This window comes from Streptomyces sp. NPDC013455 (assembly GCF_040632975.1).
GTDB lineage: Bacteria > Actinomycetota > Actinomycetes > Streptomycetales > Streptomycetaceae > Streptomyces.
Genome location: NZ_JBEYCX010000002.1, coordinates 54267 through 109965, shown reverse-complemented (window position 1 = coordinate 109965; position 55699 = coordinate 54267). Strand labels below are relative to the sequence as shown.

At 72.0% G+C, this 55699-nt stretch carries 51 protein-coding genes, 1 tRNA gene and 2 pseudogenes (2 of these 54 only partly in view); 21 read left to right on the top strand and 33 right to left on the bottom strand.

What is annotated here, in order from left to right:
• The 3 genes in view from ABZ576_RS04620 to ABZ576_RS04610 are tightly spaced (at most 32 nt apart) and all read right to left on the bottom strand, a layout consistent with a single transcriptional unit that may run on beyond the window.
• A protein-coding gene (locus ABZ576_RS04620; RefSeq protein WP_360735740.1) for a GNAT family N-acetyltransferase crosses the window boundary here: on the bottom strand, positions 1-245 show its 5' portion. 235 nt of this gene lie to the left of the window's left edge; the window shows 245 of its 480 coding nt (coding positions 1-245); it begins with the start codon at positions 243-245; the stop codon falls past the left edge of the window.
• Between the two features lie 32 nt (positions 246-277).
• Positions 278-1684, bottom strand: a complete 1407-nt coding sequence (locus ABZ576_RS04615; RefSeq protein ID WP_360735738.1) for an FAD-dependent oxidoreductase — start codon at positions 1682-1684, stop codon at positions 278-280.
• 10 nt (positions 1685-1694) lie between these two features.
• Positions 1695-2348 carry a rhomboid-like protein gene (locus tag ABZ576_RS04610; RefSeq protein ID WP_360735736.1) on the bottom strand — a complete coding sequence of 218 codons (654 nt, stop codon included), beginning with the start codon at positions 2346-2348 and terminating at the stop codon, positions 1695-1697.
• Between ABZ576_RS04610 and ABZ576_RS04605 the strand changes: the two genes are divergently transcribed.
• Positions 2347-3258, top strand: a complete 912-nt coding sequence (locus ABZ576_RS04605; RefSeq protein WP_360735734.1) for an aminoglycoside phosphotransferase family protein — start codon at positions 2347-2349, stop codon at positions 3256-3258. The two genes, ABZ576_RS04610 and ABZ576_RS04605, sit on opposite strands and share 2 nt — an antisense overlap.
• A 35-nt stretch (positions 3259-3293) precedes the next feature.
• Here the strand turns inward: ABZ576_RS04605 and ABZ576_RS04600 are convergent.
• Positions 3294-3370 (bottom strand) — tRNA-Thr (locus ABZ576_RS04600).
• Between the two features lie 208 nt (positions 3371-3578).
• Here ABZ576_RS04600 and msiK point away from each other — a divergent pair.
• The 3 genes from msiK to ABZ576_RS04585 all read left to right on the top strand — a co-directional run bounded on the left by msiK (position 3579) and on the right by ABZ576_RS04585 (position 6286).
• A complete protein-coding gene (msiK, locus tag ABZ576_RS04595) occupies positions 3579-4715 on the top strand; it encodes a diacetylchitobiose ABC transporter ATP-binding protein MsiK (protein ID WP_360735732.1) in 1137 nt (378 codons plus the stop codon).
• Positions 4716-4931: 216 nt separating this feature from the next.
• Complete coding sequence (locus ABZ576_RS04590; protein WP_360735729.1) at positions 4932-5393, top strand: hypothetical protein; 462 nt, start codon at positions 4932-4934, stop codon at positions 5391-5393.
• 161 nt (positions 5394-5554) lie between these two features.
• The gene (locus ABZ576_RS04585) at positions 5555-6286 is read left to right on the top strand and encodes a nucleotidyltransferase family protein (RefSeq protein WP_360735727.1); all 732 of its coding nucleotides are present in this window, start codon (positions 5555-5557) and stop codon (positions 6284-6286) included.
• Between the two features lie 78 nt (positions 6287-6364).
• On the opposite strand, the gene ABZ576_RS04580 is transcribed toward ABZ576_RS04585, so the two are convergent.
• The 7 genes from ABZ576_RS04580 to ABZ576_RS04550 all read right to left on the bottom strand — a co-directional run bounded on the left by ABZ576_RS04580 (position 6365) and on the right by ABZ576_RS04550 (position 13188).
• Positions 6365-8059: a DoxX family membrane protein gene (locus ABZ576_RS04580; protein WP_360735725.1), complete on the bottom strand. Its 1695-nt coding sequence runs from the start codon at positions 8057-8059 to the stop codon at positions 6365-6367.
• A 128-nt stretch (positions 8060-8187) separates the two neighbouring features.
• Positions 8188-9132, bottom strand: coding sequence for a 23S rRNA (guanosine(2251)-2'-O)-methyltransferase RlmB (gene rlmB / locus ABZ576_RS04575; protein ID WP_360735723.1), 945 nt, complete (start codon positions 9130-9132; stop codon positions 8188-8190).
• A gap of 89 nt (positions 9133-9221) precedes the next feature.
• Positions 9222-10625, bottom strand: a complete 1404-nt coding sequence (gene cysS / locus ABZ576_RS04570) for a cysteine--tRNA ligase (RefSeq protein ID WP_360735721.1) — start codon at positions 10623-10625, stop codon at positions 9222-9224.
• A 59-nt stretch (positions 10626-10684) separates the two neighbouring features.
• On the bottom strand, positions 10685-11089 hold the full coding sequence (locus ABZ576_RS04565; protein WP_360735719.1) for a PPOX class F420-dependent oxidoreductase: 405 nt from the start codon (positions 11087-11089) through the stop codon (positions 10685-10687).
• A gap of 95 nt (positions 11090-11184) precedes the next feature.
• Positions 11185-11685, bottom strand: coding sequence for a 2-C-methyl-D-erythritol 2,4-cyclodiphosphate synthase (gene ispF / locus ABZ576_RS04560; RefSeq protein WP_360735717.1), 501 nt, complete (start codon positions 11683-11685; stop codon positions 11185-11187).
• Positions 11675-12427 (bottom strand): 2-C-methyl-D-erythritol 4-phosphate cytidylyltransferase, encoded by a 753-nt coding sequence (ispD, locus tag ABZ576_RS04555; protein ID WP_360735715.1) that lies wholly within the window; start codon positions 12425-12427, stop codon positions 11675-11677. Before ispD ends, ispF begins: the two co-directional genes overlap by 11 nt.
• A gap of 278 nt (positions 12428-12705) precedes the next feature.
• Positions 12706-13188 carry a CarD family transcriptional regulator gene (locus ABZ576_RS04550; protein ID WP_003953493.1) on the bottom strand — a complete coding sequence of 161 codons (483 nt, stop codon included), beginning with the start codon at positions 13186-13188 and terminating at the stop codon, positions 12706-12708.
• A gap of 615 nt (positions 13189-13803) precedes the next feature.
• On the opposite strand from ABZ576_RS04550, the gene ABZ576_RS04545 reads away from it, so the two are divergent.
• Positions 13804-14484 (top strand): DUF461 domain-containing protein, encoded by a 681-nt coding sequence (locus ABZ576_RS04545; RefSeq protein ID WP_360735713.1) that lies wholly within the window; start codon positions 13804-13806, stop codon positions 14482-14484.
• Between the two features lie 82 nt (positions 14485-14566).
• Here the strand turns inward: ABZ576_RS04545 and ABZ576_RS04540 are convergent, their stop codons facing one another.
• Together ABZ576_RS04540 and ABZ576_RS04535 are read right to left on the bottom strand one after the other, a co-directional pair.
• The gene (locus ABZ576_RS04540; RefSeq protein ID WP_014673455.1) at positions 14567-15247 is read right to left on the bottom strand and encodes a response regulator transcription factor; all 681 of its coding nucleotides are present in this window, start codon (positions 15245-15247) and stop codon (positions 14567-14569) included.
• A complete protein-coding gene (locus tag ABZ576_RS04535; protein WP_360735711.1) occupies positions 15244-16494 on the bottom strand; it encodes an ATP-binding protein in 1251 nt (416 codons plus the stop codon). Before ABZ576_RS04535 ends, ABZ576_RS04540 begins: the two co-directional genes overlap by 4 nt.
• A gap of 238 nt (positions 16495-16732) precedes the next feature.
• On the opposite strand from ABZ576_RS04535, the gene phoU reads away from it, so the two are divergent.
• The 3 genes from phoU (at position 16733) to ABZ576_RS04520 (ending at position 18082) form a co-directional block, all read left to right on the top strand.
• Positions 16733-17422, top strand: coding sequence for a phosphate signaling complex protein PhoU (gene phoU, locus ABZ576_RS04530; protein WP_360736627.1), 690 nt, complete (start codon positions 16733-16735; stop codon positions 17420-17422).
• Between the two features lie 116 nt (positions 17423-17538).
• Positions 17539-17694: a hypothetical protein gene (locus ABZ576_RS04525; protein ID WP_360735709.1), complete on the top strand. Its 156-nt coding sequence runs from the start codon at positions 17539-17541 to the stop codon at positions 17692-17694.
• Positions 17695-17833: 139 nt separating this feature from the next.
• A complete protein-coding gene (locus ABZ576_RS04520) occupies positions 17834-18082 on the top strand; it encodes an SCO4226 family nickel-binding protein (RefSeq protein WP_360735707.1) in 249 nt (82 codons plus the stop codon).
• Positions 18083-18218: 136 nt separating this feature from the next.
• Here ABZ576_RS04520 and ABZ576_RS04515 read toward each other — a convergent pair whose 3' ends face one another.
• Complete coding sequence (locus tag ABZ576_RS04515; RefSeq protein ID WP_360735705.1) at positions 18219-19022, bottom strand: GAF and ANTAR domain-containing protein; 804 nt, start codon at positions 19020-19022, stop codon at positions 18219-18221.
• A gap of 176 nt (positions 19023-19198) precedes the next feature.
• Positions 19199-21499, bottom strand: a complete 2301-nt coding sequence (locus ABZ576_RS04510) for a tetratricopeptide repeat protein (RefSeq protein WP_360735703.1) — start codon at positions 21497-21499, stop codon at positions 19199-19201.
• Positions 21500-22190: 691 nt separating this feature from the next.
• Between ABZ576_RS04510 and ABZ576_RS04505 the strand changes: the two genes are divergently transcribed.
• Together ABZ576_RS04505 and ABZ576_RS04500 are read left to right on the top strand one after the other, a co-directional pair.
• Positions 22191-22586 carry a copper chaperone PCu(A)C gene (locus ABZ576_RS04505; protein WP_360735701.1) on the top strand — a complete coding sequence of 132 codons (396 nt, stop codon included), beginning with the start codon at positions 22191-22193 and terminating at the stop codon, positions 22584-22586.
• A 171-nt stretch (positions 22587-22757) separates the two neighbouring features.
• Positions 22758-22991 (top strand): hypothetical protein, encoded by a 234-nt coding sequence (locus ABZ576_RS04500; RefSeq protein WP_360735699.1) that lies wholly within the window; start codon positions 22758-22760, stop codon positions 22989-22991.
• Between the two features lie 902 nt (positions 22992-23893).
• Here the strand turns inward: ABZ576_RS04500 and ABZ576_RS04495 are convergent.
• The 3 genes and pseudogenes from ABZ576_RS04495 to ABZ576_RS04485 all read right to left on the bottom strand — a co-directional run.
• Positions 23894-25630 carry an AAA family ATPase gene (locus ABZ576_RS04495; protein ID WP_360735697.1) on the bottom strand — a complete coding sequence of 579 codons (1737 nt, stop codon included), beginning with the start codon at positions 25628-25630 and terminating at the stop codon, positions 23894-23896.
• Positions 25631-26021: 391 nt separating this feature from the next.
• Positions 26022-26405 (bottom strand): hypothetical protein, encoded by a 384-nt coding sequence (locus tag ABZ576_RS04490; protein WP_360735695.1) that lies wholly within the window; start codon positions 26403-26405, stop codon positions 26022-26024.
• Positions 26399-26527 (bottom strand): annotated as a pseudogene (locus ABZ576_RS04485) (ATP-binding protein); the annotation flags it as partial. The pseudogene ABZ576_RS04485 and the gene ABZ576_RS04490, both read right to left, overlap by 7 nt.
• On the opposite strand from ABZ576_RS04485, the pseudogene ABZ576_RS04480 reads away from it, so the two are divergent.
• Positions 26528-27097 (top strand): annotated as a pseudogene (locus tag ABZ576_RS04480) (tyrosine-type recombinase/integrase); the annotation flags it as partial.
• Between the two features lie 677 nt (positions 27098-27774).
• Here ABZ576_RS04480 and ABZ576_RS04475 read toward each other — a convergent pair.
• Positions 27775-28536 carry a phosphoglyceromutase gene (locus ABZ576_RS04475; protein WP_360735694.1) on the bottom strand — a complete coding sequence of 254 codons (762 nt, stop codon included), beginning with the start codon at positions 28534-28536 and terminating at the stop codon, positions 27775-27777.
• A gap of 213 nt (positions 28537-28749) precedes the next feature.
• Here ABZ576_RS04475 and ABZ576_RS04470 point away from each other — a divergent pair, with 213 nt between their 5' ends.
• The 3 genes from ABZ576_RS04470 (at position 28750) to ABZ576_RS04460 (ending at position 34067) form a co-directional block, all read left to right on the top strand.
• A complete protein-coding gene (locus ABZ576_RS04470; RefSeq protein ID WP_360735692.1) occupies positions 28750-30444 on the top strand; it encodes a stealth family protein in 1695 nt (564 codons plus the stop codon).
• A gap of 12 nt (positions 30445-30456) precedes the next feature.
• Positions 30457-32697 carry a stealth family protein gene (locus ABZ576_RS04465; RefSeq protein ID WP_360735690.1) on the top strand — a complete coding sequence of 747 codons (2241 nt, stop codon included), beginning with the start codon at positions 30457-30459 and terminating at the stop codon, positions 32695-32697.
• Between the two features lie 116 nt (positions 32698-32813).
• Positions 32814-34067 carry an MFS transporter gene (locus ABZ576_RS04460; RefSeq protein WP_360735688.1) on the top strand — a complete coding sequence of 418 codons (1254 nt, stop codon included), beginning with the start codon at positions 32814-32816 and terminating at the stop codon, positions 34065-34067.
• 160 nt (positions 34068-34227) lie between these two features.
• On the opposite strand, the gene ABZ576_RS04455 is transcribed toward ABZ576_RS04460, so the two are convergent.
• On the bottom strand, positions 34228-34602 hold the full coding sequence (locus ABZ576_RS04455; RefSeq protein WP_360735686.1) for a hypothetical protein: 375 nt from the start codon (positions 34600-34602) through the stop codon (positions 34228-34230).
• Between the two features lie 246 nt (positions 34603-34848).
• Here ABZ576_RS04455 and ABZ576_RS04450 point away from each other — a divergent pair, with 246 nt between their 5' ends.
• Positions 34849-35322, top strand: a complete 474-nt coding sequence (locus tag ABZ576_RS04450; RefSeq protein WP_360735684.1) for a carboxymuconolactone decarboxylase family protein — start codon at positions 34849-34851, stop codon at positions 35320-35322.
• 13 nt (positions 35323-35335) lie between these two features.
• Here ABZ576_RS04450 and ABZ576_RS04445 read toward each other — a convergent pair whose 3' ends face one another.
• Positions 35336-35761, bottom strand: coding sequence for a DUF2000 domain-containing protein (locus ABZ576_RS04445; protein WP_360735682.1), 426 nt, complete (start codon positions 35759-35761; stop codon positions 35336-35338).
• A 49-nt stretch (positions 35762-35810) separates the two neighbouring features.
• Between ABZ576_RS04445 and ABZ576_RS04440 the strand changes: the two genes are divergently transcribed.
• Positions 35811-36605 (top strand): AraC family transcriptional regulator, encoded by a 795-nt coding sequence (locus ABZ576_RS04440; protein WP_360735680.1) that lies wholly within the window; start codon positions 35811-35813, stop codon positions 36603-36605.
• A gap of 136 nt (positions 36606-36741) precedes the next feature.
• Here ABZ576_RS04440 and ABZ576_RS04435 read toward each other — a convergent pair whose 3' ends face one another.
• Complete coding sequence (locus tag ABZ576_RS04435; protein ID WP_360735678.1) at positions 36742-37242, bottom strand: YbjN domain-containing protein; 501 nt, start codon at positions 37240-37242, stop codon at positions 36742-36744.
• Positions 37235-38572, bottom strand: coding sequence for a D-inositol-3-phosphate glycosyltransferase (mshA, locus tag ABZ576_RS04430; protein WP_360735676.1), 1338 nt, complete (start codon positions 38570-38572; stop codon positions 37235-37237). The genes ABZ576_RS04435 and mshA overlap by 8 nt, the downstream gene beginning before the upstream one ends.
• A 204-nt stretch (positions 38573-38776) precedes the next feature.
• Here mshA and ABZ576_RS04425 point away from each other — a divergent pair, with 204 nt between their 5' ends.
• The 3 genes from ABZ576_RS04425 (at position 38777) to ABZ576_RS04415 (ending at position 42450) form a co-directional block, all read left to right on the top strand.
• Positions 38777-39616 carry a class I SAM-dependent methyltransferase gene (locus ABZ576_RS04425; RefSeq protein WP_360735674.1) on the top strand — a complete coding sequence of 280 codons (840 nt, stop codon included), beginning with the start codon at positions 38777-38779 and terminating at the stop codon, positions 39614-39616.
• A gap of 187 nt (positions 39617-39803) precedes the next feature.
• The gene (locus tag ABZ576_RS04420) at positions 39804-40895 is read left to right on the top strand and encodes an NlpC/P60 family protein (protein WP_360735672.1); all 1092 of its coding nucleotides are present in this window, start codon (positions 39804-39806) and stop codon (positions 40893-40895) included.
• 253 nt (positions 40896-41148) lie between these two features.
• Positions 41149-42450 carry a fused response regulator/phosphatase gene (locus ABZ576_RS04415; RefSeq protein WP_360735670.1) on the top strand — a complete coding sequence of 434 codons (1302 nt, stop codon included), beginning with the start codon at positions 41149-41151 and terminating at the stop codon, positions 42448-42450.
• 84 nt (positions 42451-42534) lie between these two features.
• Here ABZ576_RS04415 and ABZ576_RS04410 read toward each other — a convergent pair whose 3' ends face one another.
• From ABZ576_RS04410 to ABZ576_RS04400, 3 genes are all read right to left on the bottom strand, one after another.
• Positions 42535-42879: a DUF2516 family protein gene (locus ABZ576_RS04410; RefSeq protein WP_360735668.1), complete on the bottom strand. Its 345-nt coding sequence runs from the start codon at positions 42877-42879 to the stop codon at positions 42535-42537.
• Between the two features lie 109 nt (positions 42880-42988).
• The gene (locus ABZ576_RS04405; protein WP_360735666.1) at positions 42989-43582 is read right to left on the bottom strand and encodes a hypothetical protein; all 594 of its coding nucleotides are present in this window, start codon (positions 43580-43582) and stop codon (positions 42989-42991) included.
• A gap of 81 nt (positions 43583-43663) precedes the next feature.
• Complete coding sequence (locus ABZ576_RS04400) at positions 43664-44149, bottom strand: helix-turn-helix transcriptional regulator (protein WP_360735665.1); 486 nt, start codon at positions 44147-44149, stop codon at positions 43664-43666.
• Between the two features lie 165 nt (positions 44150-44314).
• On the opposite strand from ABZ576_RS04400, the gene ABZ576_RS04395 reads away from it, so the two are divergent.
• On the top strand, positions 44315-46705 hold the full coding sequence (locus tag ABZ576_RS04395; RefSeq protein WP_360735663.1) for an excinuclease ABC subunit UvrA: 2391 nt from the start codon (positions 44315-44317) through the stop codon (positions 46703-46705).
• Between the two features lie 29 nt (positions 46706-46734).
• Here the strand turns inward: ABZ576_RS04395 and ABZ576_RS04390 are convergent, their stop codons facing one another.
• The 6 genes from ABZ576_RS04390 to ABZ576_RS04365 all read right to left on the bottom strand — a co-directional run bounded on the left by ABZ576_RS04390 (position 46735) and on the right by ABZ576_RS04365 (position 54510).
• Positions 46735-47427, bottom strand: coding sequence for an RraA family protein (locus ABZ576_RS04390; RefSeq protein ID WP_360735661.1), 693 nt, complete (start codon positions 47425-47427; stop codon positions 46735-46737).
• A 127-nt stretch (positions 47428-47554) separates the two neighbouring features.
• Entirely contained in the window at positions 47555-49585 is a 2031-nt protein-coding gene (locus ABZ576_RS04385; protein WP_360735659.1) for an AAA family ATPase, read from the bottom strand.
• A 49-nt stretch (positions 49586-49634) separates the two neighbouring features.
• Positions 49635-50246 (bottom strand): TetR family transcriptional regulator, encoded by a 612-nt coding sequence (locus ABZ576_RS04380; RefSeq protein WP_360735657.1) that lies wholly within the window; start codon positions 50244-50246, stop codon positions 49635-49637.
• A 9-nt stretch (positions 50247-50255) separates the two neighbouring features.
• Positions 50256-52415 carry an aminoglycoside phosphotransferase family protein gene (locus ABZ576_RS04375; protein WP_360735655.1) on the bottom strand — a complete coding sequence of 720 codons (2160 nt, stop codon included), beginning with the start codon at positions 52413-52415 and terminating at the stop codon, positions 50256-50258.
• Between the two features lie 464 nt (positions 52416-52879).
• A complete protein-coding gene (locus tag ABZ576_RS04370; protein WP_360735653.1) occupies positions 52880-53629 on the bottom strand; it encodes an HAD-IA family hydrolase in 750 nt (249 codons plus the stop codon).
• A complete protein-coding gene (locus ABZ576_RS04365) occupies positions 53629-54510 on the bottom strand; it encodes a winged helix-turn-helix domain-containing protein (RefSeq protein WP_360735651.1) in 882 nt (293 codons plus the stop codon). The genes ABZ576_RS04370 and ABZ576_RS04365 overlap by 1 nt, the downstream gene beginning before the upstream one ends.
• Before the next feature lie 130 nt (positions 54511-54640).
• Between ABZ576_RS04365 and ABZ576_RS04360 the strand changes: the two genes are divergently transcribed.
• Positions 54641-54829, top strand: a complete 189-nt coding sequence (locus tag ABZ576_RS04360; RefSeq protein ID WP_360735649.1) for a hypothetical protein — start codon at positions 54641-54643, stop codon at positions 54827-54829.
• Here ABZ576_RS04360 and ABZ576_RS04355 read toward each other — a convergent pair.
• Positions 54824-55699: the 3' portion of a winged helix-turn-helix domain-containing protein gene (locus ABZ576_RS04355; protein WP_360735647.1), read on the bottom strand. The gene runs 39 nt beyond the window's last position; 876 of the gene's 915 nt are visible here — the last part of the coding sequence; its start codon lies beyond the right edge, outside the window; its stop codon occupies positions 54824-54826. The genes ABZ576_RS04360 and ABZ576_RS04355 overlap by 6 nt on opposite strands.

Sequence of the window (55699 nt, the reverse complement as noted above, 5' to 3'; positions counted from 1 at the left end):
AGGTAGATGCCGTGCACCCCGCGCCAGGTGGAGAAGTTCAGGAACCACAGCGCGAACCCGACCGGCTCGCCGCTGTCCTCGTCCACCGCCAGGTGCGCGAACGCGGCGGGCCGCTCGCCGAACAGCGCCTCGCGCAGCTGCTCCTGGCCGGCCCGCGCCTCCTCGGGCGCCTTCTCGTACTCGGCCAGTTCACGGATCAGGGTGTGGATGACGGGTACGTCGGCAGGGGTCGCGGTACGGATCATGCGGCGAGGGTAACCGGTCGGCCGGCCGGGCCTCAGTGCCGTCCCGCCACCCGGTCCGCCACCTTCGCCAGCCGCGAGGACTCCGCGCCGGGGCGGCGGCGTTCACGCTGGTCGGCGGCGCGGTAGGTGGCGTACATGCCCTGGACGCCCAGCCAGCGCAAGGGCTCCGGCTCCCACTTGCGGACCTTGTGGTCCACCCACGGCAGGTCCGTCAGCTCGGTCCGGCCGCCCTGGCCGGAGTCTTGCTGGAGGAGGTCGCGCAGGGTGCGCGCGGCCAGGTTGGCGGTGGCGACGCCGGAGCCGACGTAACCGCCCGCCCAGCCGAGGCCGGTGGAGCGGTCCAGGGTGACGGTCGCGCACCAGTCGCGCGGCACCCCGAGGACCCCCGACCAGGCGTGCTCGACGCGGACGCCCGCGAGGGCGGGGAAGAAGCGGGTCAAGATCTCCCGCAGGGCCTCGACGGTTGCCTCCTGGGTGCGGCCGTCGTTGTCGGTGCGCGAGCCGAAGCGGTACGGCACCCCGCGCCCGCCGAGCGCGATCCGGCCGTCGGCCGTGCGCTGGGCGTACATGTAGGCGTGCGCCATGTCGCCCAGGGTCTCCCGCCCCGCCCAGCCGATCGCCGCCCACTGCTCCTCGGTCAGCGGCTCGGTGACGATCATCGAGGAGTTCATCGGCAGCCAGGTCCGCCGCTGGCCCTTCAGGGACGCGGTGAAGCCCTCGGTGCAGCGCAGCACGTACGGGGCGCGGACGGTGCCGTACGGGGTCACCGCGTGCCGGGGGCGGATCTGCGTCACCGGCGTCGACTCGTGGATCGTCACCCCGAGCGCCTCCACGGCCGCCGCCAGGCCCTTGACCAGCTTGACCGGGTGCAGCCGGGCACCGTGCGGGGTCCAGGCCGAGCCGACCGCGTCCGCGACCCGGATCCGCTCGGCGGTCTCCCGGGCTCCGTACAGCTCCCGGTCCTTCTCGCCGTGGGCCAGCTCGTGCTCGTGGAACGCCCTCAGCCGGGCCAGCTGGGCCGGGGTCGTCGCGACTTCCAGCACCCCGCCCCGGTGCACGTCGGCGTCGATGCCCTCCGCCTCGGCGACCGCGATCACCTCGGCCACGGTGTCGTTCATCGCCCGCTGCAGCCGTACGGCGGCCTCGCGGCCGTGCAGCTTCGCGTACCGGTCCCGGCCGGCGATCCCGTTGTACAGCCAGCCGCCGTTGCGGCCGGAGGCGCCGTAGCCGCAGAACTTCTGCTCCAGCACGGTGATCCGCAGGAAGGGGGCCGCCTTCTTCAGGTAGTACGCCGTCCACAGTCCGGTGTACCCGCCGCCGACGATGACGACGTCGGCCGAGGCGTCCGAGGACAGCGGCTCCCGAACCGCCGGAAGGCCGTCGTCCGCGAACCAGAAGGAGATGCCACCGTTGACGACACTGCTTGCCCAGCTGCTCATGGCCGGGACGTTAACCCCTGAGCCCGGCCAGTGTCTCCTTCGGATTCCATGCTTTTCCCCGCCCTCTGACCAGCGGGTGGCAGGCCAGCCCGATCAGCACGGAGACGAAGTGCCCGACGTCGGTGAAGGCCGGCGAGCCGGTCAGCGGCAGCCCGAACACGGCGAGCACCACCGCCAGATAGCCGTACCGCCAGGGCGCCGCGATCCGGTAGCCGAGCACCGCGATCACTCCGGCCAGCGCGTAACTCACCCCGATGTCCAGGGTGTCGACCGCCGTGGGCGGGGCCAGGCCGTCCCGGATCGCCTTCAGCAGCACCCCCTCGCTGATCAGCGAGGCCAGGACGTGCGCGAGCGCGCACACCGCCAGCCAGCGGGCCGTGCCCAGCCAGCGCTCGGCCGGCGCGTGGAACACCGTGTACAGGAAGGCGTACGGCATCCAGTGGCCGTCCTCGATCCACATCGCGCTCGTCACCAGCACCCGCACCGGGCTGCGGGACAGCTCGTGGATGTTCGTGGACCGGTGCCGCAGGAAGTGCTGCTCGAACCCCGGCGGCATGTGGTGCAGGGCGACCGTCGTCACGAACAGGACCCCCAGCCACACGTACGTGCCGGGAGCACCGCGGACGTACGTCACCACCCGGCTCAGGCCCCGGACAATTCCCATGAGCCGATTGACGCACGCCGGTATCGTCCGGTCCGTGATCGACATCCCCGGCGAACTCGCGAAGGCACAGGAGAGGTACAACGGCGCGGCGGGGCGGGCGTTCATCGCCGCGCTGCCGGACCTCGCCGCCGGCTTCCTGCACCGCTGGCGGCTACGGCTCGACGGGCCGTCGATGAACGGCGTCAACGCCCTGGTCCTGCCGGTCGTCCGCGCCGACGGCGTCCGCGCCGTCCTCAAGCTCCAGCTGACGGACGAGGAGAGCGAGGGCGAACCGGTCGCCCTGCGGGTCTGGGCCGGCGACGGGGCCGTACGGCTCCTGGAGCACGATGCGGCCACCGGCACCATGCTCCTGGAGCGCCTGGACGAGTCCCGGATGCTGGCCGGCCTCGGCGACACCCGCGCGGCGGTCCTGGTCATCGGACGGCTGCTGGCCCATCTGACGTCGTTCCCGGCCCCGCCCGGCCTGCGCCGGCTCGGCGACATCGCCGGGGCCATGCTGGAGCGGACCCCCTGGGCCCTGGAGCGCATCCCCGACCCGGAGGCCCGCCGGATCGTCGCCGACTGCGCCGCCGCCGTACGCGAGGTCGTGGCCGAGTCCGGCGACCGGCTGCTGCACTGGGACCTGCACGACGAGAACGTCCTCGCCGCCGGCCGCGCCGACTGGCTCGCCATCGACCCCAAGCCGCTGGCCGGCGACCCGGGCTTCGAACTGTGGCCCGCCCTGGTCAACCGCTTCGACGCGGCCGAGGTCCGCTGGCGCTTCGACGCGCTGACCGATGCCCTGGACCTCGACCGGGAGCGGGCCCGCGCCTGGACCCTCGGCCGGCTGCTGCAAAACGCCCTGTGGGACGTGGAGGACGACCGTCCCCTCCAGGACCACCAGCTGGAGATCGCCCGCCGGCTGGCCTGAGAAAGCCCAGGTGGGACACGTCCCGCCTGGGCTGATGGAGCCCCCTGTCGGATTCGAACCGACGACCTTCGCTTTACAAGAGCGGCGCTCTGACCAGCTGAGCTAAGGAGGCACGCACCGGGGGTGCTCGTGCAGTGTACCCAGCCTCAGGGCATGTCCTGTCGAAAATTTCCGCGAAGTTCACAGGGGCGCGGGTACTGACAGAGCAGGTGAACGCCAGGTACCGTCCTGACCCGGTTCACTCACGTGGACTACGCCAACCACCTTCCTACAACGGATCGTCCGGCACGTTCCTGCCGGTAGAAGGGGGCCCATTCACCATGGCCACAGTCACGTTCGACAAGGCGACCCGGATCTACCCGGGTTCCACCAAGCCCGCCGTCGACCAGCTCGACATCGCGATCGAGGACGGCGAGTTCCTCGTCCTGGTCGGCCCGTCCGGTTGCGGCAAGTCCACCTCCCTGCGGATGCTCGCGGGCCTGGAGGACGTCAACGGCGGCGCCATCCGCATCGGTGACCGCGACGTCACGCACCTGCCGCCCAAGGACCGGGACATCGCCATGGTGTTCCAGAACTACGCCCTCTACCCGCACATGACGGTCGCCGACAACATGGGCTTCGCGCTCAAGATCGCCGGCGTCAACAAGGCGGAGATCCGGCAGAAGGTCGAGGAGGCCGCGAAGATCCTCGACCTCACCGAGTACCTCGACCGCAAGCCGAAGGCGCTCTCCGGCGGTCAGCGCCAGCGTGTCGCCATGGGCCGCGCGATCGTCCGGGAGCCGCAGGTCTTCCTCATGGACGAGCCGCTGTCCAACCTGGACGCCAAGCTCCGCGTCTCCACCCGTACGCAGATCGCCTCCCTCCAGCGCCGCCTCGGCATCACCACCGTCTACGTCACCCACGACCAGGTCGAGGCCATGACGATGGGCGACCGGGTCGCGGTCCTCAAGGACGGTCTGCTCCAGCAGGTCGACTCGCCGCGGAACATGTACGACAAGCCCGCGAACCTCTTCGTCGCCGGCTTCATCGGCTCCCCCGCGATGAACCTGGTCGAGGTGCCGATCACCGACGGCGGCGTGAAGTTCGGCAACAGCGTCGTCCCGGTGAACCGGGACGCCCTGGCGGCCGCCGCCGACAAGGGCGACCGCACGGTGACCGTCGGCGTCCGCCCCGAGCACTTCGACGTCGTCGAGCTGGGCGGCGGTGCCGCCGCGTCCCTGACCAAGGACAGCGCGGACGCGCCGGCCGGCCTCGCCGTCTCGGTCAACGTGGTCGAGGAGCTGGGCGCCGACGGCTACGTCTACGGCACCGCCGAGGTCGGCGGCGAGCTCAAGGACCTGGTGGTCCGCGTCAACGGACGCCAGGTCCCGGAGAAGGGCTCCACGCTGCACGTCGTGCCGCGGCCGGGCGAGACCCACGTGTTCTCCACGTCGACGGGCGAGCGCCTCACCGACTGACACACCCCACACGCTCGACGCCAGGGCCCCGCGGCCGGACCGCGGGGCCCTGTCCGTCGTGGGGGACACCCCGGCGCGGCAGCCCGGGTCACCCCGGCGCCAACGATCACCACGGGCCCCGCCGGTCAACCCTTTACCCACAAAGCGGCGCGTTCTCATCCCCCGTAAGAGTGACTCAATGTCTCCAAATCATCACAGCGCGCTACCCTCACACGCGTGAAGCACTCCACCACCCCGCAGACGCGACGCGGCCACCGGGGCGGCCCTGCCCGCCGGATCGGCCGCTCCCTCGCCCTCGTCCTGCCCGTCGTCCTGGTGCTCTCCGGGACCCTCGCGGTCACCCGGGTCGACTGGACCGGCAGCCCGTCCAGCTCGGTGCTGGCCGCCTCCGACGTATCGCCGGCCAAGGCCCCGGCCAAGACGGTCACCCGCGCCCCGCAGGACGTGCTCCGCGACCAGCTGATGACCGAGCTCCAGGAGAAGAACCCGGGCGCCGTCCTCACCCACCTCCAGCAGGCCGTCAACGGGCGCCCCTCGCTGGCCCGGCACTGCTCCTCCATCGCCCGCGCCCTCGGCAAGGCCGCGGTGCGCATCTACGGCGCCCCGCGCGCCCAGTCGTACGCCCGCCCGGTGTGCGACACGTCCTTCGCCTCGGGCGTCCTGGCCGCGCACGGCTGAGCGGGGGGAGCCGGCCGACGGCGGAGCGCACGGCCGGCTCCCGGCGGGCCGGGGGACGGCTCCCGGCGGGCCGGGGGACGGCTCCCGGCGGGCCGGGGGACGGCTCACGGGAGCACGTCTCCCCCGGCGCACCCCGGTGGGGTGCCACGTACAGTGCGGTCATGACCCATCCGAACGCCGCGTCGCGCCCCACTCAAGCCGTGATCCTCGCCGGTGGCCAGGGCTCCCGGCTGCGTCCGTACACCGACGACCGGCCCAAGCCGATGGTCGAGATCCCCGGTACGGGCACTCCGATCATCGGCCACCAGCTCACCTGGCTCGCCGAGGAAGGCGTGACGGACGTGGTGGTCTCCTGCGGCCACCTCGCCGACGTCCTGCAGAAGTGGCTGGACTCGGCCGACCTGCCCGTCTCCGTCACCACCGTCGTGGAGACCGAGCCGCTGGGCCGCGGCGGCGGCCTGCGGTACGCGGCGGAGCACCTGCCCCATCCCGACCGGGCCTGGTACGCCACGAACGGGGACATCTGGACGCGGTTCTCCCTGCGGGACATGGCCGACTTCCACACCGAGCGGGATGCCGTGGCCACCCTGGCGCTGGCCCGCCCGCGCATCCCCTGGGGAGCGGTGCGCACCGACGGGTTCGGGCGCATCACCGACTTCATCGAGGCACCGCCGTCCACGTTCGAGATCAACGCGGGCGTCTACGTCTTCTCGCCGGAGTTCGCCGCGCTGCTCCCCGAGCGGGGGGACCACGAGCGGACCACGTTCCCGCGGCTGGCCCGGGAGAAGAAGCTCGCCGGGTTCGCCCTCCCGCAGGGGGCGTACTGGCGGGCCATCGACACGGCCAAGGACCTGACGGAAGCGGCCAAGGAACTGGCGTCGCTCGGCCGCTGACGGCGCAGGCGCGGTCCGCCGCACGCGGAAGGGGCCCCGTACCTCGGGAGGTGCGGGGCCCCTTGCCGTGCCGTTCCGTCAGCCCAGCAGGCCGCCCACCAGGCCCGGCTGGCCGGTGGAGGAGCTGCCGCCGGAGCCGGTCGTGCCGCCGCCCGTCGAGGACGTGCCGCCGGTGGTCGTGCTGCCGCCCGTGCTGGTCGGGCCCGCCGTCGTGCTGGGGGCGCCGCCCGTCGTGGGCGACTGGCGGGGCGGGACCTGGCCGGTGGTGCCCTGGGTCTGGCTGGGCGTCGTGGTGGTGGCGCCGGCGGTGCTGCGGCCGGTGCCCGGGGTGGTGGCCGCCCCGGAGGGGCTCGCGCCGGCCGTGGCGCCGCTCGTCGGAGTGGCGGAGGCCGACGGGGTCCTGTCGTGCCGCTCGCCCGGCTCCTGCGGGAACGGGGAGCCCGGGAGCTGGTTGCGCGGTGCCTCGCCGGGGCCGGGGACGACCACCCGGCCGGAGTCGCGGACCGCGCCGCCCAGCAGGGCGCCGATGAGCAGGGTCAGGCCGACCGTGACGAACGTGACCAGCGCGCCGCGGCGCAGGACGTAGCGGCGCAGCTCCCAGATGTCGGAGCGGGGGCCGAGCCGCCGCCAGGCGCTGCCCGCGAGGCGGCCGTCCACCGAGTACACGGGGGCGCCGGCGATGATCAGGGGGGACCAGGCCGCGAGGTAGATGATGTCCGGGGCGTCGTAGGCCGGGACGGTCTTCCAGCTGACCGTGACGATCAGGGCGGCGGAGAGCAGGGCGCCGACCACCGCGGCCACGCGCTGCCAGCAGCCGAGGACGGTCAGCACGCCGACCACGACCTGGAGGAAGGCGATGACCAGGCCGGAGCCGACCGGGTGCTGGAGGGCGAACTGGCGCAGCGGCTCGGCCACGTCCCACGGGTGCAGGGTGTTGAGCCACTTGACCATGGAGCCGCGCTCGCCGCCGTCGAAGTAGACGGGGTCGCACAGCTTGCCCATGCCGGCGTAGATGGAGATGAAGCCGAGGAAGACGCGCAGGGGCAGCAGGACGACGCCGAGGTTGAGCCGGCGGCCGGGGTAGTAGGCGTGCCGGGCCGGGTCGTCGCCCTGGCGCCTGGCGGGGCGCTCGCCGTCGGTCTCCGGGTCGCCGTCGGGTCCGAGGCCGGGATCGGTGTCGGGGCCGGCCGGGTACGTGTCGTAGGGCGCGTAGCCGGTCTCCGGGTGCGCGGGCTCGTCGTAGGCCCCGGTGACCGTGCGCATGTGCGGCAGGAGGCGGGTGCCGTCGGCGTCGGCGGGGGTGCGCTGGTGGCCGACGACGGGAGTCTCGACGGTCTGGTCGAGCTCGTCGTAGGTGTCGGCGTAACCCGTCTGGACGCGCGGGATGACCTGGGTGGCGCCGGCCTCGGGCTCGTCGGCGTGACGGACGCTGCTGCCCCGCACGGCCTGGAGGAGCCGGTGGGCGCCGGTGTCGTCGGGGGCGGACTTGCCGCTCCACACGACGGGGCGGCGGCGGCCGGTGGCGCCGGCCCGGCCCGCCGTGCCCACGACGGGCATCCGGGCGGTGTCCTGGCCGGCGCTCAGATGCCGGGCGATCCGCGGGGATTGGGTCCGACTCGCCGTCGCGCCCAGCTGCACGCGGAAGCTGGCGTGGTTGACGATGACCTGCGCCGGATCGCTCGGCACCTTCACCATGCTCAGCGCGGGAGCGTCGTCGAAGCCCGACGAGCGGTCCCCCGTGGGTGTGCGGGGTGTTCTGGTGTCCACACTCATCTAACCGAGTGACGTGGTGTTAGGACACTGCTTTGACCGCCCGGATGTGTCCGGACCCCGTCAAAGCCGCCCCGAACGCCATATGGACGCCCGAATTACCCCGCCGGGGTGAAGTTCCGGACGGATGTTCAGCTCCTCCTGCGCGCCGCCTCGTACAGGACGATGCCCGCGGCCACACCGGCGTTGAGCGACTCCGCGCCGCCCGGCATCGGGATCCGGACCCGGAAGTCGCAGGTCTCGCCGACCAGGCGGGACAGGCCCTTGCCCTCGCTGCCGACGACGATGGCGACCGGCCCCCGCAGCGCCTCCAGGTCGCCGAGTTCGACCTCGCCGTCCGCCGCCAGGCCGACCACCGTGACACCGGCCTTCTTGTACGACTCCAGGGTCCGCGTCAGGTTGGTGGCGCGGGCGACCGGGGTGCGGGCCGCCGTACCGGCGGAGGTCTTCCAGGCACCGGCGGTCATGCCGGCCGAGCGGCGCTCGGGGACGACCACGCCGTGGCCGCCGAAGGCGCAGACGGAGCGGACGACCGCGCCGAGGTTGCGCGGGTCGGTGACACCGTCCAGGGCGACGACCAGCGGGTCCTCACCCTCGTCGGCCGCCGCGTCGAGCAGGTCCTCGGGGTGCGCGTACTCGTACGGCGGGACCTGGAGGACCAGTCCCTGGTGGTTGAGGCCGTTGGTCATGCGGTCCAGCTCGGGCCGCGGGGCCTCCATCAGGTTGATGCCACCGCGCTCGGCGGCGAGCTGGAGCGCCTCGCGGACGCGCTCGTCGTTGTCGATGAACTGCTGGACGTACAGCGTCGAGGCCGGGACGCCCCCACGGAGCGCCTCGACCACCGGGTTGCGGCCGACGACCAGCTCGGAGGCGGACTTGCCGCCGCCCCGGCGCTGCTGTGGCCGGCCGCCCAGCGAGCGCCGGGCCTTGGCCGCGGCGGCGCGCTGCTTGGCGTGTCCCTTGCGCATCTCGGCGGGCGGGGTCGGGCCCTTGCCCTCAAGGCCCCGGCGCCGCTTGCCGCCGCTGCCGACCTGCGCGCCCTTCTTGCCGGACATGCGGCGGTTGTTCGCGGCCATGACCTACCTGTTCTCTACGGAAGTGGGTGTACGTCTATGCAGTGTGCCGCCCGGAAGGCCGGGCGGCACAATCGATCAAGGACCGGCGCTCAGCGCTGCCCGAGGCTCCAGCGCGGGCCCTGCGGGCTGTCCTCGATGACCAGCCCCGACTGCGTGAGCTGGTCGCGGATGGCGTCGGCGGTGGCCCAGTCCTTGCGGGCGCGGGCGGACTCCCGCTGGTCGAGGACGAGGCGTACGAGGCTGTCGACCACGCCGTGCAGGTCCTCGCCCCGCTCACCGGCCTCGCCGGCCCAGTGCGGGTCGAGCGGGTCGAGGCCGAGGACGCCGAGCATGGCCCGCACCTCGGCGAGCCGGGCCACGGCGGCCTCCTTGTCGTCGGCGGCCAGCGCGCTGTTGCCCTGCCGGACGGTGGTGTGCACCACGGCGAGCGCCTGCGGGACGCCCAGGTCGTCGTCCATCGCCTCGGCGAAGGCGGGCGGTACCTCGACGGACGGTTCGACGGTCTTCCCGGCCAGCTCGGTGACCCGCTGGACGAAGCCCTCGATCCGCGCGAACGCGATCTCGGCCTCGCGCAGCGCGTCCTCGCTGTACTCGATCATCGAGCGGTAGTGCGGGGTGCCCAGGTAGTAGCGCAGCACGATCGGGCGCCACTGCTCGACCATCTCGCCGACCAGGACGCTGTTGCCGAGCGACTTGGACATCTTGTCGCCGGCCATGGTGACCCAGGCGTTGTGCACCCAGTACTGGGCGAAGTCGTCGCCGTACGCCTTGGCCTGGGCGATCTCGTTCTCGTGGTGCGGGAAGATCAGGTCCAGGCCGCCGCCGTGGATGTCGAAGGCGCTGCCCAGGTACTTGTGGGCCATCGCCGAGCACTCCAGGTGCCAGCCGGGGCGGCCGGGACCCCACGGGGTGGGCCAGGTCGGCTCACCCGGCTTGGCCGACTTCCACATGGCGAAGTCGCGCGGGTCCCGCTTGCCGGTCTCGCCGGCGCCGGAGGGCTGCTGGAGGTTGTCCAGCTCCTGCCGCGACAGCTTCAGGTAGCCGTCGAAGGAGCGCACGTCGAAGTAGACGTTGCCGTCGGCCTCGTAGGCGTGTCCGCGCTCGATGAGGCGCTGCATCATCTCGACCATCTCGGTCACGTGACCGGTGGCGCGGGGCTCGTAGCTCGGCGGCAGGCAGCCGAGGGCGTCGTAACCCTCGTTGAAGGCGCGCTCGTTCTCGTACCCGATCGCCCACCAGGGCCGGCCCTGCTCGCGGCTCTTGGCGATGATCTTGTCGTCGATGTCGGTGACGTTGCGGACGAACGTCACCTCGTAGCCGCGGTACTCGAACCAGCGGCGCATGATGTCGAAGTTGAGGCCCGAGCGGATGTGGCCGATGTGCGGTGCCGCCTGCACGGTGGCGCCACACAGGTAGATCGAGACGCAGCCCGGCTTGAGCGGGGTGAAGTCACGGATCTGCCGGGCGCTGGTGTCGTACAGGCGAATCGTCACCACTCCAGAGTAGTGGGCGCGGGAGAGTGCCTCACGCCCTTCCCCGCAATGCCGGGGCCTCAGAGCCGCCCGACGATCTTCCTAGGGGTGATCCGGACGACGACCCGCTCGGCGTCGTCCTTCGCCGCCGGGTTGAACTCCGCGTATTTCTTGCCCGTGTACTTCAGGCTCAGTTCGTCGATGAGCTCCGCCCCGCCCTCGGTGGTCAGGGTGGCGGTGCCGCGGATCTCGGCGTACGTGTACGGCGCGTCGAAGGGCTGGAGGAGGACCGTCACGCGGGGGTCGCGGCGCAGGTTCCGCTCCTTCTGCCGGCCGACCGTCGTGGAGAAGAGGATGTCGTCGCCGTCCCGCGCCACCCACACCGGTGACAGCTGCGGGCTGCCGTCGGGCTGGACGGTGCCGACGATGATGAACACCGGGGTGTCGAGCAGGGACTTGAGCTCGTCGGACATGGTCGCGGACATGGGGCGCCTCCGGGAAGAGCGGGACCTTCGATCACTCACCGCGTACCCTCGCACGCCCCCGGTGTATCCGCATCAGCGCCGCGCGCGGAGGGCCCTCAGCCCGCCGTCCGCACCACCAGCGCCGTCGCGATCGCCATGAGTCCTTCGCCGCGGCCCGGGAAGCCGAGGCCGTCGGTGGTCGCGCCGGAGACCGACACGGGGGCGCCGGCCGCCTCGGAGAGGATCTTCTGGGCCTCGTCGCGCCGCTTGCCGATCTTCGGGCGGGGGCCGACGACCTGGACCGCGACGTTGCCGATGGTGAAGCCGGCCGCGCGCACGATCCGCGCGGCCTCGGTGAGCAGGGTGGTCCCGGAGGCACCGGACCACTCGGGGCGTCCGGTGCCGAAGTGCTGCCCCAGGTCACCGAGTCCGGCGGCGGAGAACAGGGCGTTGCAGGCCGCGTGCGCGACGACGTCCGCGTCGGAGTGCCCGGCCAGTCCGGGCCCCTCCCCTTCCCACTTCAGGCCCGCGCACCACAGCTCGCGGCCCTCCTCGAAGGCGTGGATGTCGGTGCCGATGCCGACCTGCGGCAGGGGGAAGCCGGCCTCAGAAGCCATCGTTGAGCCTCCTGCGGGCCAGGACCGCCTCGGCGAGGACCAGGTCCAGGGGGCGGGTGACCTTGAACGCCTCCTCGTGACCGGGCACGGCCACGACCGTCAGGCCCAGCTGCTCCACCATGCTCGCGTCGTCGGTGACGTTCTCGGTGACGGTCTCGTGGGCGCGGACCAGGGTCGCGCGGTCGAAGCCCTGCGGGGTCTGGACGGCACGCAGCCGGGCCCGCTCGGGGGTGGCGACGACCGGCTCCGGGTCACCGGCCACGGCGGCGGGCTCCACCTCCTTGACCGTGTCGGCCAGCGGGAGCACCGGGACCACGGCGGGGGCCCCGTCGCGTACGGCCTCGATGACCGCGTCGACCGTGTCGACCGGCACGAGCGGGCGGGCGGCGTCGTGCACGAGGACGACGTCGTACGCCGGCGGCAGGGCGTCCAGGCCGAACCGGACCGACTCCTGGCGGGACCCGCCGCCGGGCACGACCAGGAAGTCGGTGCGGTCGGGCAGCGCGTGCGCGTCGAGCAGCAGCTTGACCTCGGCGGCGCCGTCCGGCGGGGCCACGACGATCACCAGCGAGACGTGGCGGGACGCGGCCAGGGCGCGCACCGCGTGGATGAGCATGGGGGTGCCGTTCAGCGCGCGGAGCGCCTTGGGGGCGCCCGGGCCTAGGCGTACGCCCCGGCCGGCGGCCGGAATCACGGCGGCGACGGGCCTTGGCGCGGGCGTGGGGCGCGATTCGTCAGACATCGGTTCCTGTCAGGTTTGTGTGCTCGACCTACGTGGGTATGGCCTCAGGAGTGCCGGGCGCGACGCCTTGACCGGACCCTTTCCGTGACCCTGGTCGAGCCATCCGCCCGGGCCCGGCACATCGAGTACCGGGGGGCCGTGTCCAGGGTTCCCCGAAGAGCACCCCGCTGCGGGGACGAACATGCCGCAGCGCCCGGCGACAGGGTGAGTGTCATCGGGCACCGCGGCATTTCACTGTGCTGAGCGTGCCGGAAGCGAGTGTTCGCTGCCGCTGCGCGTCAGGAGGCGAGCACCTCGTCGAGCAGGGCTTCGGCCTTGTCCTCGTTCGTGTTCTCCGCGAGAGCCAGCTCGCTCACCAGGATCTGGCGGGCCTTGGCGAGCATGCGCTTCTCACCGGCGGAGAGTCCACGCTCCCGCTCGCGACGCCACAGGTCACGCACGACCTCCGCGACCTTGATGACATCGCCGGAGGCGAGCTTCTCCAGGTTTGCCTTGTAGCGACGAGACCAGTTAGTGGGCTCCTCGGCGTACGGCGCGCGCAGCACCTCGAAGACCCGGTCCAGCCCGTCCTGACCGACCACATCACGCACGCCGACGAACTCCGCATTGTCCGCTGGCACACGTACCGTCAGGTCACCCTGGGCGACCTTCAGCACCAAGTAGGTCTTGTCCACGCCTTTGATCTGGCGAGTTTCGATGGCCTCGATCAGCGCGGCCCCGTGATGGGGATAGACCACGGTGTCGCCAACCTTGAACGTCATGTGACAGGTACCCCTTCCGTGGCTATCCAGGGTAACACGGATACGGCGTCTTCTGAATGGCGTTTTCGCAGGTCAGGGCATATCTCGGGGCTTGACAACAGCAACCGGAACGTGCTGCGGGGCGTCACCGGAAGCGGGTATTCGCAGGTGGGAGGGGCTCTCCGGGCGGGGTGAAACGCCTACGTTACAGACCCCGGCAGGCCCCTCCAAGTGGCAGAACGTCCGGATTTGTCCGACCCCAAGCGTGCGACTTCCGCTACTCCGTTCGGTGACCGGAGGCGGATGTGAGACGAATCGAAAATTGATCAACGGTGACCGGAGGGGGACTGCGTGATCCATTTCGGGGACCTCCGCGCATTCCTTCACGGAAATGCCGCGGCCCGCGCCGAGAGGGTCCGCCGCGCCTTATGTGAATGACGGACCAGCGGATCCGCAATGTGACCGCGGAGTCACTTCGGAGCCGGCCCGGTACCCCCACCTGGAGGGAAGGGCGGGGCTTGGGGGAGGGTCGGGTGCGGGCGCGTCGGAACGGCTCGGTAACCTAAGGCCGCTGACAGACACTTAGGGCGGCTTTATCAGAGGAGCCGCCCGCGCGTTCAAGGAGTTGCCGCCGCCGTGAGCAGCAGCCTTCGACGCGGCGCCCTCGCCGCCTCCGCCATCGTCTTCTCGATCGCCTCGCTCGCCGCCTGTGGCGCCGGCAACAACTCGCAGACCCTGGAGATCAAGCCGGACAACGCGGCGACCAGCGTCGGGGTCATCAAGATCCAGAACGCCGTGGTCATCACCCAGCCCGACGTGAAGTCGACGGGCCCCGCGGTGGTCTCCGCGACCCTGTTCAACTCCGGCCGCAGCGACCAGACCCTCGAGTCGATCACCGTGGAGGGCAGCGGCAGCTCCGCCGAGCTGAAGCCCGCCAAGGGGCAGAGCCTGACCGTTCCGGCCGGCGGTTCGCTGGTCATCGGCGGCAAGGACAACGCCTCCGCGGTGCTCTCCAGCGGCCGTGAGGCCGTCCAGGACGGCAACGCCCAGAAGATCACCTTCACCTTCAGCAAGACCGGCGAGGTGAGCCTGCGCGCCTTCGTGGTCCCGGCCACCAGCTACTTCGACAAGTGGGGCCCGACCGAGATGCCGTCCGCCTCGGCCTCGGCCCCCGCCTCCGGCGCCCCGGGCGCGAGCGCGAGCGCCTCCGCCACCGGCAAGCCGGCGGAGGGCGGCGAGAGCCACCCCTCGTCCTCCGCCACCGGGACGGCCGCCGCGCCGAGCGACTCGGCCTCCCACTCGGCCGCCGGCCACTGACCTGTCGTACGCACGAGGGCGGCACCCCGCACGGGGTGCCGCCCTTCGTCGTGGGACCGGCCAGCGGGGCCGGGCGCCCGGCCTACGGCTCGAACTTGTAGCCCAGCCCCCGGACCGTCACCAGGTACCGCGGCGCCCCCGGGTCCGGCTCGATCTTGGCGCGCAGGCGCTTGACGTGGACGTCGAGGGTCTTGGTGTCGCCCACGTAGTCGGCGCCCCAGACTCGGTCGATGAGCTGCATGCGGGTGAGGACCCGGCCCGCGTTGCGCAGCAGCATCTCCAGCAGGTCGAACTCCTTCAGCGGCAGGTCGACCTTGGAGCCGCCGACGGTCACCACGTGACGGTCGACGTCCATCCGGACCGGACCCGCCTCCAGGGCGGCCGGGGTGACCTCCTCCGGCTCGCCGCGGCGGCGCAGGACGGCACGGATACGGGCCACCAGCTCGCGGGAGGAGAACGGCTTGGTGACGTAGTCGTCGGCTCCTATCTCGAGCCCGACGACCTTGTCGATCTCGCTGTCCTTCGCGGTCACCATGATCACGGGGACGTTCGAGCGGCCGCGCAGCTGGCGGCAGACCTCGGTTCCGGGCAGGCCCGGCAGCATCAGGTCGAGGAGGACGAGGTCGGCGCCGTTGCGCTCGAACTCGTCGAGGCCGTCGGGGCCGGTGGCCGCCACGGCCACCTCGAAGCCCTCCTTGCGGAGCATGTAGGACAGGGCGTCGGAGAAGGACTCCTCGTCCTCGACGACGAGCACTCGGGTCACGGAAGGACCTCCGGGGCGGGAAGCGGTTCGTACGGGGATGAGTCGGTGGGGCCGGCCTCGTCGTCGAGGTCGGGGTGCTGCTGTGCGCGGTCGCGGGCCGCGCCCGCCTCCGGCAGCCTGAGGGTGAAGGTGGAGCCCTGGCCCTCGGCGCTCCAGACCGTGACCTCCCCGCCGTGCGAGGCGACCACGTGCTTGACGATCGCGAGACCCAGGCCGGTACCGCCGGTGGCCCGGGAGCGGGCCGGGTCGACCCGGTAGAAGCGCTCGAAGATGCGCTCCTTGTCCTTGTCGGAGATACCGATGCCCTGGTCGGTGACGGCCAGTTCGATCATGTCGCCGCCGAGGGCGTTGATCCGGCGGGCGGCGATGCCGACACGGGTCCGCGCCGGGGAGTAGTTCACGGCGTTCTCGACCAGGTTGCCGAGGGCGGCGGCCAGCTGCCCCCGGTTGCCCCAGACGTGCAGGTCCGCCGTGCCGCCCGCGGCTATCGTGATCTGCTTCGCGCCCGCCTGGTGGCGGCAGCGGTCGATGGCCTCGGCGACCAGCTCGTCCACCCGGACCGGCTCGGCGTCCTCCAGCGGGTCGTCGTTCTGCACCCGGGAGAGGTCGATCAGCTCCTGGACCAGGTTGGTCAGCCGGGTCGCCTCGATCTGCATACGCCCGGCGAAGCGCTGCACGGCCTCGGGATCGTCGGAGGCGTCCATGACAGCCTCGGAGAGCAGGGACAGCGCGCCGACGGGCGTCTTCAGCTCATGGCTGACGTTCGCCACGAAGTCGCGCCGCACCGCCTCGATCCGGCGGGCCTCGGTCAGGTCCTCGACCAGCAGCAGGACCAGGCGGGAGCCGAGCGGGGCCACGCGCGCGGAGACGGCGAGCGCCTCCCCGCGTCCGGTGCCGCGCCGGGGCAGATCCAGTTCGACCTGGCGTATCTCCCCGTCACGTCTGGTGTCGCGGGCCATCTGGAGCATCGGCTCGACGGCGAGCTTGCCGCCGCGCACCAGCCCGAGGGCGTAGGCGGCGGAGCTGGCCTTGACGACGGCGTCGGCCTCGTCGAGGACGACGGCGGAGGAGCGCAGCACCGAGAGAACGGTGTCCACGCCGGGCGGGAGTACGGGATCGGTGTGCAAGGAAGTCCTGGTCGGTCGCTTCTGGTCGCGTTCGCTCCAGCGGAACGCCAGCATGGCGATGACACCGGTGAGCACCCCGGCGATCGCTGCCGCTGCGGCGACCGCCGCGTTCACGTCCATGCCTCCAGGTTAGGCATGGGGTACGACATACCCACAGCCGTCACGGTACGACCTCGAACACTCGTCGCCCAGAGTTCACCTTGGAGCCAGTACTGGTTCATTTGGGGTGGCGGAAACAGACGCGTACAGGGCACACGTTGGGAACGTGGGGGTCGTACCGCCGGTTTCGCCGGGGGCGCGCACCTGGTGCGACGGACCCGGAACCCCCCGAACGATGACGCACGAGAGGGAACCGAAGATGCGGGACGCGTACCACGAGGAACTGGACTCGATCGGCGACGGACTGGTGGAGATGGCCCGGCTGGTCGGGTCCGCCATCGGGCGCGCCACGACCGCCATGCTCGACGCCGATCTCAAGCTGGCCGAGAGCGTGATCGAGGCCGACCAGAAGGTCGACGAACTCCAGCACGACCTGGAGGCCCGGGCGATAGCCCTGCTGGCCCGGCAGCAGCCGGTGGCGACCGACCTGCGGATCGTCGTCACCTCCCTGCGCATGTCCGCCGACCTGGAGCGCTCCGGCGACCTCGCCCAGCACGTGGCGAAGCTGGCCCGGCTGCGCTTCCCCCAGCGCGCGGTCCCCAACGACCTGCACGCCACCATCCTGGAGATGGGCCAGCTCGCGCAGCGCCTGATGGCCAAGGCCGCCGAGGTGATCATCACCAAGGACGTCGACCTGGCCCTGCAGCTGGAGCAGGACGACGACGAGATGGACCTCCTCCACCGCACCCTCTTCCAGCACCTGATCGACGACCGCTGGAAGCACGGCATCGAGACCGCCGTCGACGTCACCCTGCTCGGCCGCTACTACGAGCGGTACGCCGACCACGCCGTGGCGGTCGCCAAGCGCGTCGTCTACCTGGTCACCGGCGAGCACGCGGACGAGCTGCAGACGGACATCCAGCCGGTCACGGGTGTCGAGGGCGCGTAACGCCGTCCGGGCGCCCGGGGCTTTCCGGTCCGGCGCCTCCGTGCGCCGTTGATGCGCCCGGCGCAGCGGGCATGGAATGGGCGAGGGCACCCCTGCCCCAGCGTCTAGGAGGGACCATGGCCGAATCCCCCGCCACCACCCCCGACCCCACGCAGCAGCGCGAGACCGACCAGCCCGCCGAGATCAGGAACCTCCCGCTGTTCGGCGCCTGCGGCTGCGGCTCGGGCTGCGGCTGCGGGTGCCAGTCGGGCAACCCCTGCCAGTGCGGCTGAGCGGACGCACCGCCGGTGCGGCTGAGCGACGGTGAGGGGCCGGTGTGAACGGGATTCACACCGGCCCTTCGCCGTACCGGATGCCGCTCGCCCCGGCCGGGCGCAGCATGGACGTGACAGGTGGGAAGGAGGTGCGGCCATGGCCAAGTTCATGGACGTACACCGCGGGATGCAGGGGATCACGGCCGATCAGCTGATGGAGGCGCACCGGGCCGACCTCGCCGTCGAGGCGGAGGAGTCCGTGCACTTCGAGCGTGCCTGGGCGGACCCGGAGTCCGGCGTCGTCTACTGCCTCTCCGAGGCCCCCTCGGCCGACGCCGTCCAGCGGGTCCACGAGCGCGCCGGACACCGCGCGGACGAGGTGCATCCGGTACCGCTCCAGGTCTGAAGAAGAAAACTCCCGGCCCGGCCGAAGGGAACTCCGGACCGACGAAGACTCCGGACCTGAGAAGCAGACGAGAACTCCGACGACGACGAGCCGCAGCGGACGACAACGGCCCGGAGTTCTCGTCCGCCGGTGCCCGCTACGGCTCCGGGCGGAAGCTGAGCCTGCGGGCCAGGACCTCCCGGGCCAGCTGGCTCACCGTGCGCCCGTCGGCGTAGGCCCGGGCCCGCAGCCGGTCCAGGGCCTGCTCGGAGTCCACGTCCAGCTGCACCATCACCATGCCGACCGCCCGGTGGACCTCGGTGTGATCGGCTTCGGACGCCGCCACCCAGGAGGCGGCCTCGTCCTCCGGATCCTCCTCGCCGCCCGCGGGATCCCGGCCGGCGCCGCCGCGGGCGGCCTGGAGGTTCATCAGCGAGTACGTGACCGCGTCCCGCACCCACAGCGCGGTCCGCAGGTCCGGTTCGGCAAGCCCGCCCGCCCGGTCGCTGTACAGGTCGAGCGTGCCGATCGCGGCGCCGCCGACGCCGAGCGGCAGCGAGAACACCGCGCGGACACCGAGGCCCACCGCCTCGTGCGCGAAGATCGGCCAGCGGCGCGCGTCGGAGCCCTGGGCGAGATCCGGTGCGATGACCGGGGTGCCCTGGTCGAGCGCGGTCTGGCAGGGGCCGTCGCCCACCGTGTACTGCAGCTCGGCCAGCCGGGCGGCGACCCGGTCGCTGGCGCACCACGTCACGCGGATGCCCTTGCCGCCGGAGATCGACACGGAGGAACCGGTGACCGGCAGCAGCCGTACGCAGGCCGCGCACAGCGCGCCGGGCACCGCGCGCGGCTCGTCGGCGCGGCGCACGGCGGCGGCCAGCGTCTCGGTCACGCGCAGCCGGACCTCGGCGTCGGACGGCACACCGCCGCCGGCCGGCGCTGCGGACTCCTCGGGCGGCATCTCATCACCCCACCGCGGGACACACTCGGACGACGCGATCGACCAGCATCCCGCCCGGCCCCCGCTCCAGCCGGACTTGCTGGAATCCGATTCCGGTCACCGGGTTCCCAGGCTGGCGGAAGTAACGGTGCGGTTTCCCGGTGGGATGCGGTCTCCCGGCGGGCACCGGCCGCCGCTCACGGCTCCGTGGCCTGCCGGCGGGCGCGGGCGAGGCTGTGGCGGGTGGCCCGGGTGTCGGGGTGCGTGCTGCCCAGGGTCGCCAGTTGCTGGGCGAGGGTCGCCTCGAACAGGGAGAGCGCCAGGTCCAGCTCTCCCGCCTCCTGGTGGGCGAAGGCGAGGTTGTGCCGGGTGACCAGGGTGTGCGGGTGGGTGTCGCCGAGCACCCGCACGCTCTCGGCGAGGGTCGTCCGGTACAGCGAGATCGCCCGTTCGACGTCGCCGGCGTCCTGGTGGGTGTAGGCGAGGTTGTGCCGGGTGATCAGGGTGTCGGGATGGCTGTCGCCCAGGACCCGAACCTGCTGGGCGAGGGTGGCCTCGAACAGGGCGATCGCCCGTTCCACGTCACCCGAGTCCTGGTAGGTGAGGGCGAGCTGGTTGCGGGTGACCAGGGTGGACGGGTGGGCGTCGCCCAGGACGCGCACGCGTTGGCCGAGGGTGGCCTCGAACAGCGCGACCGCCCGCTCCAGGTGTCCCGCCTCCCGGCAGGCGTAGGCGAGGTTGTGGCGCGTCACCAGCGTGTCGGGGTGGGTGTCGCCCCGTACCCGCACCTGCTGGGCGAGGGTGGTCTCGTACAGCGTGATCGCCCGCTGGAGGTCCCCCGCGACCCGGTAGGAGCGGGCGAGCTGGTTGCGGGTGACCAGGGTCTGCGGATGGGTGTCGCCGAGCACCCGCACGCTCTCGGCGAGGATGCTCTCGAACAGCGCGACCGCCCCGTCCAGGTCCCCCGCCTCCCGGCGGGCGACGGCGAGGTTGTGCCGGGCGGTCAGGGTGGCGGGATGGGTGTCGCCCAGGTCCCGGACCTGCCGGGCGAGGACGGCCTCGCACAGGCCGATGGTCTGGACACGGCGGCCCTGGTCGGCGAGATGCCCGGCGGCCGCTTCGTACACCTCCGACAGTCCGGACGAGGTGACGTGCCCGTCGGGCGCGGACTCGACGAGCGCCAGGACGTGGGGCAGCAGCCATTTCCACAGGTCCGAGGCCCCGTCCTCGACGTTCGGCTCCCGGGTGAACGCGTGCCGGACGGCCTGTTCCGCCTCCGGCCGGCCCCGGGGCGCGCGGTCCCGGCCGGTGCCGTGGCGGGTGCGCAGGACGCTCTGGACCAGCCGGTGGACGCCGATGCCCCGCGCGCCGGTGAAGGCGACCATGGTGTAGGCGTGCAGCACCCCCAGCGCCCTGTCGAGGGTGATGGGGTCCGGGGCCAGCGGGGCGAGCAGGGACCGGGGGATGTCGTCGGGCGCCAGCCACGCCATCGCGTACAGCAGCTCCACCGCGAGCGGGTCCCGGTCCTCGACGGCCGTGAGGGTGTGGTCCCAGACGCGGGCGATCGTGCGTTCCGGGTCCGTGCCGGTCGCCGTCACGTCCAGCATCAGCCCGAGCGACCGCCGGTACGTCCCGAGGTCGGTCCCCGTCTCGTAGGCGTACGCGCCCGCCTGCTCCAGCGCCAGCGGCAGCCACCCCAGATCCCGCGCGAGCGCCTCCGCCTGGCCGTACTCCTCGGCGGTCGGTTCCCGTCCGTCGAAGGCCAGCCGGCACAGCAGGTCCGCCGCCGCCCGGGGCTCCAGCAGGCCCAGCGGCATCGCCGGACCGATCTTGTGCCAGCCGGTGGCCCGGCGGCTGGTGGCGAGGACGTGCCCGCCGGTCAGTGCGCCCAGGTACGGGTGGAGGTGGGCGGGGTCCTCGACGTTGTCGAAGATCAGCAGCCAGCCCGAGTGCCACCCCAGCCAGGTGACCGCCCACGCGGCCTGTTCGTCCGTACCGGCCGTACCCGCCCACTGCGGGCACAGCCGCAGCGCGAGGGTGGCCAGCCCGGACACGATCGCCTCCGGCGTGTCCGCGGTGATCCACCAGACCAGGCCGTACTCCGCGCGGAACCGGTGCGCGTAGTGCATGGCCAGCGTGGACTTGCCGACCCCGCCGAGTCCGTGCACCGCGCCGGCCTGGGTGACCACGACTCCGCCGCCGGCGTCCCGGCGGGCGGCGGTGGTCAGCAGGGCGTGCACCTGGTCGAGGTTCCGGTCCCGGCCGACGAAGACGCCGGACGCGGATCCGGGCAGGTTCCCGGCCCCGGGCGGTGCGTCGGCCTCCCGGGCCCAGCGGACCGCCTCGGCCGGCAGGGTCACCACCCGGGCGGCGTCGCCGGTGACGGCCACGCCCACGTTGCCGCCGATCGCCATCGCCCGGGAACCCTCGGCCTGCGGGCCACCACCCGCGGCACCGGCCTGCGGGCCGCCACCCGCGGCATCGGTCTGCTCGGTCACCGCTGGAGCGTCGGGTCGTCCCCGACACGGGTGCTGCGGGTGCTGCGGGTGCTGCGGGTGCTTCTCGCGGCGACGGCACTCATGTGATCCCCCCGACCTACGCTGCTGGGCCGCACCCAGCGTAGAAAACCACTGCGCCCGCGCGCAGGCGGTCGGTCCCAACGGGGCCCAGCCGGGTTCGGTCGGCGCCGGCGTACCCGGCCGCCGGCCGTGATCGGCCTCCTCTTCCTGGACGTACGGCCTCCGGGGCCACGCCGGTGTTCGCGACCTGCGGGAAGCTGTGGCCCGAGGCGGACGTGTCTGCGCCTCCGAGCTGCTGGAGCGGGTGACGAGAATCGAACTCGCGCTCTCGGCCTGGGTCTGCGACCCGGTACCGCTTGCCGACGAACCGTGTCCGCCGTGGTGAGATTCTCACCGGGGCCGGAATGGGAGAGAGGGAGTTCTTGGGGTGCTCGGGTCGCGTCGTTTGCGGTGCCCCTCGGGCTGGGCTTGTTGCTTGGCCTGACAGGGCCTGCCGCTGAGCATTGGGGCGGCCGTCCAGGTGTGGCCGTGGGCGCCGTGTTCACTGGTGGGTGGCCGTGGGCCTGTTACACGTTCCTGGTGGGCTATTTCCGCCGGTCAAAGATCGAATCGGTTGTTGTCGCGCCTCTAAGGCTGGCTGTCGGTGTCGTGCGGGAAGGAGTCCTCAGCTATGCCGACGCCGGTCACGACCGACATCACGCCTGTGGAGAAGAGCGTCTGGGTGCGCTGGCTGCCGAACGCTCTGCCTGCCGCCGGATGCATCACCCTGAGGAACTCGGCGGACAAGCCGTTCGACATCAGCAAGATCATCAGCCCCGACTACCAGAAGATCACGATCTACCAGACCGTCGTCGACGACGAGAGCTCGAAGATGGTCAAGCTCGACAAGTTCACGGTTCCCGCCAAGGGCGAGTTCGCCTTCGTGCCGGGCAAGTGCCACCTCATGTTCGAGAAGCCGACCCACCTCATCACCCCCGGCGACAACGCCCGCGTCATCTTCTATCTGGACGACGGCAAGGTCTTCAAACTGCGGATGCCCGTCCGCACCTCGCCCGAGCTCTACTGACCCGCCGACACCCCGGGAGATCACGCACATGACCACCTACCACCTGGCCTGGGCGACGGCCGCACCGAAGCACTCGACGCCGTCACCAAGCTCACCGTCATCAACAACGACCTCGACATCGACACCTTCCTCGGCTCCAACCCCAACGCCCCCGTCCCCCTGTGGGGCAACGTGCTCCTCACCCGCGGCAACGACCGCAACGAAGCGACCACCGCCTGGGTCGAGGAAGTCGAGAACACCGACACCCACCAGGACGTCATCCTCATCGCCGGCGACCCCGCCCACCCCACCTCACGCCGCATCCGCCTCACCGACGCCTGGGCCAGCGCCAGCTACCACCTCGACGAGGACGACGACCCTGACGCCTTCCTCATCAGCTTCACCGACATCACCATCGACAAGTAGCACCACAGACACGCAGCCGGTCAGCGAGGCCGTCCACGGCCATGCTCGCCACGGATGATGGAGGGGCCGGTCCGACTTCCTTGTCAGAGGACACGCAGCCGCCCCTCACGCTTCCGCGTAACACCCGGCTGTCGGGGCGGTGGTGCGATGGACACCTTGTCCGCCCTGCTTGTCGCTTGTCGGTTCGCAGGTCAGAGCCCCTTTTCGGCGCCTCGTGGGTGCGGACGCGCCGAAGGCGGGCGTCACCCCCAAGGCCCGAAGCCGCGAGCACGCCGCCGCCCGCGAGCACGGGATGCACGCCCTGAGGCACTTCTACGCGTCCGTCCTCCTGGACGCCGAGCAGCAGGGACCGGGCTGGGAAGGCTCTCGGGCGAGCGCTCTGGCCGCACGACCCGGGGGTCTGAGGGCCCAGAGAGGGCCCAGGCCGTGAAAATGCCCCTGAGTCGCGTCGAATGCGCAGCTCAGGGGCATGATCACCAACCCTACTTCTTCTTGCCCTGGGTCTTGCCGGGGATCTTGGTGAGCTGGGTTTTCGCTGGTCAGGTGCGGTGGGCTCGTGCGCCTAGTGGTCGTCGTTGGTCGTCATTGGCCACTGTCGAGCGGCCTCGGACGGCCCAGAGACGGCCCAGCTTCGCGGCGCTCGCCTGACGGCCGGCCCCTTCGACGTACCGACCTGGAACCTCAGCCGACGACAGTCAGCCACGACGGCGGGTGCGCCGACCGACCAGGTGCGCGTGTGCCTCGCGGCACCCCCACCGGCCTCAGCCACGTTACTGACTTGTGTCGTCGACTAGAGCAAGCTGTGGTGGCCTATCCATTGCGGCAACGTGGAGCACTGCGAGTTCTGAATTCCCTATGGCCGAAGTATTTTGCAGGAGAATCAATCGAACATTGTCAGCCTGCTACGCGGCCAGGCGCTCAATTTTCTCCAAGAGGGCAACCATTTCAGGGTGAATCTCGTGCACCTTGGCGTATTTAGCGATTGTATCGAATGAGACAGCCTTGTATCCGCGACTCTGCAGTTCTCTGTTCACTCCTGCCATCACTTCCTTGGGTGGGCAGATGGAGTAGCGGAAATCGCTCCGATCCCAGTTCGCTGCCAGTTCATTCAAGCCATCTTCGTTAATTGTGGCCACGCTTCTCCCAGTGGACCTCTCGGCCACCATCTTCTCTGCGAGGAGCCGTGATGTGACTTTATTCTGCATTCCCATCATAACGTCATCAATGATCTCCTCCACTTCCTCTACTGGACACTTCGCGAATCGAGCAATGGTTTCTGGGATGATTAGGTAGCTTTCGAGTTCCTTCTTCTTCCATACGTGAGCATGCACATCTACGCTTTCGAAGCGCTCGGTCACTTCCTGAACCTGCACATCCGTGCGGTAGTCGCGATCGAGCAATACGAGGGCCTTAACTGTATTTCCAAGAAACTTTCGGAGAAACCATCCGAACGCTTCGGCGTGCTCCCACTTGGAGTAGCCGGTCATGGGCACGACGGCTAGTGAGATATCTTCTGAGATTTTCCCCAGGCCCAACGTCTTCGAGAGGCGCTTAAGGGTACGTACATCTTTCCCTTCAACGAAAACAACGCCGCGAGCCCGCAAGGCCTTAGCCATTGCCAAGTTGAAAGAGCTCCCGAGTGCAGCGTTCAATCCATCGAGATTTGTTTCTTTTGGGGCCCTCACTGCTCGGCGTCGCGTTTTATCTACCCAAACGATGGAATTTGGGTCCGCTTCGGTGAGGACCTCCGTCGAGTGGGTAGCCAAAACGATCTGAGCGTCCAGAGCCTCGAGCAGTCGTACTAGTCGCCTCTGAAGGTCTGCATGAAGGAATACCTCAGGCTCATCAAGTACGAGAGTAGGCAGGTCCTGAGATCGATAAATGTGCAGGAGGAGCTGTAGCCAAATCTGCACGCCATCGCCAGCCCATACGATCTCTTTCTCGGAGCTGTTACCCGACTCTGTAAAGAAGACGTCGATGCTTGATGTGTCGTACTGGGTTACTGGCTTCCTCAACTCAATTCCTGCCAACCAGGGTGAGGCGAACTCAATAAAAGCATCCCATTCGCCAGCCTGGTCGAGCAGTCTCATCTGATTTCTGAAGTGGCGGCTACTCAGGCGGGTGGAGAGGTTTTTTCGAACTGTGTCAGGCTCTAGGATCGTTTCTTCATGCTCAAGTGGTGACAGTGCGGGGATTACTCCTATTGTCGAGAAGTTTGCTTTTACGGGCGCTACTGTTCTAGGTGGTTTGCCGTTTGAATCCAGAAGATAGAAGAAGGGGGCAGGCTCGTCTTCGTATGGTCGTCGCTCTGGCCAGACGATGCGCAACTTACATCCGTTCCGCCATGACAATTCCATACTTGTCTCGTCGTCGCGGAAGTTATGCCGCACACTCTCATTGAGAGCGGCAAAATCGCGTGTTGGTGTCGGGTAGGAAAGGTAATATGAGCCGCCGTGTAGGTTACTTGCGCTCGGCCGCGTCCTCTTTGCAAGCCGCAGGCATGTTTCTGCTAGTCGGAGTGCAGTCAGGACAGTGCTCTTCCCTGCACTATTAGGGCCCACCAAGAGTGACGCGTCCTTGAACGTCATTGTGAAGTTCTCGAACGCTTTAAAGTTCGTGAACTTAACCTCTTTGATCAATTCATCCCCTTGGGCTGCCTGTTGGTATTCGAGCCGTTGTGCCTTGTTTACCACTAGGCCCCAGAGGTCCGCTAGTCGTTTGGTTTCTGAGAGGTGCTTCCCGTAGGCTGGTTCACCTTTTCAGAGAGGGGCTTTCCCAGCAGTGACCGCTCTTGGGCTGTGATCTTCGAGGGCAGTGTCTCAGTAGCCGTGAGAGCTGTGTACCCGACCGCACCAGCCACGACTCACCACCCCTTCTTTCTGGCCCTCGGGCGGCTGCATGTCTGTGCGCGCGGCCCGGCGCCCGGCAGGGCTGGAGCGGGGCGGAGACAGGAGCGCAGGCCCGGCCGGGGGCCGGGCCGCGCGCGGTGAGCGGAGCGAGCCGCCTTGAACCAGTAGAGAAAGTTGTAACTCACTCTTCAGGGCGGGGCGTGAAGTCGTGAGCGCATGCCGGTAGTTCGGTGCCCTGGCGGTGCGCGAGAGGCAGGAAGAGCACCGGCTGGATCGTCCAGGTGATGCGTGTGCTGGCGTGAGTCAGGGACACTGTGCAGGGCTCGGACCGCAGTAGGGCTCGCCGGGTGTCGATCCGGCCGTCATACATCCACTCCCACGCTGCACTGGAGGCGTCCGCGTCCAGTGCCGGGGAGATCGTCTGGAGGGCGATCGCTACCCAACGGTCCGCCTGCGGAGCGGAGTAGGCGTCGAACGATGCCACCAGTGCCGGCGGGCCCTGTGCGGTCAGGCTCTCCGTCCAGCACTCGCACCAGAACCCCCACCGGGGCAGTTTCATCAGCATCGTCGGCCTCCCAGCCGTGCGTCGGCGTACAGCTCGGCGGTGACCGTGTGGCCCTGGTCGCTGTCGTGGACGACGACCCGGTGGGCGAGGGCGCTGACCATGCCCAGTCCCCGGCCGCGCTCCAAGGGGAGATCCTGGGCGTGGCCGTCGACGCGATCGACTTCGAGTCGGACACCCTCCACGTGGTCCAGCAGCTCAAGCTGAGCCGCAGTAAGCCGGTCTTCGCCCCGCCGAGGGGAGGCAAGCTCCGGGACGTACCGCTCCCCGGCCCGGTCGCTGACGCCGTCCGCGCCCACATGAAACGGTTCCCGCCGGTCGAGATCACCTTGCCGTGGAAGGTGGCGGACGGGCCTCCGGTGACCAAGCGGCTGATCTTCACCGGGCCGCGCGGCGGGCACGTCTGGCGTACGTCACTCAACGAGGAGGTGTGGAAGCGGGCCCTCGCCTCGGCTGGCGTGATCCCCGAACGGAAGCCGGGCGGCTCGTACGCCGAGTCCCGCGAGAACGGCATGCACGCCCTCCGCCACTTCTACGCCTCGGTGCTCCTGGACGCGGGCGAGAACATCAAGGCCCTCGCCGAGTACCTCGGCCACTCAGACCCGGGCCTGACCCTCCGTGTCTACGCTCATCTCATGCCGTCCAGTCAAGAGCGCACGCGGAAGGCCGTGGCCTCCATCTTCGACCGCAGATGACTGGCCCTCCTCGAAGGCCGGAGCCGACGTTGGTACCGGGCTAAGGCGGTCAACCTCAGCTCAAGCACAAGGTCACAAAACTTGATGGAATTAGCTACGTCGTGAGACATTGCATTGCAATGTCTGAGCGCTCCAGACGGCAGACCTAGTGCCGTAGAGCCCTCTCGGACGACCGAGGACCTGGATCCGGCGGCAACCAGACCCAGGCCCTCTCGCAGTCAACGAGCCCGGTCGCCTACCAGCAGACCGGGCTCGCTGCATGTGCAGCTCCCGGTCACGACCGTCCTCGCACGTGCTTCGCTCATCGAGCGAACTGCAGCACGCCGGTAGCGATGGCCACCACGAGACCCGCCCCCGTAAGCCAGACCTGCCACCTCTCGGCGCTGGTCCACCTACGAGGCTCGTCTTTCTCTAGGCTCACCTCTACCGCCTCCCTTCTCCTCCAACCGACCCGCTTCTCGGGCCGGAGCCTTGGAACTCACGCACAAGCAGGCGGAGTTCAGGGAAGGATCAGGTAAGGCGCGACAAGCATACCGGTCACGTGCCTGATCACCGAGGCATGCGGGAACCCTTGACAGCGGCCCGGAATCCCTTCCACGGCCCAGAGACGGCCCAGGGCAAGAGAAAAGCCCTCTCCCAGCGGAGAAACCGCAGGTAGGGGGCTTATTCGTGGGCGCTTACTTCTTCTTGCCCTGGTTCTTGACCGCCTCGATCGCCGCTGCGGCCGCCTCGGGGTCGAGGTACTTGCCGCCCGGGGTGACGGGCTTGAAGTCGGCGTCCAGTTCGTAGTAGAGCGGGATGCCGGTCGGGATGTTCAGGCCCGCGATGTCGGCGTCGGAGATGCCGTCCAGGTGCTTGACCAGGGCGCGCAGGCTGTTGCCGTGGGCGGCGACCAGGACCGTGCGGCCGGCCAGGAGGTCGGGGACGATGCCGTCGTACCAGTACGGGAGCATGCGGACGACGACGTCCTTGAGGCACTCGGTGCTCGGGCGCAGCTCCGGCGGGATCGTCGCGTAGCGCGCGTCGTGCGCCTGGGAGAACTCGGAGTCGTCCGGCAGCGGCGGGGGCGGGGTGTCGTACGAGCGGCGCCAGAGCATGAACTGCTCCTCGCCGAACTCGGCGAGCGTCGCCGCCTTGTCCTTGCCCTGCAGGGCGCCGTAGTGGCGCTCGTTCAGGCGCCACGAACGGTGTACGGGGATCCAGTGGCGGTCCGCGGCCTCCAGGGCCAGCTGGGCCGTGCGGATCGCGCGCTTCTGGAGGGACGTGTGGACCACGTCGGGGAGGAGATCGGCGTCCTTCAGGAGCTCGCCACCGCGGACTGCCTCCTTCTCGCCCTTCTCGTTCAGGTTCACGTCCACCCAGCCGGTGAACAGGTTCTTCGCGTTCCACTCGCTCTCGCCGTGGCGGAGGAGGATCAGCTTGTACGGTGCGTCGGCCATGTCCTTGAGCCTACCTAAGGACCTCGGGGACCGCGCCGCGCATGGGCTCCGCGGCCCGCCCGGCCACGCGGAGCCTGTGCGGTGGCTGTGCGGTGGCTGTGCGCCGGCTCCGCCCGGGCAACGTCCGGGTTAACTCTTCTACAACCATTCGCCACATTCATCTGTCTCGTTATCGCCAGGAATCTTGAGGCGTCGGGAAGAGGAGCAGAGAACGTGACCGTGCGTTCCTTTGCGCGGCGGATGCGACCGCGGGTCGAGCGGAAGGCCGCCGAGCGGGTGTGGCAGCTGCGCACCATGCGGCGGCGGCGCAGGGCCGCGGTCACGGATCCGGTGCTGCGTCCGGTCACGGTGCGCGGCCAGCAGTTCTACGGCCGGGTCGTGGACCGGTTCACCGCCGCCGAGGCGGCCGCCGCCAACCTGGACCTCGTGACCGGCGCGCTGGAGCAGGAGGGCATCGCCTACTTCCTGGTCTCCTCCCGGACGCGCTGCACGGTCGGCGTGAACGCCGTCGACCGGGAGCGGTTCCTCACCGCGCTGGAGGCACGGCACGCGGGCACGGCGGTGTTCATCGGCCGGCCGCTGCCCGGCGGCCAGCTCAAGCACCCCGCGCTGTTCCTTGACGGTGTGCTGCCGGCCGCGCTGCGCACGGCCCCGGTGCTGCGCATCGGGGAGAACCACCTCGGCCCCGCCGGCCAGCTGCTCGCCGGCCCGGAGCTGGCCTGCGACGTCGAGTTCTGGGAGGACGGCGCGGAGCTGCTCGCCTCCGCCGACGGGCCGCGGCGGCTGGCCAAGGTGCAGCCGCAGGCGTCCGCCGACGTCTTCGCGGAGTCGCTCGTCACCCCCCGCAACAACGGGATCACGGACGTGCTGCCGGCCAGTGAGCAGAAGCCGGCCACCGTGCGGGTCGGCGACCGCGAGCTGCCCAGCTTCGTCCCGCTCACCCTGCCCACCGTCAACCAGGTGACCTTCCCGGTCGACGTCGTTTACACCTGGGTGGACGGCGAGGAGCCGGCGATGCGCGCCAAGCGGGCCCGCTACCAGGACCACGGCATCGCCGAGATCCTGGACAAGGAGACCAACGCCTCCCGCTACACCAGCCACGACGAGCTGAAGTACTCGCTCCGCTCGCTCGCGATGTACGCCGACTTCGTCCGGCACATCTACATCGTGACCGACGGCCAGAAGCCGCACTGGCTCGACGACACCGCTCCCGGTATCACGGTCGTCGACCACCGCGACATCTTCCCGGCGGACGTGCTGCCCGTCTTCAACTCGCACGCGATCGAGACCCGGCTGCACCACATCCCGGGCCTGTCCGAGCACTACCTCTACTTCAACGACGACGTCTTCGTCGGCCGCCGGGTCACCCCGGAGCACTTCTTCTTCGGCAGCGGTCTGATGAAGATACCGGTGTCCCCGCTCAAGATCGGCGTCGGCAAGCCGCACGCCGAGGAGACGGCGACCAACTCCGCCAGCAAGAACGTGCGCCGGCTGCTGCTGGAGAAGTTCGGGCGGATGACGACGAACAACTTCATGCACACCCCGCTGCCGCAGCAGCGCGGGGCGCTGCGCGCACTGGAGGAGCTGTTCCCGCTGGACATCCAGCGCACCACGGCGTCCCGCTTCCGCTCGCCGACGGACATCGCCATGACGGCACCGCTGCTGTACCAGTACGCGCTGATGACGGGCCGGGGCGTGCCCGGGAAGTTCAGCTTCCGGTACGTGAACATCAGCCGGCCGGACGCCGAGCGCCGCCTGGCCGACCTGCGCCGCAACCGCCGCTTCGACTTCTTCTGCCTCAACGACGTCGACGTGCCGCCACAGGAGCGGGAGCAGGTCAGCGTGCGGATGCACGACTTCCTGGAGAACTACTTCCCCTTCCCGAGCCCCTTCGAGAAGCAGAGCTGACGGGCCGCGGCCATGGCCATCGACCTGCGTCACCGCATGGCGGCACCGCCGCCGGGCCTGCGGGCCGCCCGGGACCTCCTGGCGCGCCTGCGGCTGTGGCTCGCGGCCCGGCTCTGGGCGCTGCGCGCGGCCCCGGCCCGCCGGCGGCTGCGGGCGGCCGTGCCGGGGCTGCGCCGGGTCGTGTGCGGTCCGGTACGGCTGTACGGGCGGACGGTCGCCGGATACACGGCCGCGGACGCCGCCGCCGCCGACCTGGAGCAGGTGTGCGCCCTGCTGGAGGCGGCCGGGGTGCCGTACTTCCTGGTCCCGGCCGAGCCGGGGCCCGGGGTGCCGCGGCCGGTGGTCGGGGTGGCGGAGTCGTACCGTGCCGCGGTCCTCGCGCGGGCCCGGCAGCACTTCGCCCACGGTGCCGCCTTCGTCGGCGCGGTGGGCCCGGACGGTGCGGTGACCAGCGCGGTGCTGTGGGCCGACGGGAAGCTGCCGCGGGCGCTGCGCGGGGCGCCGGTGCTGCGCGCCGGCCTGGTGCGGCTGGGGCCCGGCGGGCAGGTGCTCGGCGGGCTGGAGACGGGCTGCGACATCGAGTTCTGGCGGTACGGCCGGGATCTGGGCGCCGACCCCGCCCACCTCACCGTGCCCGGCAGCCGGCTCCAGGACGACTTCGGCCCGGCCCTGGTCGCCCCACGCCGCAACGCCGTCTCGGAGGTCCTGCCGGCAACGGCGTGGCAGCCGGCCTCCCTGACGGGGCAGCCGGCCTCCCTGACGGAAGAGCGGTCCTCCCTGGCGGAGCAGCGGTCCTCCCTGGCGGAGCAGCCGGCCTCCCTGACGGAACAGCGGTCCTCCCTGGCGGAGCAGCGGTCCTCCCTGGCGGAGCAGCCGGCCTCCCTGACGGAAGAGCGGTCCTCCCTGGCGGAGCAGCCGGTCTCCCCGGCGGGGCAGCGGCAGGGAACGCCGGCGGAACCACGGCCGGCCGCTGCCGGACAGCAGCCGGCTGCGAGTACCGGCCGGCAGCCGGCTTCGGTCACCGGGCCGCAGTCGCCCTCGTTGACCGGGCAGCCGCCGGCCGCGGTCGCCGGGGCCCGGGTGGCGGCCGCCGCGGTCGCACGGTCGTCTGCCGTGGTCGCGGCGTGGCGGCGCGGTCTGCCGACGTTCGCGGCTTTCGCCGAGCCCGGGATCGACCAGGTCTGCTTCCCGGTCGACGCCGTGTTCACGTGGGTCGACGGGGACGACCCGGAGATGGCGGCGAAGCGCCGCGCCCACCAGGCCCTGTCCGACAACGTCATCGCGCCGCGCGAGACCGGTGCCTCCCGCTACACCAGCCACGACGAGCTGCGGTACGCGCTGCGGTCGCTGGAGATGTACGCCGGTTTCATCCGGCACGTCTATCTCGTGACCGACTCCCAGACACCGGCATGGCTGGATCCGCAGGCGCCGGGCCTGACCGTGGTCGACCACCGGGACATCCTCCCGGCGGACGCGCTGCCGGTGTTCAACTCGCACGCGATCGAGAGCCGGCTGCACCACATCCCGGGCCTGTCCGAGCACTACCTCTACTTCAACGACGACGTCTTCATCAACCGCCCGGTGCGGGCCGAGCACTTCTTCCACGGCAACGGCATCGCCCGGATCCCGCTGTCCCCGCTCAAGCTCGGGGTCGGCGCCCCGCACCCGCTGGAGCCGGCGCCGAACTCCGCCGGGAAGAACGCCCGCGAGGTGATACGCCGCTTCCACGGCCGGTACGCCACGCACAAGTCGCTGCACACCCCGCACCCGCAACTGCTGTCGGTCATGCGGGAGATGGAGGACCTCGGCATCGAGGAGCTGGAGCGGACGGCGTACTCCCGCTTCAGGTCCACCGCCGACGTCGCTCCGGCGTCCACGCTCCACCACCACTGGGCGATCGCCACGGGCCGGGCCGTACCGGCGGAGTACCGCTTCCGGTACGTGCAGCTGGGCACCCCGGACATGCGGCGACGGCTGGCCCGTCTCGCGGCCGGCGAGGACGTGGACTTCTTCTGCCTCAACGACGTGGACACCGACCCGGCGGACCGGGCGGCGGCCCAGGCGGCCATCCGCGCCTTCCTGGAGCGGAGGTTCCCGTTCCCGAGCCGCTTCGAGGGGGCGCCGGCCCGGACCGCCCCGTATCCGGCCTCGGCCCACGAGGTTCCGCGGGGCCGGACGAGCCGGCGCCGCGCGGGCCGGCCGAGACGGCGGGCGCAGCCGGCGGGCCGCGAGGAGACCCGGCGGTTCGACTGACGGGCCCTGCGACCCCACCGGCCCACCACCACCCCGCAAATCGAGTGGCATGAACACGCCCCCGTCAGTAATTTGTGATCTCTGCTTGGGCCACTTACACCTGCGGGGGAACCTCGATGTCGCCAGCCACCGTGAGACGTGCCGTCCGGGAATCCGTCTCCGGGCTCCCCCGTGAGTTCTGGTGGCTGTGGACGAGCACCCTCGTGAACCGGCTGGGCGCGTTCGTGGCCACCTTCATGGCCCTCTACCTCACGCTCGACCGCGGCTACTCCGCCTCCTACGCCGGTCTCGTCGCCTCCCTGCACGGGCTCGGCGGGGTCGTCTCCTCGCTGGCCGGCGGGGTGATGGCCGACCGGCTCGGCAGGCGGCCCACCCTGCTGATCGCCCAGAGCGCCACCGCCGCCTCCGTGGCCCTGCTCGGCTTCATGACCGACCCGCTCGCCATCGCCGCCGTCGCCTTCCTCGTCGGCATGGCCTCCAACGCCTCCCGGCCCGCGGTCCAGGCGATGATGGCCGACATCGTCCGCCCCGAGGACCGGGTCCGGGCCTTCTCCCTCAACTACTGGGCCATCAACCTCGGCTTCGCCGTCTCCTCCATGGGCGCCGGGTTCATCGCGGAGTTCAGCTATCTCGCCGGGTTCCTGATCGAGGCCGGGATGACCCTGGCCTGCGCGCTCGTCGTCTTCGCCAGGCTGCCCGAGTCGCGGCCCGCCGCCACGGCCCGGCAGGAGGGGCCGGACGTCGGCCTCGGCACGGTGCTGCGGGACGGGCGGTACATGGCGGTCGTCGGGCTGTCCTTCCTCGTCGCCCTCGTTCTCCAGCAGGGCTCGGTCGCCCTGCCGGTGGCGATGGGGCGAGCCGGGTTCTCGCCCGCCGACTACGGCCTGGCCATCGCCGTCAACGGCATCCTGATCGTCGCGCTCCAGATCCCCGTGACCCGGTTCATCGAGCACCGCGACCCGCGGACCCTGCTCGTCGCCTCGTCGGTCCTCGCCGGCTACGGCTTCGGGCTCACCGCCTTCGCCGGGTCGGTCGGCGTCTTCATGCTGACGGTCTGCGTCTGGACCCTCGCCGAGATCGTCAACGCCCCGACCCAGACGAGCCTGGTCGTCCGTCTCTCCCCCACGCACGGGCGCGGGCGCTACCAGGGCGTGTACACCCTGTCCTGGTCCCTCGCCGCCCTGGTCGCCCCCCTGATGTCGGGCGCGGTCATCGACCGCCTCGGCGCGGGATGGCTGTGGGCGCTGTGCGCGGTGGTGGGGACGGCGGCGGGGGCCGGGTACGGGCTGCTCATGCGGCGCCTGCCGCCGGAGCAGCCGGAACCGGCCCCGGCCCGGAGCGAGGCGGGCACGGAGGTCCGTACCGCCTAGCCGCCTCGCCGCCTAGCCACCTCGCCGCCTAGCCGCCTCGCGGCGCCACCTGGGCCGCCGCCCGGCGGACCGTGACGCGCGACCCGCGACCGGCGACCAGTGACCGGCGACCAGTGACCGGCGACCGGCGACCGGCGACCGGGGAGGGTCGCGCGGCGGGTCAGGTCAGCCGCGGTACGCAGCCGAACCAGTTCACCGTGCGGTCGTCCGTGGTGTAGCCCAGGCACCTCAGGGTCCTGTCGTGCAGGGTCCTGGTCTCCGTGACGCCTTCGTCCAGGTAGTCCGTCTCGTGGCGCGGCTGGACGAGGGTGTCGACGTCGATGACGTACCAGCGGTGCTCCCGGTCCGGGATGTCGCAGCCGCGGGCGGTGACGTTGCGGCTGGGGCCCTCGCTCCATATCGGGCGTTCGGCGCGGTCGCAGTGCGCCCTCGGGGACGCGGCGGCGGTGCCGGCGCCCGCGCCGAGCAGTGCCGTGGCGCCCGTGGCCACCGCGGCGGCGGCGGCGAGCAGGCGGTGCGTGGTGCGGTTCGTCAAGGGGTCCTCCTGGCGGCCGTGGTGACGGACGCGGGTCGCCGTGTCACCTCGCAACGATCGTCACCGGGATCCGCCCGCCCGTCCTGGCCGGCGGCGGGCCGGTCCCCCGACCCGGTGACGGCGGTGGTGCCAATGCAGCAGGGCCGGGCCGAGACGTGAGCCAGGTCACTCGCCGCCGTGTCACATCCCGCCGCTCCGCTCCGTCAGTGAGGTGCAAGCAGCCCACGACCACCCCAGGAGCACACCATGGACGCTCGCCTCAACCTCTTCGCCAGCCCCCTCATCGGCAAGGTCCTGAAGCACTTCAACGCCGCCGGCAAGGTGCTCTCCGAGTCCACGCTGCCCATGGCGACCCAGGAGCTGGTGAAGATCCGCGCCAGCCAGATCAACGGCTGCGGTTTCTGCACCGACATGCACACCAAGGACGCCACCGCGGCCGGCGAGACCGCCACCCGGCTGAACCTGGTCGCGGCCTGGCGCGAGGCCAACGTGTTCACCGACGCCGAGCGGGCCGCGCTGGAGCTGGTGGAGGAGGGCACCCGGATCGCCGACGCGGCCGGCGGCGTCCCGGACGAGGTGTGGGCGAACGCCGCCAAGCACTACGACGAGGAGCAGCTCGCCGCCCTGGTCGCCCTCATCGCCCTGATCAACGCGTACAACCGCGCCAACGTGATCGTCCAGCAGCCCGCCGGCGACTACGTCCCCGGGATGTTCGGCTGACACCCCCAGGCGCTCAAGGGTGCATCCTGGCCCCCTTCAGCACCTTGTCCACGCCGTTCCTCGGGCCGTACACCGCCAGGCCCACCAGGTCGAGGGAGGCCGTCGGGACGGAGCGGACCGCCGCGCGGTTGTCGCGGTCGTTGCCCGTGGTGAACAGGTCGGCCATGAACACCGCGCACGGCAGGGCACGGCTCAGTGCCCTGCCGTGGGCCGCCTTCAGCGTCTCCTTCGCGCCCTCGAAGACCAGCACCGGCTGGCGGAACATCGGCAGGTACGAGACGTCGTCCGCGTCCTCGTACCGTTCGCCGATCACCTCCGGGAGCGTCGTGCCCAGGCCGCTGACCAGGAACGCGGTGACGTTCAGGCGCTGCCAGGGCTCCAGGTCCGAGCGGAGCAGTACGGCGATCTTCGTGTCGAAGCGCACGGGTTCGGTGTCCATGGGACGAGACTGGCCGACCGGCGCCGGCCCGGTCTTGTACGTTCCTTGCATGGCCGCCGGGCAGGACGTCACCGCGTGGCGCCCCCGGGTGCCGGGCGTCACCGAGGTGTTCCACGCCCGCTTCACCGAGTACGCCTATCCGATGCACGTCCACGACGCCTGGACGCTGCTCATCGTGGACGACGGCGCCGTGCGGTACGACCTGGACCGGCACGAGCACGGCACCCCGCACGACACCGTGTCGCTGCTGCCGCCGCACGTGCCGCACAACGGCTCCCCCGCCACGCCGGGCGGTTTTCGCAAACGGGTCGTCTACCTCGACAGCAGCCGGCTCGGGAAGGAGTTCATCGGGCCCGCCGTGGACTCCCCCGACCTGCGCGACCCGGTGCTGCGGCGGCGCGTCGGGCAGTTGCACTCCGCCCTCGCCCGGCGCGGTGACGAGCTGGAGGCGGAGAGCAGGCTGACCCTCGTCGCGGAGCGGCTGCGGGGGCATCTACGGCGGGGCGCGGGCACCGGGCGGCTCCGGGATCCGGCACTGGCCCGCCGGCTGCGGGAGTTGCTCGAAGCCCGGTTCGTCGAGGGGGTCTCGCTGGAGGAGGCCGGCCGGCTGCTGCACGCCCATCCGGCGCACCTCGTCCGGGCGTTCAGCGGGGCGTACGGCATCGCGCCGCACCAGTACCTGATGTCACGGCGGGTCGGACGGGCCCGGCGGCTGCTGCTCGACGGGCTGCCGCCGGGCGAGGCGGCCCCGCTGGCCGGGTTCTACGACCAGGCCCACCTCACCCGGCACTTCAAGCGGCTGGTCGGGGTCACGCCGGGACGCTACCGCGCGGGGGCGCACTGAACCGGGCGAGGCCGCACGGGCGTACGGCGGCCGGAGGCGGAGTCGCGGGGCGGGAAACAGGGCAGGGAAACGGGGGCGGGGAAAAGGTCGGGGAAAAGGTCGGGGAAAAGGTCGGGGAAGCGGTCGGGGGACGGTGTCAGTCCGCCGGGCGCTCGATCAGGTGCATGAACGCCTCCAGGTTCCGCGTGGACTCGCCCCGGGACACCCGCCAGGCGTACTCCTTGCGGATGGAGGAGGCGAACCCCAGCTCCAGCAGCGTGTTGAAGGCGCCGTCGGTGGCCTCCAGGACCTGGCCGAGCAGGCGGTCGACCTCGTCCGGGGTGACGGAGGCGAGCGGCAGGCGGGCGGTGACGTAGATGTCGCCGAGCCGGTCGACGGCGTAACTCACGCCGTAGAGCTTGAGGTTGCGCTCCAGCAGCCAGCGCTGGACGCCCGTCTCGTTCTCGTCGGGGTGGCGGATGACGAAGGCGTTGAGGGAGAGGGAGTGCCGGCCGACGAGGAACGAGACCGTCGTGGACAGCTTGCGCGTACCGGGCAGCTTGACCACGTAGTTCCCGGGCTCCGGGCTCTCCCACTCCAGTTCGGCGTCCTCGAAGACGTCCCGCAGCACCTGCCCGGCCTTCTCCACGTCACCCATGGTGGGAGCGTACGCGACGGCGGTGGGACTGGGTCGCGGCCGTGTAGACGTCGGCGGTCGCGGCGGCCGACGTCTCCCAGCCGAAGGACTGCGCGTGCCGGGCGGCCGCCTCGCCCATGGACGCGGAGAGGGCCGGCTCGTCGGCGAACCGGCCCAGCGCGCGGGCGTAGTCCGCCGGGTCGTGCCCCGTGACCAGGAAGCCGGTCTCGCCGTCGCGCACGGCCACCGGCAGCCCGCCGACCGAGGCGGCGAGCACCGGGGTCCCGGCCGCCTGCGCTTCTATGGCGACCAGGCCGAAGGACTCGCTGTAGGAGGGCATGACGAGGACGGACGCGGCCCGGAACCAGTCCGCCAGCTGTTCCTGGCCGACCGGCGGGCGGAACCGTACGACGTCCGCGACGCCCAGCCGGGCGGCGAGCTTCTGCAGGCCCTCCGGCTTGGCCAGCCCGCTGCCGCTGGGGCCGCCGACGACCGGGACGACGATCCGGGAGCGCAGCTCGGGGCGCTCCCCCAGCAGGACGGCGACGGCGCGCAGCAGGATGTCGGGCGCCTTCAGGGGCTGTATGCGGCCGGCGAAGAGCGGGATCAGGGCGTCCTGCGGCAGGCCGAGGCGGGCGCGGGCGGCGGCGCGGCCGTCGGCGGTGCGGAACCGCTGGAGGTTCACCCCGGGGTGGACGACGGCGACCTTGGCCGGGTCGGCCGCGTAGTGCCGGACCAGCTCGCCGGCCTCTTCGGCGGTGTTGGCGATCAGCCGGTCGGCGGCGGCCACGATCTGGGTCTCGCCGATGACCCGGGCGGCGGGCTCGGGGGTGTCGCCGTCGGCCAGATTGGCGTTCTTGACCTTGGCCATGGTGTGCATGGCGTGCACCAGCGGGACGCCCCAGCGCTGGGCGGCGAGCCAGCCGACGTGGCCGGAGAGCCAGTAGTGCGAGTGGACGAGGTCGTAGTAGCCGGGGCGGTGGCCGGCCCACGCCTGCATCACGCCGTGCGTGAAGGCGCACAGCTGGGCCGGCAGGTCCTCCTTGGCGAGGCCCTCGTACGGCCCGGCGTCGACGTGCCGGACGAGGACGCCGGGGGCGAGCTCGACGGAGGGCGGCAGGTCCCCGGCCGTGGCCCGGGTGAAGATCTCGACCTCGATGCCCAGTGCGGCGAGCCGCTGGGCCAGCTCCACGATGTAGACGTTCATGCCGCCGGCGTCACCGGTACCGGGCTGGTGGAGCGGGGAGGTGTGCACGGAGAGCATGGCGACCCGGCGGGGCCTGCGGTACAGCCGGAGGCGCGCGGCGGCCGACGGGGAGCGGCGCCCGAGCCTGCTGACGTACTGGCTCACGTGGCGATCCTCCTTGTGCGGGCATGCCTGCGGAGGACGCAGCTCGTCCTCCGCAGGGGTCCAACAGTGAGCGGGGGCCGCGCCATTTCCCGATCGCGTCGCCCATCAAGCGGATTTACCGAATCATTACCTGTTTTCGGTCAACCGTTCGAACCCGGGCCGGGTCGCCCCACCCCCCTCGGGAGCCCGCTTACCCTCGTAGACATGACAGCCCGCGCCGCGTCCCTCCCCCGCTCCCGGCCCGGGGGGAGCCCCGTCGTGGGAACGGTGACCCGCGGGACGACCAACCCCAACCGGCTGCGCCGCATGGACCGCTGGATCGCGGCCGTGCACGGCGCCGAGCTGCGGCGCGCCGCAGACCCGGTCGCGATCGACCTCGGCTACGGCGCCGCCCCCTGGACCGCCGTCGAACTGCTCGGCCGGCTGCGCGCCGCCGCGCCCCGCACGCGCGTGGTCGGCGTCGAGATCGAACCGGAGCGGGTCGCGGCGGCCCGGCCGTACGAGCGCGACGGGCTCGCCTTCCGGCACGGCGGCTTCGAGATCCCGGTGCCCGGGCGCCCGGTGCTCGTCCGGGCCGCCAACGTGCTGCGGCAGTACGAGGAGGCCGAGGTCGCCGCGGTGTGGGAGCGGCTGTGCGCGCGGCTGGCCCCGGCGGGCGGCGGCTCGCGCGGCGGGCTGCTGGTGGAGGGCACCTGCGACGAGATCGGCCGCCGGCACGTGTGGGTGGCGCTGGGCCCCGAGGGTCCCCGCACGGTCACCTTCGCCACCCGGCTGGGCTCCCTGGACCGCCCCTCCGACCTCGCCGAACGGCTGCCGAAGGCGCTGATCCACCGCAACGTGCCGGGCGAGCCGGTGCACGCCTTCCTCCGGGACTTCGACCGCGCCTGGGCCGCCGCCGCACCCTACGCCTCCTACGGCGCCCGCCAGCGCTGGCTGCGCGCGGTACGGGACCTGACGGCCGACTGGCCGGTGACGGACTCCCCCTCCCGCTGGCGGCAGGGCGAAGTCACCGTCGCGTGGGAGGCGTTGGCGCCGGTGCGCTGACCGCCGCCGGCGGAGGGGGGGAACGATCTCCGCACACGGCACGTCACATCGCCGCGGGGATCGCCCGTCCGGTGCTCGACGGGGGAATTCCGGTTTCCGACGGCCTCTGTCGCTTTGCGCGCGGCCGTGGCACGATCCCTCAGACGACCGTAAGTTACTGACGGTAAATCAGTTTGGGGGAAGAGGTATGGGTTCGGGCAAGCGCGGCCTGCTCACGGCCGCTCTGACCGTCATCTGCGCGGTGACCGTCCTCTCGGCACCGGGTACGGCGTTCGCGGCTCCCGCGCCCACACCCACCCCCACTCCCACCACGACGGCGGGCGGCACGCCGACTCCCGCGCCCGACAAGGACCTTCAGGAGGTCCGGGACAGGCTCGACAAGCTCTACCACGACGCGGCCGTGGCCACCGACGCCTACAACGCGGCCGAGGAGAAGGCGAAGAAGCAGTCCGCCGAGATCGTGGCGCTGGCCGAGAAGATCGTCCAGGGGCAGCAGAGACTGGACAAGCTCAAGAACCAGGCGGGTGCGGCGGCCCGGGACCAGTACCGCACCGGCGGCCTGTCCTCCACCGCCCAGTTCCTGCTCAGCGACGACCCGGGGCGCTTCCTGGACGGCGCCGGCCGGGTGCTCCAGGGCCAGCAGGCGGCGACGAAGCTGATGAGCGAAATGGCCCGCACGCAGAAGGAGTTGCGCCGGTACGCCGACGACGCCGCCGACCGGTGGGAGAAGCTGGACGCCAACCGCAAGGCCAAGGCCGCCGCCAAGAAGAAGATCCGCAAGCAGATCGACGCGGCCGAGAAGCTCGAATCCCGGCTGGAGAAGAAGGAGAAGGAGCGGCTCGCCCAGCTCGAACGGGAGGCCGCCGAGAAGGCGCAGACGGCCTGGCTGGACACCGGCGTCCTGAAGGACATCGACGGCAAGGCCTCCGCACAGGGCAAGAAGGCCGTGAAGTACGCCACGGCACAGCTCGGCAAGCCGTACGTGTGGGGCGCCGAGGGGCCGGACTCCTTCGACTGCTCGGGCCTCACCTCCCAGGCCTGGGCGGCGGCCGGCCACCCCGTCCCGCGCACCTCGCAGGAGCAGTGGAAGCAGCTCCGGCGCGTCGACGTCGAGGACATGCGCCCCGGCGACCTCGTCATCTACTTCGACGACGCCAGCCATGTCGGGATGTACATCGGCGACGGCTCGATCGTCCACGCCCCGCGCCCCGGGCGGACGGTGACGATCGCGGGGGCCGGCTCGATGCCCATCCTCGGGGTCGTACGACCCGACGCGTGAGGCACGTCATGTGACCCACCGCACGGCCAAAGCCCGCCCAAACCGGCGCAGGACGTGAGCTTCGTCATCCCCTCCCGGCCGCCGCCGTGTCCAACTGCGATACGTAACGCGGCATATGACAGTGGCGGGCACCGGAGCGACGGGGCTCACACCATTCCATCGGGGCGGCCCGAGCCGCTATGGTCCCGGTCGGTGGGTCGAGACCCCTCGACGCCGCCCCGTGCCCTCGGGGGGAGGGAAGGAACTCAAGACGATGCCCGTACCCGTACCGCGGCAGAGAGCGATCCCGGCCGTGGAGAGTGGTCAGGCGCAGGCCGCCCACGCCGTCGGCGGCCCCCTCAAGGAAGAGGCCCACCGCGACGCCGCGCCCGCCAACGGCACCGGCGCCACTCTCACCCTGCTGCTGATCGAGGACGATCCGGCCGGCTCGCCGATCGTGCCCGACCTGCTGGACCCGGCCGGCAAGCCGATCCGGGTGCGCACCGCCCGCAACCTCACCGAGGCCGAGCGGCTGCTCACCGACGACGTCCACTGCATACTGCTCGACCTGGCGCTCCCGGCGCCGGGCGGCGGCGACCACGACGACGAGCTGGCCGTGCTCAGGCACGTGCTGCGGCTCGCGCCGCGGCACGCCGTGCTCGCGCTGACCGCCTCCGGCGACGCCGAGCGCGGCGCCGAGGCCGTGCGCGTGGGCGCCCAGGACTACCTCTTCCGCGACGAGCTGGACGGCCGCCTGCTCAGCCGCGCGATCCGCTACGCGGTGGAGCGCAAGCGTTCCGACACGGCGGAGCGGCGCCTGGCCGAGGGCAGGCTGCGCGCACAGGAGAACCGCCGCCTGGAGCGCGGCCTGCTGCCCACGCCCCTGCTGGACGGCTCCTCGCTGCGCTTCGCCGCCCGCTACCGGCCGGGCCGCTCCCGGGCGCTGCTCGGCGGCGACTTCTACGACGCCGTGCGCACCCCCGACGGCACCGTGCACGCCATGATCGGTGACGTCTGCGGGCACGGCCCGGACGAAGCCGCGCTCGGCGTGGAGCTGCGCATCGCCTGGCGGGCGCTGACCCTGGCCGGGCTGTGCGGGGACGAGCTGCTGAACACCATGCAGCAGGTGCTGGAGCACGAGCGCTCCGACGAGGAGATCTTCGCGACGCTGTGCACGGTGGACATCGCGCCCGACGGCCGCCGCGCGGGCCTGTGCCTGGCCGGCCACCCGGCGCCGCTGATCGCCCGCCCGGGCCGGCCGGCGCGGCTGCTGCCGTACGACAACAACGGCCCCGCCCTCGGCCTGCTGCCGGGCGCCCGCTGGCCCCGGATGCAGGTGGAGCTGGGCGCCGAGTGGAGCCTGATGCTCTACACCGACGGCCTGATCGAGGGACGCGTCGGCGCGGACGGGGAGCGGCTGGGGCAGGACGGCATGGTGGAGATGATCCGCCGGCAGCTCGCCGAGGGGCTGCGCGGGGAGGACCTGCTGCGGGCCGCGGTGCACGAGGTCCGCGAGCTGAACGGCGGCGAGCTGACCGACGACGTGGCCGTGGTCCTGCTGGACCGGACCGGCTGAGCGGAGCCGCGCCGCGGCGGGCGCCTCGCCCCGGCCGGTGCCGGTGCGGGCGCGCGGGAGCCGTTCGCGCGGTCCGCGCGCCGGCTAACGGCCGCCGTTGTACGGCCCGTACGGGCCGTCGCTGCTGCTTCCGCGGCGGCGGCCCCAGCCGCGGCCGCCGCCCACCTGCTGGAGGGCGGGGCGTACGTCCACGATGTACACGATGCTCGCGACCGCGCCGGCGATCGGCAGGATGGACAGGAGCGTGAACAGGTAGCTGACCACGAGCGCGATGCCCAGGATGATCAGCCAGAAGACCTTGTTCTGCTTGTCGGCCGCGCGGAAGGCGTCCTCGCGCCGGAACGCGGCGTCGAACAGTCCGAACGCCGCCAGGGCCATCAGGACGATCTTCAAGATCCCCATGAAACCCGCGAAGCCCAACATCAGCATGCTGTCCACCGCCCGTTGATTCCCGATCCCCGATACGCCGCCACCGTACCCGTGAAACGGGCCGGACACCCCAAAGGTGCCCGGCCCCGACGCGTCCGAACGGCCACGCTCACTTGGCCGGCGGGGTGGTCTTCTTCGCGGTGGTGCTCTTGCGGGGCGCCGGCGTCTTCTTCGCCGCGGGCTTCTTCTCCGCGGCCGGCTCGGCCGCCGCGCCGGCCGGCTTCGGCTCGTCGGTCGCGGCCTCGGCCGGCTCGGCCTTGCCCTCGACGACGATGGCCAGCTCCTCGATCTCCTCGGCGGCCTCGCCGCGCCAGGTCTTCACGGCCTGCTCGCCGTGCTCGGCGACCTTCTCGTAGGTCTCGCGGGCCTTGACGGCGTACTCGGCGGCGATGCCGACACCGCGCAGGGCGAAGTCCTGGGCGCTCTCGCCGAGCTTGCGCACGTCGAGGCCGCCGATGATCTCGGTGACCTTGGTCTGGAGGTTCTCCTGCGCCTCCCTGGCGCGGGCGGCGGCCTTCTCCTGCACGGCCTTGGGGTCGGTGTTGCGCACGGCCTCGATGCGGGCAGGGGCCTCGGAGCGCAGCTGTTCCACCAGGGCCGGCACCTTCTTGGCCTGCTGGATCGCCAGGTCGGCGGTGCCGGCGGCGAAGTAGAGCGGGGTCGGGTCGCTGAGGGTCTTGCGCAGGTCGTCGGTGATGGCCATGGTGAGGGTCCTCCCGGATCGGATTCGCGTTCGGCTGGGTGGGTGTGGTCCGCGGTGGGCGTCCGGTGCCCTGGTCCGGCGTTATCCGGCCGTCCGCCGCGGACCGGCGTCCGTGTCACTTCCGGCGGCATCGCCCCCGGCGGCCGCGGGACCGCCGTCCGTCCCGTGGCCCCCGGCGCCGTCCCCGGTCCCCTCGCCCCCGGCGCTCTCGCCGGCCCCGAATCCGTTCTCCTTGCGGAAGGACTCGTAGATCTGGAGCAGCACCTGCTTCTGCCGCTCGTTGAGCGAGGGATCGGCGAGGATGACGGCGCGCGTCTCCACCTCGTCGCGGTCCCGGTCGGCGTCGAGGATGCCGGCGCGGACGTACAGGGTCTCGGCGGAGATGCGCAGGGCCTTGGCGACCTGCTGGAGCACCTCCGCGCTGGGCTTGCGCAGCCCGCGCTCGATCTGGCTCAGGTACGGGTTGGACACCCCGGCGGCGTCGGCGAGCTGCCGCAGCGACAGCTGGGCGCTCCGCCGCTGCTCGCGCAGGTACTCACCGAGGTTGCCGACGTTCAGCGATGCCATGCCTCCACCTTGCCCCACCCCCGCTAACAATTGCAAGCACCCGCTTGCTGGAGTGTGCCGCGTGTCGCCGTCACGGCACCCGCGCCGGACCGGTCAGGAATGGAGAAGCGGGGGCCGGGTGGCCGCCGCTAGCGTGGCGGAGGCGGCCCGACGGACGGAGAGACGATGAGCATGACCATGAGGACCGGCGCACCGGCGGACGCACCGCACGTCGCCGACAGCCACGAGCTGATCCGGGTGCACGGAGCACGCGAGAACAACCTCAGGAACATCACCGTGGAGATACCCAAGCGCCGGCTGACGGTCTTCACGGGTGTCTCCGGATCGGGCAAGAGCTCACTGGTCTTCGACACCATCGCCGCCGAGTCGCAGCGCCTGATCAACGAGACCTACAGCGCCTTCGTCCAGGGCTTCATGCCCACGCTGGCGCGGCCCGACGTCGACGTCCTCGACGGGCTGACCACCGCGATCATCGTCGACCAGCAGCGGATGGGCGCCGACCCGCGCTCCACGGTCGGCACGGCCACCGACGCCCACGCGATGCTGCGCATCCTCTTCAGCCGGCTCGGCGACCCGCACATCGGCTCCCCCAAGGCGTTCTCCTTCAACGTCGCCTCCATCAGCGGAGCCGGCGCGGTCACGGTCGAACGCGGCGGCAAGACGGTGAAGGAACGCCGGGAGTTCGCGATCACCGGCGGTATGTGCCCGCGCTGCGAGGGCCGCGGCACGGTCACGGACATCGACCTGACCCGGCTCTACGACGAGGACAGGTCGCTGAACGAGGGCGCGCTCACCATCCCCGGCTACAAGCCGGGCGGATGGAACCACCGCCTCTACGCCGAGTCCGGCCTCTACGACCCGGACAAGCCGATCCGCACCTTCACCAAGCGGCAGCTGGACGACTTCCTGTACCGCGAGCCCACCCGGATGAAGATCGCGGGCATCAACATGACCTACGAGGGTCTGATCCCGCGGATCCGGAAGTCGATGCTCGCCAAGGACCGGGAGGCGATGCAGCCGTACATCCGGGAGTTCGTGGACCGCGCGGTCACCTTCGCGACCTGTCCCGACTGCGACGGCACCCGGCTGAGCGAGCTGGCCCGGTCCTCGAAGATCGGGGGGATCAGCATCGCCGACGCCTGCGCCATGCAGATCAGCGACCTGGCCGAGTGGGTGCGCGGGCTGGACGACCCCTCGGTGGCGCCGCTGCTCGCCTCGCTGAGCGGGACCCTGGACTCGTTCGTGGAGATCGGCCTCGGCTACCTCTCCCTGGACCGGCCCGCGGGCACGCTCTCGGGCGGCGAGGCCCAGCGGACCAAGATGATCCGCCATCTGGGCTCCTCGCTGACCGATGTGACGTACGTGTTCGACGAGCCGACCGCCGGCCTGCACCCGCACGACATCCGGCGGATGAACGACCTGCTGCTGCGGCTGCGGGACAAGGGCAACACGGTGCTCGTCGTGGAGCACAAGCCGGAGGTCATCGCGATCGCCGACCACGTGGTGGACCTCGGCCCGGGCGCCGGCACGGCGGGCGGCACCGTCTGCTTCGAGGGCACGGTCGCCGGGCTGCGGGCGAGCGGCACGCTGACCGGCCGGCACCTGGACGACCGGGCGACGCTGAAGAAGACGGTCCGCGAGGCGACCGGGGTACTGGAGATCCGCGGTGCCACGGCGCACAACCTCCAGGGCGTCGACGTCGACGTCCCGCTCGGGGTGCTGACGGTCGTCACCGGGGTGGCGGGCTCCGGCAAGAGCTCGCTGGTGCACGGGTCGATCCCGGCCCGCGAGGGGGTCGTGTCGGTCGACCAGACGCCGATCCGCGGCTCGCGGCGGAGCAACCCGGCGACGTACACGGGTCTGCTGGAGCCCATCCGCAAGGCGTTCGCCAAGGCCAACGGGGTCAAGCCGGCCCTGTTCAGCGCCAACTCGGAGGGCGCCTGCCCGGGGTGCGGCGGCGCCGGCGTCGTCTACACCGACCTGGCGATGATGGCCGGGGTGGCCACGCCCTGCGAGGAGTGCGAGGGCAAGCGGTTCCACGCCTCGGTGCTGGAGTACCACCTCGGCGGCCGGGACATCAGCGAGGTGCTGGCGATGCCGGTGACCGAGGCCGAGGAGTTCTTCGCGAGCGGCGAGGCCCGCACCCCCGCGGCCCACAGGATCCTGCGGAACATGGCCGACGTGGGCCTCGGCTACCTCACCCTCGGCCAGCCGCTCACCACGCTGTCCGGCGGTGAGCGGCAGCGGCTGAAGCTGGCCACGCACATGGCCGAGAAGGGCGGCGTCTACGTCCTGGACGAGCCGACCACCGGCCTGCACCTCGCCGACGTCGAGCAGCTGCTGGGCCTGCTCGACCGGCTGGTCGACTCCGGCAAGTCGGTGATCGTCATCGAGCACCACCAGGCGGTCATGGCCCACGCGGACTGGATCATCGACCTCGGTCCGGGCGCCGGCCACGACGGCGGCCGGATCGTCTTCGAGGGCACCCCGGCCGACCTGGTCGCCGCCCGCTCGACCGTGACCGGCCGGCACCTGGCGGAGTACGTCGGCGCGTGAGGCGCCGCGTCGCGGGCGGGCGGGCGGCGTCACCCTCCGGTTTCGGCCGTACCGCCGTGCCGCGCCAGCAGTTCGTCGACGTGGGCGCGGTGGGCCTTCTCCCAGTCGTCCAGGGTCTCGGCGGCCTCCCGGGCGAGCGCCGTCCGCGCCGCCGCGAGGATCTCCGCGCTGCGGGCGGCGGGTACGGCGACCACGCCCTCCTCGTCGGCCACGACCACGTCCCCGGCCTCGATCCGCACACCGCCGCACGTCACGGGCCGGTTGAGGGGTCGTACGGCCTGCCTGACGCCGGGGATGGGGATGACCCCGCGGGCGAAGACGGGAAAGCCCAGCTCCCTGACCTCGGCGAGATCGCGGATCACCCCGTCGGCGACGAACGCGGCGATGCCGCGGCGCCGGGCCACCGCGCAGACGTTGCCGCCGGCCAGCGCGTGGTCCAGGTCCCCCGACTCCACGACGATCACCGAGCCGGGGGCGGCACGGTGGATGGCCGCGTGCAGCATGAGGTTGTCGCCGGGCGGGCAGCTCACCGTGTACGCCGGGCCGGCCACGCGGGGCACCGGGTCCCACAGCGGCCGTATCCCGATGTCCATGACCTGCGCCCGGCCGAGCAGGACGGCGAGGGTGGTGGTGGGCACGTCCCGGAAGGCGCCGGCGTCCAGGAGGGCGCCGGCGTCCCCGAACTCGGCTGTCCCCGTGGCGTTTTGACTGGTGTCGGTCATGGCGGCACGCTACCGCGCCCGTCCGGCCCCGGCCGGAACGGGCGGGGACCGGGCGCCCGACGACGTCCACGCCGGACCGGGTCGGTACGGCGCGGCCGCGCGCGTGACGGTGTCCCGCCGGGCCGGGTCAGAACGGCAGGGGCCGGGCGTGCACCACGTCCAGCCGGGACACCGCGCGGGTCAGCACCACGTACAGCCGGTGGGCGCCCCGCTCCTCCGCCTCCGCCACGGCGGCCGGTTCCACGGCGACGACATGGTCGTACTCCAGGCCCTTGACCACGCTCGCCGGGACGACCGTCACCCGGGCGCCGAGCGCGTCGGGACCGGCCGCCTCGACACCGGCCCGGGTGAGCGCCTCGCGCACCCGGTCCGCGTCCGCGTCGGCCGTGACCACCCCGACCGACCCCTCCCGGGCGAGGGCGTCGCGCACGGCGGCCACGGTGGTGCCCAGCAGGTCTTCGGCCGGCCGGAGGACCAGCTCCCCGTCGGTGCGCAGCGAGGTGGCGGCGGGCACGGCGACACCGAGCCGGCCGAGCAGCCGGTTGGCCAGCTCCACGACGGCCGCCGGCACCCGGAACCCGGTGGTCAGCGGCACCACGGCCGCGTCCGGCCGGCCCAGGTGGCGCAGCTGCACGGACCAGTCGCGGGCGGCCCACGGGGTGGTGCCCTGGGCGAGGTCGCCGAGGACGGTCAGCGAGCCGAAGGCGGCCCGGCGGGCGATGGCCCGGCACTCCATGGGCGAGAGGTCCTGCGCCTCGTCCACGACGATGTGCCCGTAGCCCTCGGGGTGTTCGATCAGTCCGGCCAGCTCGTCCAGCAGCACCAGGTCGGCGGCCGACCAGCGGGCGGACCGGTACGAGCGCGGCGGGCGCGGCCAGAGCAGCGCCGCCTGCTCGGCCGGGTCCAGCAGGCCGTCGGCCGCCCGCGCCAGCGCGGTGGCGTCGCCGAGGAGTCCGGCGAGCACCTCCTCGGGGCCGACCTTCGGCCACACGGCGTCGAGCTGCTCGGTCAGCGGCCGGGCCCGTTCGATACGGCGCTCCCAGGAGGCGGGCAGCACCCCGGAGCGCCGCTCGGCCTCGTCGCGCAGCCTGCGGACCACCCGGGTGCGCACCCGCTCCCGCCCGACGGCGTACGGCGGCTCCTCGGCGCGCACCTGCGCCACGATGGCCGCGAGTTCACCGGCCGGCACCCGCCGGCGGTAGGAGCCGTCGGGTACGGCGAGGTCGCTCACCCCGTCGGCGTTCACGCGCGCGTACAGCGCCCGGCGCAGCACCTCGGCCATGCGCGGGTCGTGTTTGACCGCCGCGGCCGGCGCCGGGTCGGTCGCGGTGGCCGGGTGGCGGGCGATCTCGTCCAGCAGGGTGGACTGCCGGACGCCGCTCTCGCCGAGGGAGGGCAGCACCTCGGCGATGTACCGCAGGAAGGTGCCGTTGGGGCCGAGGATGAGCAGGCCGGAGCGCTGGAGCCGCTTGGGGTGGGTGTAGAGCAGATAGGCGGCGCGGTGCAGGCCGACGGCGGTCTTGCCGGTGCCCGGGGCGCCCTGCACGCACACCGAGTCGGCGAGCGCGGCACGCACGAGGTCGTCCTGCTCGGGCCGGATGGTCGCGGCGATGTCCCGCATGGGTCCGACGCGGGGGCGCTCGATCTCGCGGGCCACGATGTCGCTGGTCCGCGTCTCGCCCCGGCCGAGGTGCTCGTCCTCCAGGCCGGTGAGGTCGGCGGAGTCGCCCCGGCTGCCGGGCGCCCAGCCGAACCTGCGCCGTACCGCCACGCCCTGCGGGTCGCCGGCGCTCGCCTGGTAGAAGGCCCGGGAGACGGGGGCCCGCCAGTCGACCACGAGCGGCGGGGCGGCCGGGTCCTCGGTGATCCGCAGCCGGCCGATGTGGTAGGCCTGCCCGCCGTGTTCCGGGTCCTCCGCGCCGAAGTCGAGCCGGCCGAAGAACAGCGGTCCGGGCGGGAGTTCGCGCATGGCCTTGGCCCTGCTGCGCAGCCGGCGGCCGAGGACCTCGGCGTCGGCGCCGGAGGCGGAGACGTCCTCGCCGGCGACGACCTGCTCGGCGGCGCCCTCGACCATCGCGGTGAGGGCCGCACGGCAGGTGTCGTGGTAGGCGCGCTCGGTGTGCAGGGTGTCGGTGAGGGCGGGTTCGAGTGACGTCATGACGCCAGCCTAGCGCCAAACGTTACCAAGTCACATTTTTAACCGAGTCTCAGCTTTGGCTCAGCTCCGGCAGCCCCGCCGCCAGCCGCCCGAACGCCCGTTCCGCCGCCCGCTGCGCGTCCGGCGCCACGTCCTCGACCGCCTCCCCCGCGGCCACCCGCCGCCAGTTCTCCTGGGCGAGGATCCGCTGGACGGTGATGAGCTGCCCCGCGGCCAGCCGCGCCTCCAGCCCCCCGCCGAGCGCCTCGGCGAGCGCCGCCTCCGAACGCTCCAGGTGCGCGTACGCCCGTGCCACCAGGGCCGGCGTGCCGTAGAGCAGCCTGTGGAAGGCGAGCACCTCGGGGTGGTCGTTCAGTCCGGTGACCGGATCGCGCCGCTCCAGACCGGCGAGGAAGTGCCGGCGCAGCGCGTCCACCGGGTCGGCGGCCCCGGCGACCACCCTCGCGGCCTCCGCCTCGTGGTCCGCGATCCGGTGCAGGACCAGGTCCTCCTTGGCCGGGAAGTACCTGAACAGGGTGGGCTTGGAGATCCCGGCCGCGGCGGCGACCTCCGCCACGGACACCGCGTCGAAGCCCCGCTCCAGGAACAGCCGTACGGCGATGTCCGACACGTCCTGGTACATCCGCTGCTTCTTGCGCTCGCGCAGACCCATCTCGCCCATGGGGCGAGCCTACGCAGCCCCGCCGGGACCGGTCGGCCAGGCCGGGTGCGGGCTGCCCGGCCGCCGGGACGACAGGCCCAGGGAGGCGGTGGCGGCGGCCAGGGTCATCGCGTACGAGTCCACCGCGCGCCGCACGTTCGGGGCGTCCAGGCCGGCCCCGGTGACCAGGCGGTCCAGGTCGACGTAGGCCGAGCGGACGATCTCGATCCAGCGGTACACCCGCCAGTCCTCCCGCCAGCCCCTGGTGAAGCGCGGGTCCAGCCGGGTCTCCCAGCGGCGGAACATGCGGTCCCGGATCTCCGGGCGGGTCGGGGTCAGGTGCATGTGCCGGACCAGCTCGTACAGCGGGTCGCCGACCAGCGCCATCTCCCAGTCGATCAGGGTGAGCGGCCGGCCGTCGTCGCCGCGCACCAGGTTCCAGGGGTTGAGGTCGCCGTGCAGCAGGGCCGGGTCGCGCTCGGTGACCCGGTGCCGGGCGAGGATCTCGCGCAGCCGGGGCGCGTCGGGCAGCCCGAGGAAACGGGCCAGCTGCCGGGACTCCCGCGGCAGGCCGGCGACGAGCGCCACCAGCTGGTCGCTGAGCCAGTCGTGGAAGCCGGGCCCGCCGGCCACCGGGTCGGTCGGGGTGTAGTCGACCTCGGTCAGCGCGGCCAGCTGGTCCACCAGGCAGTCGGCCTCGTGCGGCCGGAGCCCGTGCACCGGGTGGTCGGGGCGGCGGCCGAGGTCGCGGGCGCCCTCGTAGGTGTGGACGGTGAAGACGTCACCGCCGTACCGGTGGGCGGGGTCGGTCGCGTGGCTGGTGCCCAGCGCCAGCACCCGGGGGGCGGCCACCGGCACCCCGGACCGCTCGATCGCCCGCAGCACGGCGTGCTCGCTGAGGAAGCCCGTCTCGCGCCGCACGACGACGGCGGCCTCCCGGCGGACGACGACGGGGAACGCGGTGCCGGGCACCCGGAGCACGGTGTTGAGGTGCGTGGCGCCCTTGAAGACCCGGCCGGCCGGGGCGGCCCCCTCCAGGAACAGCGCGTCGGCGACCGCGGAGTGCGGGAAGTCGGGGTGCTCGGGGACCCGCCGGTCCGGGGTCCAGCCGATGGCCCGCGCCCCCGCGGCCCGCCGGGGCACGGCACCGGACGCCGCCCGCCGGAACAGGATCCGCTCGATCTCCCGCGGCTCGGGCACCCGGCCCAGCCGCAGCGGGCCGGCGGCCGCGCACAGGGCGGCGCGGACGGTGGCCGCCGCCGCGTCCAGGCGCTGCTGGTCGAAGCCCTCCTCCAGCGAGCGCGCGGCCCGGACGACGGCGGCGTACAGGGACTGGGCGTGCTCGAACGCGAGGTAGTGCCGCAGGTCCCGGGAGAGGCCGGCCGTGGCCGCGGGCCGCACCCGGTGCACGGCCTCGGCCCAGGCGGTGACGGCCGCACGGCGCTGGTGGTCCGGGTAGCGCATCCGCACCAGGTGGACGGCGAGGTCGTGCAACGGGTCGCCGTAGCTGGCCAGTTCCCAGTCCACGCAGTGCAGCGGCACGTCACCGGCGGCCGGCCGGACCAGGTTGCCGCGGTGCAGGTCGCCGTGGAGCAGACCGTACGGCCGCCGGGTCAGCGCCGGCACCCGGTCGGCGAACCGCAGCAGGGCGTCCTCGGGCACGCCGAGGGCCGTGAACAGCCCGCCGTAGCGGCTGCGGTGGGGCCGCCGGACCTGCTGGTCGGCCAGGTGGGCCAGGGTGCGCAGGAAGCCCTGCGAGTCGGTGTGGTTGCGCGGCCAGTGGGCCGGCAGGGGCGGCAGGGCGCCGCCGCGGACCTGGACGACGGCGGCGAGCAGCTCCGCCAGGTCCTTCAGCAGCGGCCCGTCGACCGGTTCGCCGGGGGGACAGACGTCGGCCAGCACCTGTCCGTCCACATAGCTGTGGACGGCGTACCCGGGACCCTCGGCCAGGCACTCCGGCACCCGCGGCAGCACCCTGCGCACCGCCCGCAGGATCTCCGGCTCGCTCCGCCAGGTCCGGATCACCATCGGCACCGCCTCGGGGCGGGCCACCCGTACGGTGACCAGCGTGCCGGGCGTCCGGCCGAGCAGCCCGGCCACCGGCTCGGTCAACGCGACGACGTGGTTGCGGTGGTGGAAGCCGGCCGGCGCCCCTCCCGCCGCCACGGCGCGGGCCACGAACGCCCGCACGGCGGCGTCCGTCCGAACTCTGCCGGCGTGTCCCCCGGCCGCGGCGCGGGGAACAGGCGGTGCGCCCACTGGCCGCTCCGTGGTCGATCGCGTGGAAGTGGAAAGGGAAGGGCCGGGCCCGGGACGACGTCCGCGGACACCTCGGACGACACGTCCGGGGCCACGCCGTTCCCGGGTGGTGGCCGACGACGGGCACACGGCAGGGGAGCAGCCGGGCGGGTGGTCCGCCACTCGTCTGTGCCGGGCCGACGGCCGAGGACCGGCTCGTTGCCGGGTTCCTCGCGCACGAGTATGCACGGATCCGAGCGGTGACTCGGTCGATGCGGATCGTAACGCACGCCGCGGAGCGAACCGCGCCGAGCGGCCCGCGCCCCCGCCCCTGTCATCCCCCAAGACGCACCACCGACGGGCGCTCCCCGCAGGCCGGCGGTGCACCTCGGCGAGTCCCTCGGGGTTGCCGGATGCTAGCGCAGCGGGCGCCCGCTGCGGAGAAGACCCAGCATCGGCTCCAGCGACCGTACGACGTGCCCGGCGCCCGCCGCGCGCAGGTCCTTCTCCTTCCGCTCGTTGTGCGCGTAGCCCAGGAACGGCACCCCGGCCTCCCGGGCCGCGGTCAGGTCCGAGGGCGAGTCGCCGATCATCAGGGCGGCGGCGGGGGCGGCGCCCATGGCGTTCAGGGCGCGGTGGAGGCAGTGCGGGTGCGGCTTGAGGTGGTGCAGGTGCTCGGTGCGGCCGTACAGGTGCGGGGCGAAGCAGCCGGTGAGGCCCCGGGATTCGAGGTAGGCGCGGGCGGCGCGGGGCGAGTTGTTCGTGGTGACGGCCAGCCGGGCGCCGACGGCCGTCCAGGTGCGGATCACCGGATCGGCGTAGGCGGTGGGCAGCGCGGACGCGGCGGCCCGCAGCTCCTCCTGGGTGAGCCGTTCCTCCAGCCCGGCGACCAGGTCGCTGCCCGGCCGGCGGCGGCCGACGGCACGCAGGACGACCTGTGGGTCCAGCGTCTCGCGTTCGGCCTGGCTGAGCAGCCCGCGCAGCCCCTGCCGCTCCAGCCAGTCGACCAGGTCGGCGGCCACCCGCTCGGCCCGGTGCCGGGCGAACAGCCGGCAGATCGGCCCGTCGAAGTCCCACAGCACGAAACGGGCCGATGTGATCAGTTCCCGAAGCTTCTCGATCTCACCGGCAACAGGCGTCGCACCAGAAGTCGCATCAGAAGTCACTAGGAGAGTGTCAGGTCCGTGGAGATGGTTTCCCAGAGGGCGTCGAACCACTTCTGCGACTGCTCCACGAACGCCGCGTCCCGCTGCCCGGCCCGCCTCTCGAAGGAGAACAGCAGGGATTCGGAGCCGAGGGTGTCGTACATCTCCAGCGTCCTGCCGCTCTCGGTGGGCTCCTCGCGGCGCGTGACCATGTAGTACGCGTGCAGCGCCTCCGCGCCGTTGAGCAGGTACAGCTTCGCCGGCGGGGTGAACGGCAGGGCCCTGAAGCTGACGTGGACGTCGATGTCGTGGGTGCCTCGCAGGGCCTGCAGGTTGTACTGGAGCACCTGGCCCTGGGCGTTGCGCATGGCCAGCCAGCGCCGGTGGACGGCGTCGTCGTCGCTGCCGGCGTCGACCGAGACCGGGAAGGCGAGGTTGATGTCCCGGGACGGGAGCAGGATGCGGGTGTCGATCCGCTCCGGGCGGATGCGTCCCTCGTGGATCAGGCGCAGCGGCTCGCCGAGGGCGGGGATCAGGCTCTGCGCGGTCAGGCACACGGCGTCGATGCGCACGTGCGGCGCGGAGAACGCCTCGGTCAGCCGGGGGGCGAGGGCCACCATGGTCGGCTGCGGATCCTCGCGCGCGGGCGCCGGCCCGGCGACGCGGGGCGGGCTGCCCTTGGTCACGTCGCTGAGCAGCCCGTCGTCCTGGAGCACCCGGAGGGCCTGGCGCACGGCGCCTCGCTCCACGCCGAACTCCTCGGCGAGCACGGACTGGGTGGGCAGCCGCTCGCCGGCCCGCAGGGCTCCGGTCCGGATGCGCTCGCGCAGGATGTCGGCGATCTCGCGGGCCGAGAGCCTTCTGCTGCCGTTCACTGCCACGTTCTCCTGGGTCACGACCAAACGCTACAACCCACCTCCATCTGCGGGCAGTTGTTCGGAAGTTGTTTGTGAACGGCCACCAAGTGGGGACAACTTAATCAAAGTTGGTCGCCAACTTGGTCGAGTTGGCAGACCGAAAGGGGGAACGTCCATGCCTGTCCTCGCGCTCCTCTCCGCCCTCCTCGTCTTCGGCTTCGAGCAGCTCGTGCAGTCGCGCTTCGGCGCCGCCGGCATCCTCGGCCTGCTGCTGCTCACCGTCGGCGTCAAGGCCAAGAGCCCGGCCGTCGGCTCCGCCGGCGCGGTCCTGCTCGCGCTGCTCCTCGCCGGCCCCGCGCTATAGCGTCAGCACCAGGTCCGAACTGATCGTCTCCCACAGCGCGTCGAACCACAGCCGCGACTGCTCCACGAACGTGGCGTCCCGCCGCCCGGCCCGCTGCTCGAAGGCGAACAGCATCGACCGGGTGCCGTCGGCGTCGTACAGCTCCATGTGCTCGTGCCCGATCTCCCGCTCCCGGCGGCCCAGCGTGTAGTACGCGAACAGCGCTTCGGCGCCGTTGAGCAGGTACAGCTTCACCGGCGGGGTGAACGGCAGCGCTCGGAAGGAGACCCGAACGTCGATCCCGTGCGTGGTGCACAGCGCCAGCAGGTTCTGCCGCAGCACCAGGCCCTGGGCGTTGCGCTGGGCCAGCCAGCGGCGGTGCAGCAGACCGCCGTCGTCGGCGTCCACCGGGGTCGGGAAGGCGAGGTCGATGTCCCGGCTGGGCAGCAGCAGCCGGACGTCGATCTTGGCCGGTTTCAGCCGTCCCGCGTGGATCTGCCGCAGCGGGTCGCCGATCGCCAGCGTGAGCGAGACCGAGGTCAGGCAGAGCGCGTCGATCCGCACGTGCGGGACGGCGAAGGCGGCGGCGACACGCGGGACGAGGCCCACCATGGTGGGCTGCGGCGGGGCCGCCGGGCCGGCCGGCGGGCGCACGGGACCAGCCACCGCCGCCACGATGGCGGGGCTGCCCCTGGAGACACCGGTCAGCAGGCGTTCCGACTGCAGGATCCGCAGCGCCTGCCGCACGGCACCGCGCTCGACACCGAACTCGTCGGCCAGCTTGGCCTGGGTGGGCATGCGCTCACCCGGCCGCAGCACGCCGGATCTGATCCGGCTGCGCAGCTCGTCGGCGATCTCGCGGTGGGACGAGCGGGGCCGCTGGGGCCTCGT

Coding starts and splice junctions, on each gene's coding strand:
- ABZ576_RS04605 (WP_360735734.1), top strand. CDS start 2,347: ATGAGCCGATTGACGCACGCCGGTATCGTCCGGTCCGTGATCGACATC.
- ispD (WP_360735715.1), bottom strand. CDS start 12,427: ATGTCTGACGAATCGCGCCCCACGCCCGCGCCAAGGCCCGTCGCCGCC.
- ABZ576_RS04515 (WP_360735705.1), bottom strand. CDS start 19,022: ATGCCGCCCGAGGAGTCCGCAGCGCCGGCCGGCGGCGGTGTGCCGTCC.
- ABZ576_RS04580 (WP_360735725.1), bottom strand. CDS start 8,059: ATGAGTGTGGACACCAGAACACCCCGCACACCCACGGGGGACCGCTCG.
- ABZ576_RS04615 (WP_360735738.1), bottom strand. CDS start 1,684: ATGAGCAGCTGGGCAAGCAGTGTCGTCAACGGTGGCATCTCCTTCTGG.
- ABZ576_RS04405 (WP_360735666.1), bottom strand. CDS start 43,582: ATGGCCATCACCGACGACCTGCGCAAGACCCTCAGCGACCCGACCCCG.
- ABZ576_RS04385 (WP_360735659.1), bottom strand. CDS start 49,585: ATGACGTCACTCGAACCCGCCCTCACCGACACCCTGCACACCGAGCGC.
- ABZ576_RS04585 (WP_360735727.1), top strand. CDS start 5,555: ATGACCCATCCGAACGCCGCGTCGCGCCCCACTCAAGCCGTGATCCTC.
- ABZ576_RS04415 (WP_360735670.1), top strand. CDS start 41,149: ATGCCCGTACCCGTACCGCGGCAGAGAGCGATCCCGGCCGTGGAGAGT.
- ABZ576_RS04525 (WP_360735709.1), top strand. CDS start 17,539: ATGGCCGAATCCCCCGCCACCACCCCCGACCCCACGCAGCAGCGCGAG.
- ABZ576_RS04490 (WP_360735695.1), bottom strand. CDS start 26,405: ATGCTGATGAAACTGCCCCGGTGGGGGTTCTGGTGCGAGTGCTGGACG.
- ABZ576_RS04450 (WP_360735684.1), top strand. CDS start 34,849: ATGGACGCTCGCCTCAACCTCTTCGCCAGCCCCCTCATCGGCAAGGTC.
- ABZ576_RS04520 (WP_360735707.1), top strand. CDS start 17,834: ATGGCCAAGTTCATGGACGTACACCGCGGGATGCAGGGGATCACGGCC.
- ABZ576_RS04475 (WP_360735694.1), bottom strand. CDS start 28,536: ATGGCCGACGCACCGTACAAGCTGATCCTCCTCCGCCACGGCGAGAGC.
- ABZ576_RS04390 (WP_360735661.1), bottom strand. CDS start 47,427: ATGACCGACACCAGTCAAAACGCCACGGGGACAGCCGAGTTCGGGGAC.
- ABZ576_RS04425 (WP_360735674.1), top strand. CDS start 38,777: ATGACAGCCCGCGCCGCGTCCCTCCCCCGCTCCCGGCCCGGGGGGAGC.
- ABZ576_RS04400 (WP_360735665.1), bottom strand. CDS start 44,149: ATGGCATCGCTGAACGTCGGCAACCTCGGTGAGTACCTGCGCGAGCAG.
- ABZ576_RS04550 (WP_003953493.1), bottom strand. CDS start 13,188: ATGACGTTCAAGGTTGGCGACACCGTGGTCTATCCCCATCACGGGGCC.
- ABZ576_RS04360 (WP_360735649.1), top strand. CDS start 54,641: ATGCCTGTCCTCGCGCTCCTCTCCGCCCTCCTCGTCTTCGGCTTCGAG.
- ABZ576_RS04435 (WP_360735678.1), bottom strand. CDS start 37,242: ATGGGTGACGTGGAGAAGGCCGGGCAGGTGCTGCGGGACGTCTTCGAG.
- ABZ576_RS04505 (WP_360735701.1), top strand. CDS start 22,191: ATGCCGACGCCGGTCACGACCGACATCACGCCTGTGGAGAAGAGCGTC.
- ABZ576_RS04395 (WP_360735663.1), top strand. CDS start 44,315: ATGAGCATGACCATGAGGACCGGCGCACCGGCGGACGCACCGCACGTC.
- ispF (WP_360735717.1), bottom strand. CDS start 11,685: ATGGCTTCTGAGGCCGGCTTCCCCCTGCCGCAGGTCGGCATCGGCACC.
- phoU (WP_360736627.1), top strand. CDS start 16,733: ATGCGGGACGCGTACCACGAGGAACTGGACTCGATCGGCGACGGACTG.
- ABZ576_RS04535 (WP_360735711.1), bottom strand. CDS start 16,494: ATGGACGTGAACGCGGCGGTCGCCGCAGCGGCAGCGATCGCCGGGGTG.
- ABZ576_RS04380 (WP_360735657.1), bottom strand. CDS start 50,246: ATGGGCGAGATGGGTCTGCGCGAGCGCAAGAAGCAGCGGATGTACCAG.
- msiK (WP_360735732.1), top strand. CDS start 3,579: ATGGCCACAGTCACGTTCGACAAGGCGACCCGGATCTACCCGGGTTCC.
- ABZ576_RS04445 (WP_360735682.1), bottom strand. CDS start 35,761: ATGGACACCGAACCCGTGCGCTTCGACACGAAGATCGCCGTACTGCTC.
- rlmB (WP_360735723.1), bottom strand. CDS start 9,132: ATGGCCGCGAACAACCGCCGCATGTCCGGCAAGAAGGGCGCGCAGGTC.
- ABZ576_RS04420 (WP_360735672.1), top strand. CDS start 39,804: ATGGGTTCGGGCAAGCGCGGCCTGCTCACGGCCGCTCTGACCGTCATC.
- ABZ576_RS04460 (WP_360735688.1), top strand. CDS start 32,814: ATGTCGCCAGCCACCGTGAGACGTGCCGTCCGGGAATCCGTCTCCGGG.
- ABZ576_RS04610 (WP_360735736.1), bottom strand. CDS start 2,348: ATGGGAATTGTCCGGGGCCTGAGCCGGGTGGTGACGTACGTCCGCGGT.
- ABZ576_RS04565 (WP_360735719.1), bottom strand. CDS start 11,089: ATGTCCGCGACCATGTCCGACGAGCTCAAGTCCCTGCTCGACACCCCG.
- ABZ576_RS04440 (WP_360735680.1), top strand. CDS start 35,811: ATGGCCGCCGGGCAGGACGTCACCGCGTGGCGCCCCCGGGTGCCGGGC.
- ABZ576_RS04465 (WP_360735690.1), top strand. CDS start 30,457: ATGGCCATCGACCTGCGTCACCGCATGGCGGCACCGCCGCCGGGCCTG.
- ABZ576_RS04410 (WP_360735668.1), bottom strand. CDS start 42,879: ATGCTGATGTTGGGCTTCGCGGGTTTCATGGGGATCTTGAAGATCGTC.